The sequence below is a fragment of the Achromobacter sp. SD115 genome (assembly GCF_017355315.1).
Lineage (GTDB): Bacteria > Pseudomonadota > Gammaproteobacteria > Burkholderiales > Burkholderiaceae_B > Achromobacter > Achromobacter xylosoxidans_B.
The window spans coordinates 111,806-168,602 of the sequence record NZ_JADIJM010000011.1 but is presented as its reverse complement, the minus strand read 5'-3'; the positions used below and the strand labels follow the sequence as shown (position 1 = coordinate 168,602).

Here is a 56,797-nt window from a genome sequence, read left to right as displayed (position 1 = left end):
GACGCCGTGCTGACCCAGCTGGACCTGGTGATCTTCGCCGTCGCGGTGACGGTGATGCTGCTGCTCTTCGGCATGTTCACCTACACCCGGGTTGGCCGCGCGATGCGCGCCGTGGGCATGAATCCCAAGGCTGCCCGCCTGGTGGGCGTGAACCTGACCCGCATCCGCATGCTGGTGTGGGCGCTGGCCGGACTGATCTCGGCGGTCGCGGCGCTGCTCATCACGCCCAAGATCCTGATCACCCCCGACATCGGCCACATCGCCATCCTGGCCTATGCCGCGGCCATCGTCGGCGGCATCACCAGCCTGCCCGGCGCGGTGGTCGGCGGCTTCGTGATCGGGGTGGCGGAAAACCTTGTGGGGCTGTTCATTTCGACCAATGCCATCGTGGTTGCGCCCTTCGTGGCGATCATGGTGGTGCTGCTGCTGCGTCCGCAAGGGCTCTTGGGCGGCAAACTGCAGGTGAAGAAAGTATGAGCAAGAAAATCGACCATGCGCTGCTGGCGCTGATGGCCGTGGTACTGGCGATCCTGCCTTTCGCCGCCAGCGGCTATGTCATCTACGTGGTGAACCTGCTGATGGTATTCGTGGTGCTGGCGCTGGGCCTGCACCTGGTCATCGGCGAGACCGGGCAATTTGCGCTGTCGCATGCCGCTTTCTATGGCGTGGGCATCTACACCGCCGGCCTCATCAACAATCTGTGGCATCCGCCCTTCTTCATTTCCATCGTCGCGGGCGGGCTGCTGGCAGCCGCCCTGGGTTATGTGATCGGCGCGCTGGCGCTGCGCATGCGCGACATCTACCTGGCGCTGTCCACCTTCGCCTTCGGCGAAGCGATGCAGTGGGTGTTCCTGAACTGGCAATCGGTCACCAATGGCTCGAACGGCTTCCGGATCTCGCCGGCCACGCTGTTCGGCTATGAACTGGTGTCGGACGCCAAGGCGTACCCCTTCGTGGTGCTGATCGCAGCGCTGCTGCTCTGGGCCACGGTCGCCCTGTCCCGCTCGCAGCTCGGCTCGGCCTTCCGCGCGGTGCGCGAAAGCGATGTGGCGGCGCAGGCCATGGGCGTGAACGTCAACGCCATCAAGCGCACCGCCTTCACGCTTTCCGCCGCCTATGCCGGCATCGCGGGCGGCATGTACACGACCTTCGCTTCCTTCATCCACCCGGAAAGCCTGGGCTTCCAGACCACCATCCTGATCTTGACGATGGTGGTGGTAGGCGGCATCGGCTCAGTGCGCGGCGCCATCGCCGGCGCCCTGGCCTTCGGCCTGATTTCCGAGCTGCTGCGCCAGGCGCTGTCGTTCCAGGAAATCATCTACGGCGTCATATTGATGGGCTTCATGATGTTCGCGCCCAAGGGCCTGTTCGCCGGCCGCGGCGCACGCGGACGGGCTCCAGCGCCGGCCGCGCCGCTGCCTGCGGCCTCGCGCGAGGCTGCGGCCAAACCGACTCAAAGGAGCGCGGCATGAGTAGCCATCCCTATCTGGACGTGCAAGGCCTGACCGTGAAGTTCGGCGGCCTCACCGCCATCAACGGCCTGTCCATGCAGGTCGAGCGCGGCCGCATCCACGCGCTGATCGGCCCCAACGGCGCGGGCAAGTCCACCACCTTCAATTGCATCTCGCGCTACTACCGTCCCAGCAGCGGCAGCATCCAGTTCGACGGCGTCGACATCACGCGCAAGAAGCCGCACGAAATGGCGGCGCTGGGCGTGGCCCGCACCTTCCAGAACCTGGAGCTGTTCGGCGCGCTGAGCGTGCGCGAGAACGCCTTGCTGGGCACCTATGCGCACGGCGCCGACAGCGCCGGCAAGCTGCTGCGTCCGGCAGCCGCGCAGACGCGCGAGCGGGTCGAGCACCTGCTGGAGCGCGTCGGGCTGGCCGACTTCCTGGACACGCCGGCGTGCAGCCTGGACTTCGGCCGCCAGAAGATGCTGGAACTGGCGCGCGCCCTGGCCATATCGCCCAAGCTGCTGTTGCTGGACGAACCGGCGGCCGGCCTGCGTAACCGCGAGATCGAAACGCTGGACCGCCTGCTGACCGAGCTGTGCGAACGCGACGGCATCACGGTGCTGCTGGTGGAGCACGTCATGCAGCTGGTGATGTCGATCTCGGATCGCATCACCGTCATGTCCTTCGGCGAGAAGATCGCCGAAGGCACGCCCGCGGAAGTGCGCAGCAACCCCCGGGTCATCGAAGCCTATCTGGGCAAGGGAGCCACCGGTGGCTGAACATCTGCTTGAAGTCGAGGCGGTATCGGCCGCCTACGGCAATATCCGCGCGCTGCAGGACGTGTCGCTGAAAGTGCCGCAGGGCGCCATCGTGGCGCTGCTGGGCGCCAACGGCGCGGGCAAGTCCACCACGCTCAATGTAATCTCGCGCCTGGTAGCTCCCACCTCGGGCAGCGTGCGCTTCGCCGGCGAACCCATACACCGCCTGGCGGCGGACGCCATCGTCGGACGCGGCATCGTGCAGGTGCCGGAAGGCCGCGAGATCTTCCGCGACATGAGCGTGCGCGAGAACCTGGAAATGGGCGCCTACCTGCGCACCGACCGCCCAGAGGTCAAGCAGGATCTGGACATGGTGTGCGACACCTTTCCGCGCCTGCGCGAACGCTACGAGCAAAAGGCCGCGACCTTGTCCGGCGGCGAACAGCAAATGCTGGCCACGGGCCGCGCCATGATGGCGCGGCCGCGCATGATCCTGCTGGATGAACCGTCGATGGGGCTGTCGCCGCTGGTGGTCGAACAGATCTTCGACATCGTGCTGCGGCTGAACCGCGAGCAAGGCATCACCATCCTGCTGGTGGAGCAGAACGTGAAGCTGGCGCTGTCGGTGTCCAGCTACGCGTACATCCTGGAAAACGGCGAAATCGCGCTGGAAGGCGAGTCCGCCGCGCTCGCCAGCGACGAAGGCGTGCAGCGCGCCTATCTGGGCGCCTAGCGCGCCGAAAGGACCGACCATGATATCGATGCAAGACAAGCGGGTGCTCGTCACGGGCGCGGGCCGCGGCCTGGGCGCGGCCATCGCGCAGGGCTTTGCGCGCCAAGGCGCGGCCGTGATCGTCGCCGACGTGGACGCGGCGCTGGCCGCCGCTACCGCGCAGGCCATCCGCGCCGCCGGCGGCAAGGCCGCGGACGCGGTGCTGGACGTGACCGACGCCGCCGCGGTCCGCGCCTTTGCCGAGCGGTCCGCCACCGAACACGGCCATCTGGACATCCTGATCAACAACGCCGGGATTTCCGCCCGCGCCCCCTTCGACGATCCCAAGACGCCCGAGATCTGGGAGCGCCTGATGAGCGTGAACCTGCAGGGCACCTTCAACGTCACGCACGCCTTCGTCGAACAGCTGAAGGCCACGCGCGGCGCCATCGTCAACCTGTGTTCCATCGTGGCCTATGGCTGCAGCATTTCGACCGCGGGCTACGTGGTGTCCAAGGGCGGCGTGCGCTCCTTCACCGAGGTGCTGGCGCGCGACCTGGCGCCGCACGGCGTGCGCGTGAACGCCGTGGCCCCCGGCCTGATGGAAACCGAGATGACGGCGGGCCAGCGCGCGCAAGCTCAGGGCACGGACTGGTACATGCAGCGCGCCCCCATGGCGCGCGCGGGACGGGCCGACGAGATCGTGGGCCCGGTTCTATTCCTGGCCTCGGACATGGCCAGCTACGTGAACGGCGTGGTGCTGCCCGTGGACGGCGGCTACCTGGCCGTATAGGGGAACCTCATGAATCTGGGCACGGCATTGGTCACGGGCGGCGCAAGCGGCATGGGCCTGGCGATCGTGGAGCGGCTGGCGCGCGACGGCTTTCGCGTCGTGCTGGCCGACCGCAACGCGGAGCTGGCCGCAAAAGAGACGCAGGCGTTGCAGGCGCAAGGACTGGACGTGGAACACCGCGTGGTGGACCTGACGGATGAGGCCGCCACCCGCGCGCTGGCGCGCTCGCTCGCGCCGCTGGCGGCGCTGGTCAACAACGCGGGACTGTTCGACGAGCGCAAGTTCTTCGAGGTCGACAGCGCCGACTACCGCCGCGCCTTCGACGTCAACCTGCTCGCGGTGGCGACCCTGACGCAGGAAGCGGCGCGCGACATGGCGCCCGGCGCCAAGATCGTCAATATCGCGTCGCGCGCCTACCTGGGCGCGAAGAACCACCCGCACTACGTGGCCTCGAAAGCGGCCCTGGTGGGCTACACGCGCGCCTCGGCCATGGAGCTCGCCGCGCGCGGCATCCTGGTCAACGCCATCGCCCCCGGCCTCATCGACACCCCGCTCTTGCGCAATCTCACGCCCGAACGCCTCGCGGCCCAACTGGCCCTGCAGCCCACCGGCCGCGCGGGCCAGCCGCAAGACATCGCCAATGCCGTGTCCTTCCTGGCCGCGCCGCACATGGACTTCATCACCGGCCAGGTCATCTTCGTGGACGGCGGCAAATCGCTGGGCGGCTCGGGAGCATAGGCAGCATGGAAGGCATCACTTGGGACAAGGAAGTCGACGCGCTGGTCGTCGGCTCGGGCGCGGGCGGCATGGCCGCGGCGTTGACGGCGCGCGAGGAAGGGCTGGACGTGCTGCTGGTGGAGAAGGCCGGCCGCGTTGGCGGCTCCACCGCCATCTCCGGCGGCGCGCTGTGGATACCGCTGAACGCGCAGACGGAAGCCGCCGGCCATCCTGACAGCTTCGACAAGGTGTGGACCTATCTGGAACAGACCGTGGGCGCAGCGGCCCCGGACGACATGAAGCGCGCCTACCTGGAAGCCGGCCCGCGCATGATGGACTACCTGGCCTCGCGCGGCATCCTGGACGTGGCCGCTCGCACCGCCTCGCCCGATTACTACCCCGATCTGCCCGGCGCCGCGATGGGCGGCCGCTCGCTGGATCCGCTGGAGTTCGATGGCCGCAAGCTGGGCCAGGACTTCCGTACGCTGCGCGATCCCCTGAAGGAATTCACGGTGCTGGGCGGCATGATGGTCAACATCACCGACGTGCGCCATCTGCTGCGCGCCACGCGCTCATTCGAGGCCTGGCGCCACAGCATGAAGCTGGTGCTGCGCTATGCCGCCGACCGCGCGCGCGGCTATCACCGAGGCACCCGCCTGTTGCTGGGCAATGCGCTGGCCGCGCAGCTGTTCCACGGCCTGCTGGCCCGCAGGATCGAGTACTGGCTCGACACGCCGGCGCTGGCGCTGCACCGCGATGCCAGCGGCCGCGTGCTGGGCGCCGCCGTCGCGCGCGGCGGCAAGACGCTGAACATCCGCGCGCGGCGCGGCGTGGTGATGGCCACGGGCGGCTTTCCCTGGGATCCGGAGCGCCGCGCGCAGTCCTATCCCCAGCCCACCGGCCTCTGGTCCATGTCGCCGCGGGACAATACGGGCGACGGCATCCGCCTGTCGGAAACCGCCGGCGCCGCGCTCGGCACGGGCCACGCCAGCCCCGCGTTCTGGGCGCCGGTATCCGTCCTGGAATCCGCGGACGGCCAGCCCCTGCATTACCCGCACCTGGTGTGGGACCGGGCCAAGCCCGGCCTCATCGCGGTCAACGGCGCCGGCCAGCGCTTCGTCAACGAATCGGCCTCGTACCACGAGTTCGTGCAGGCCATGTACCGCAACAACGGCGCGACGCCCAGCGTTCCCGCCTTCCTGATCTGCGACCAGCGCTTCATCGACACCTGGGGCCTGGGTCTGGCGCTGCCTGGCGGGAGACCGCGCCAGCATCTGATCGATGCGGGCTATCTGCTGCAAGGCGCCACCCTGGCGGCGCTGGCGGCACGGCTGGGCGTGCCCGGCGATGCGCTGCAAGCCACGGTGGACCGCTACAACGCCCACGCGGCCCAGGGCGAGGACCCGGATTTCGGCAAGGGATCGACCGCCTACAACCGCTACCTGGGCGATCCGGAACACGAACCCAATCCCTGCCTTGCGCCGCTGGACGCAGGCCCCTATTACGCGGTCAAGGTCTATCCCGGCGACATCGGCACGGCCTGCGGCATCGCCGCCAACCGGGACGCCCAGGCCCTGGACGCCGCGGGCGCGCCCATCCCCGGCCTCTACGTGGCCGGCAACGACATGCAATCCGTGATGGGCGGCGCCTATCCCGGCCCCGGCATCACGCTCGGTCCCGCCCTGACCTTCGGCTGGATCGCTGGACAACATCTGGCGCATGCACAACACTGACGCCTCTCCACCGACAAGGATCCCCATGAAAATCTTTTACTCGCCCGCATCGCCCTTCGTGCGCAAGTGCATGGTCATCGCCCATGAGCTCGGCCTGGCCGACCGCATCGAAAAGCTGCCCAGCGCGGCCGGCCCCGTCGCGCGCGACCAGAGCATCATCCCCAGCAATCCGCTGGGCCAGGTGCCTACCTTCATCACCGACGACGGCCAGGCGCTGTACGACAGCCGCGTGGTCTGCGAATACCTCAACGACCTGGGCGGCGGCGCGCTGTTCCCGGCCGGCAAGGACCGCTGGCAGGTACTGACAGAGCAATCGATGGCCGACGGCATGCTGGGCGCGGCGCTGCTGGCCCGCTATGAAACCGTGCTGCGTCCCGAAGCGCTGCGCTGGGACGGCTGGGTCGAAGGCCAGTTGGGCAAGGTCCGCGACGGCCTCGCGCTGGTGGAGAAGAGCGCCGCCTCGCTGAACGGCCGCCTCGACATTGGCACCATCACCATCGGCTGCGCGCTGGGCTATCTGGATTTCCGCTTCCCCGACCTGGATTGGCGCGCCGGCCACCCGGCCACGGCCGCCTGGTACGAAGCCTTCAGCCAACGCCCGTCCATGCAAGCGACGAAACCCTGATCCGGTTTGGGCAGGCGCAGGGCTGGGAGAACCCGCCGGGCTCCCTGGCCATCACCTGCCTGGGTACGGCGCGGCCCACGGGCAGCGTCGCTAGGGCCCCTGACCTGGTCAGGGGCCTTTTTTTCGCCACGACTGCCCTCAGCTGTTACAGTGAAATTGCCAGACGGGCCGATCCGCCGGCCTGTCACCAGAAAAGAGGCCCAGCATGAACGTCGCTGCGATCTCCGCCATCCACCGGGCCGACGCGCCCTACCCCGCGCGCTCCGCCGCGCTGGACGCCACGCGCCCATACCTTGAAACGCAAGGCATTGCCCATGTCCGGGCTGCCCAGGCCGCTGCCGCCGGCCACGCCGCGCAAGCCGTCCGCGAACGCGACCACCAGCCGCCCGCGCTGACCGTCATCGGCGCCTCCAACGCGGACGCGCTGCGCGACCTGCACGCGGAATCGCGCATGCGCCGCGCGCTCGAGGCGTTCACCGCGCAGCCTGATCCGGTGGCCCAGCGCGCCGGCTCCGCCAACGACCTGGGCACCATCGAAGGCCTGATGCCGCTGCAGGCCTACCGGGTCGCCATGGGCAACCCGCAGGTCCAGGAATTGCAGACCGCCGTGGCGATGAAGGCGGCAGGCCTGGGCATTCCGAAGGTCGCCAATATCGGCGCGACCGAGAATGTCACCGACAACGCGCGCTACCGGCCGGGCTACACGCCCTGACCAAAAAAAACCGCCTGACGCTTTCATCAGGCGGTTTTTCATTCAGGACCGGACGGAGATCAGTGGAAGAATTCCGCGATCATCGTCGCACCCAGGAAGGTGCCCGCGTTGGCAGCCAGGGACACCACCACGATCTTCCATCCCAGCTTGCGGAAGGCAGGCAGGTCCTTGAGGATGGACAAGCCGGCCATGGCCAGGATCACGGTCGTGAACGGCAGGAAGTTGACCTTGCCGACCATCGCGATGATCTGGTCCGAGTACGGCAGCACGCCCGGGCAGCCCGCGGTCATGGCGATCAGCGACAGCACGAACACGGCCGGCAGCTTGGGCACCACGCGCAGCACCAGGTCGGCGATCACGACCAGCAGGATGATGATGCCCATGCCCGGCAAGGCGTCGGCGAATGGCACGTTGTAGCCCAGGCGGTTGCCCACCAGCGCGAACAGGCCGCAGATGACGTAAGCGGTCAGGCGGTCGCCGAAGCCCATCTTGGCGCCGTGCGCCGGCGTTTCCTGCGCGGCGCCGTCATTGGCAACCGCGGCGGCCCCGGTCTTGCCGCGCGAGAAGCGGCCCAGTACGGGCTCCAGCTTGTCGTACAGGAAGATGGTGGTCGGCAGCGAGATGAACAGCGTGAAGTACACACCCACCACCGTGGTCAGCAGGTTGGCGGCGGCGGCCAGCGCGGCCACCTGGTGCGCGACTTCGGGCGTCTGCTGGGAGGCGATCGCGCCCACGCCGGCAGCCATCATGCTGCCCGAGCCCACGCCGGCGCCCATGGCGAGCGAACGCGGATCGAAGATGTTCAGGCTGGTGATGAAGCCGGCCATCAGCGCCACGAACAGCGCGCCGATCACTGTGCCGGTGATGTACTCGGCCATCACGCCGCGACCTTCGGGCGAGTTCATGCCGTAACGCTCGCCGATGATGGCCAGGCTGGGTTCGCGGCCCACCGAGAAGGTGGCGCCGATGGCTTCGCGCTTGATGCCCAGCAGCAGGGCCAACGGCAGGCCGATGGCCATGGTGCCGAAGAAGTGGCCGAACTCCTGGAACACCAGGGCCCAGCCGGCTTCGCGCACTTGCGGCAAGGCGCCGCCCACCATCAGGCCCAGCTTGGCCAGGAAGGGCAGCAGCGCGTATTGCAGATAACCGCTGATACGGGTCTGCATGGCGGTGTCGATGTTCAGGCCGGCCGGCAGGCGCTGGCCACAGGCGGCGACGATGGCGCCGATGAAGATGGCCCACAGCATCGGCTGCAGGATGATCTTGCCCGGGCCGACGTTGAAGGTGGCGCTGCCGATCGCTTCTGAAATGACGACCACCAGCAAGATGGCGGCAAGCATGCGGATGCGCCCGGATAGCGGCATGGAGGGCGCGGCCAGGCTGACGCTGGCGTGTGACATCGGATTCCCCTGATGAACGTGAATAATCGTCGTGGCTGCCCGCCGCCATCCCGGCCGGCCGGCGCCCCGGAGGAGCGTCGCAGCGCGGCGGCGGCGAGGCGCTCGCAGCAGGGCCGATTTTCGCCGGGGGCCCAGCATGCAACCATGACAGGGCTGGCGCATAAACGTTGCGTAAAATGCAACGGAAAGGCTTTTCCAGGGAAAATTTTGCATGAACTTGGGTCATGCAAGGGTAAACCCTAGATTGTATCTGTGGATCTGCCGCCGCACTCCCCCTCGGAGCACCGCCATGGACGAAAAACTCGACGCCCGCCGCACCCACTACTTCATGCAGGTCATGAGCCGCGGCTCGGTGCGCGGCGCGGCCGAAGTGCTGGACATGGACCCGTCCGCCGTCAGCCGCGCCATCGCCGCGCTGGAACGCGATTGCGGCATCGCCCTGTTCGAACGCCGCGGACGCGGCGTGGTGCCCACGGATGCCGGACATATCCTGGCGCGCTACATCAAGCGCCAGCAGGACATCCAGGAGAGTTTCTTCTCCGAGATCGACAGTCTGCGCAAGGCGGAACGGGGACACATCGACCTGGTGCTGGGCGAAGGCTTCGTGGAGCTGATGTTCGAACGCGTGCTGCCCGGCTACTGGCGCAGCCATCCCGAGGTCACGCTGGACATCGACGTGGCGCGTACCTCCGAGATCGTGCAGCGCATCGTCGATGACCGCGCCTATATCGGACTGGTATTCCAGCCGCCCAACGACGCCCGCCTGCGCACCCATTACTCGCGGCCCGAGCCGATCCGCGCCATCGTCAGCGACGACCATCCGCTGACCCGGCTGCGCCGTCCGCTGCTCTTGACCGACCTGGCCGACTATCCCGGTGCGTCCATGCAAGAGGGGTTCGGTGTGCGCCAGCATATCCAGGCCGCCGAAATCAGCGAACAGGTCAGGCTGCGCAACGTGCTGACCACTTCGTCCTTCAAGGCGCTGTGGCAGTTCGCCGCCGCCGGCATCGGCTACGCGTTGACGCCGCCCATCGCGGTCACGGCTGACATGCGCACCCAGCGCCTGGCCAGCCTGCCGCTGGCCAACCCCATCCTCAACCAGGGCAGCCTGCACGTGCTGAGCCGCGCCGGCCGTCATGTCTCGCCCGCCGCGCGGGAATTGCTGGACCATATCGTGCGCGGCATCGGCGCTCCGGCCGGGTCCACGTCTGATATGGTCGGGTAAGGCGGATCTGCATCTGTTTCCCCAACGCGCGGCGGCCTACATTGACGGCATCCACCACTACGCCAGGAGAGACAACATGCTCAGTTTCTTGCGCACGGTCAAATCCGTGCTGTGGGGATTCTTCGGCGTGCGCCGCGGGCGGGGCTACGATGCCGACATCGCCAACAACAAGCCGGCGCCATTGATATTGACCGGGCTGCTGATGGCGGCTTGTCTGGTCATCATTCTGGTCCTGGTGGCGCGCTGGGCGGTAAACGCCGCGTTGTAGATCGGCCGTTGAATCGGCTGTCCCGCCGCCGGGCCGTCCCAAGGCGGGACAGCCCCCTCGGGGGGCAGCAAGCGCGCGCCAGCGCGCGCAGCGTGGGAGCCCCATTACCTTATTACCAGAATGACTTAGACGGTCGCCGCAGCTGCCTGTTACGGTTATGAACCCCTTTCCCCTGCCGCATTGCGCCAGGCGAGCGCAGGGATTCAGACCGAGAAGACTTCAAGGGCAGTAGACATGTACGTGTATGACCCCGTCGACCAGCAGCTAGTCGAGCAGCGTGTGGCGCAGTTCTCCGACCAGACGCGCCGCTTCCTCGATGGCCAACTAACGGAAGATGAATTCCGTGTTTTGCGTCTGCAGAACGGCCTGTACATCCAGCGCCACGCGCCCATGCTGCGCGTCGCCATTCCCTACGGCATCCTGGCGTCGCGCCAGTTGCGCACGCTGGCGCACATCGCGCGCAAGTGGGACCGCGGCTACGGCCATTTCAGCACCCGTCAGAACATCCAGTTCAACTGGCCCAAGCTCGAAGACGTGCCAGCCATCCTGGCCGAGCTTGCCACCGTGCAGATGCACGCGATCCAGACCAGCGGCAACTGCATCCGCAACACCACCACCGACCATTTCGCCGGCGTCGCGCCGGACGAGCTGGTGGATCCGCTGGTGTGGTGCGAGATCATCCGCCAGTGGTCCACGCTGCACCCCGAATTCGCCTTCCTGCCGCGAAAGTTCAAGATCGCGGTCAGCGGCGCGGTGCAGGACCGCGCGGCCGTGGGCGTGCATGACATCGGGCTGCAAGCCGTCGAACGCGACGGCAAGCTGGGCTTTCGCGTCTGGATCGGCGGCGGCCTCGGCCGCACGCCGATCGTCGGCAAGCTGATCAATCCCTTCGTCGAATGGCAAGACCTGCTGACCTATCTGCAGGCCGCGCTGCGGGTCTACAACCTGCACGGCCGCCGCGACAACAAGTACAAGGCGCGCATCAAGATCCTGGTGAAGGACCTGACGCCGGAAGTCTACGCGCAGCAGGTGGACGAACAATGGCAGCTCATCAAGGGCGGCCCCGACACCATCACCCAGGAATTCGTCGACACCATCAGGACCCGCTTCGTCTGGCCGCAATATGACGCCGCTGCCGCGCAGGACGTCGACAACACCGCGGCGCTGGCCGCCGCCGATCCGCGCTTCGCGCGCTGGCTGCGCACCAACGTGCATCCGCACAAGGCGGCCGGCTACGCCGCCGTCACGGTGTCGCTCAAGCCTACCGGCGTGCCGCCGGGCGACATCACCGCCGACCAGATGGACGCGGTGGCCAACCTGGCCGACGACTACGGCTTCGGCGAACTGCGCGTCTCGCACGAGCAGAACCTGATCCTGGCGGACGTGCGCCGCGCGCGCCTGCATGAACTCTGGACCACGCTGCAGACGCTGAACCTGGCCACGCCCAACATCGGGCTGCTGACCAACATCATCGCCTGTCCGGGCGGGGATTTCTGCGCGCTGGCCAATGCCGTCTCGATCCCCGTGGCCGAAGCCATCCAGCGCCAGTTCGACAACCTCGACTACCTGTTCGAGATCGGCGAACTGGACCTGAACATCTCGGGCTGCATCAACTCCTGCGGCCACCATCACGTGGGCCACATCGGCATCCTCGGCGTCGATAAGGCCGGCGAGGAGTGGTATCAGGTCACCATCGGCGGACGCCAGAACGGCGCCGCCAAGCCGCTGCCCGACATCGAATCCACACGCGGCGGCGGCGCCGCGATCGGCCGCATCATCGGTCCATCGTTCGCACGCGACCAGGTCGCGGGCGTGGTGGACCGCCTGGTCCGCACCTATCTGGGCCTGCGCGACAGCGAAGAGGAACGCTTCATCGACGTGGTGGACCGCGTCGGCATCGATCCCTTCAAGCAGGACGTGTACTCCGATCCCGCCTTCGCCAAACCCGCGCAGCAAGCAGAGGCCGCCCATGTCTGAAATCTATCCGCACGACGCTCCCGGCCCGCACCTGATCCGCAACGGCCGCCTGGAGGCCGACGCCTCGCGCGTCTTCACGCCTGAGCCCGAAGTCCCGGCCGAGGGCCAGGTGCCTGGCGACGCGCCAGGCTGGATCGTGCCGCTTTCCGTCTGGAAAACCTCGCGCGCCACGCTGCGCCGCCACCAGCATCCGGTCGCGATCCAGCTCGATCCGGACGCCGACCTGCGCGACCTGGCCGAAGCCGACGGCACGCTGGATCCCGCCGGCATCGCCTTCATCGCCGTGGACTTCCCGGTCTACACCGACGGCCGCGGCTATTCGCTGGCGCAGCTGCTGCGCACGCGCTACCAGTGGCAAGGCGAATTGCGCGCGGTCGGCGACGTGATGATCGACACCATCCATTACCAGGCGCGCGTCGGCTTCGACAGCTTCCTGGTCAAGCCGGGCCACGATCCCCACAAGGCGCTGGACGCCTTCAAGACCTTCACGGTCCACTATCAAAAGACCTACCGGGTGCCAACGCCAGTGGCCGCCTAGCCGCCCGCAAACCCCGGCAGCGCCCAGCGCTGCGCCCTGACCTCGTCTTGCGCCAACTGGGCGCGGATCAGGTCGGCAATGCCGCGCTGGCGTGCCGCCTGCATGCGGCTGATCAGACTGGACACGCTGACGGCCAGCCGCGGATATCCGCCCGCGTCGCACAGGGCCACACCCACCCCCAACACGCCGGGCACCGCGGCATTGCCCACCACCGACCAGCCGCGGTCCCGCGTGTTCTCCACCAGGCGCCGCATCTGCGCCACCGTCATGCCGCCATAGGCGCGCAGCGCCTGCTCGTTCTGGGCAATCACCTCTTCCGACTCCGCCGGTGGCAGCGCGGCCAACAGCGCCAACCCGGCCGCCCCCACACCCAGCGGCTGGCGATGCCCCACCGTGACCGCCAGCACCTGCACGGGGTAGTTGCCCACCTCGCGGTGCAGGCAGAGTGAATCATTGCCGGCGCGGCAGATGAGGAAAGCGGAATCGCCGCTGACATCGCTGATCTGCCGCAGCACCGGCCGCAGGCCGCGCACCGCCTGCGCATGCGGATCGCCCGCCATCATCACGCCCAGCTCGGCCACGCGCCAGCGGGGCGCCTCGGACTCGCGCAAGGCGTAGCCCTCCTGCACCAGCACATCGAGATAGCGATAGGCCGTGGTCCGCTGCATGCCTGCCGCGCGAGCGATGTCGACCACGTGCATGCCCGCCGCGCCCGCCTGCCGCAGCACGCCCAACACGCGCAAGCCGCGGCGCAACACGCGCGGTCCCGAGCCTTCGGATTCTGGTTTGTTCAATTTTTGGACAGATTGCGTTGATGATGCCTCTATCAAAGCCCAATATGAAGCTGGACAGACGCAGAGCTGTCCAAATATTAGACAAACAGGACGGAGACAACAATGAAGATGCAAAGCAAGCGGTGGGCCGCCGCGGCGGCCGCCCTGGGTGCGCTGCTCGCGGCCCCGGCCCTGGCGGCCAAGCCCTATCCCGAGCGTCCCGTGACGCTGGTGGTCGGCTATGCGGCGGGCGGCGCCACCGACATCGTGGCGCGCCTGATGGCGAAGTCGCTGTCGGAAGAGCTGGGCCAGACCATCGTGGTCGAGAACAAGACCGGCGCCAACAGCAACATCGGCGCGGAAATCGTCGCGCGCGCCGCGCCCGACGGCTACACGCTGTACGTGGGCTCCATCGCCAACACCATCAACCGCACGCTGTACAGCCAGCTCAACTATGACTTCGTAAAGGGCTTCGAGCCCGTCGGCCTGCTGGCGACCATTCCGAACATCCTGGTGGTCAATCCCAAGCTGCCGGTCAAGACGGTGCAGGAATACGTGGCCTACGCCAAGAAGAACCCCGGCAAGCTGACCTGCGCCTCTTCCGGCAGCGGCTCGTCCATCCACCTGTCGTGCGAACTGTTCAAGATGCAGACCGGCACCGACATCCTGCACGTCCCCTACCGCGGCAGCGGTCCGGCCGTGGCCGACCTGCTGGGCGGCCAGGTCGATTCCATGTTCGACAACCTGCCCTCGTCGCTGCCGCACGTGCAGGCCGGCAAGCTGCGCGCCATCGGCGTCACCTCGCCCCAGCGCCTGCCCTCCGCTCCCGACACGCCGACCTTGGCCGAATCCGGCCTGCCCGGCTTCGACGTGGAATCCTGGTTCGGCGTGATGGCGCCGGCCGGCACGCCCAAGCCCGTCATCGAACGGCTGAATCAGGCCATGAACAAGGCGCTGGCCAGCCCGGCCCTGCAGGCCTCTTATCAGCAGTCCGGCTTCTACGCGCCGCCGCAACCCAATACGCCCGAGACCTACGCCAGAAAGATCGCCAGCGAGATCGACAAGTGGGGCAAGGTCGTCAAGAGCGCAAACCTCAAAGCCAACTAGGAACTTCAGGATGTACCCGATAGATTTCTTCTTCCGCGCCGCCGAGCAGTATCCGGACCGCATTGCGCTGGACGGTCCCGAAGGCCAGGTCAGCTACTCGCGGCTGGCCGCCGACACGCGGGCGCTGGCCACCGCCTTGCAGGAGCTGGACCCGGCGCCGCAAACCCGCGTGGCGATCTGTGCCGGCAACTCCGCGCGGCACATCCTGGCGCTGCTGGCCGTGCTGGCCAGCGGCAAGGTGTGGGTGCCGCTCAATTACCGCAGCACCGGACGCGAGATCGGGCGCATCCTGGACGCCACCGAACCGTCCATCGTGATCGTGGACAGCGTAGGCGCGCCGCTGGCGCCCGCGGCCCAGGCGCCGCAAGGCCGCCGCCACATCCATCTGGACGATGCGTCGGCGCCGCTGGCGCTGGACGCGCTGCTGGCCCGCTGCGCCGGACGCGAGCCGCAACGCCACGCGCTGCCGCGCGACGCCACCCAGGCCATCAAGTTCACCGGCGGCACCACCGGCCTGCCCAAGGGCGTGATGCAGCCGTACCACGCATGGAACGCGGGCATCATCAACCAGATCTCCAGCTGGGGCCTCACCCACGAAGACCGCTATGTGGTGGCCGCCCCCATCACGCACGGCACCGGCACCTACCTGCTGCCGGTGCTGGCGCGCGGCGGCGCCCATCTGCTGCTGGACGGCGTGACGCCGGCCAGCATCACCGCCGCCTTCCGCGAACGAGGCGGCACGCTGAGCTTCATGCCGCCCACGCTGATCTACATGATCATGGCCCAGCCCGGCGTCTCGCGCGCCGACTTTCCGCGCCTGCGCAACCTGATCTACGGCGGCGCCCCCATGCCCGTCGAAAAGATCGACCGCGCCCGCGCCTTCTTCGGCCCGGTGCTGGGCACCACCTATGGCCAGACCGAGGCGCCGCAGATCGTCACCGTGCTGCGCCCCGCCGACCTCGAAGCGCCGGAGAACCGCGCCTCGGTCGGGCGCGTCACCTGGCTCACCGATCTGGCCATCATGGCGCCCGACGGCGCGTTGTTGCCGCGCGGCGAGATCGGCGAGGTCGTGGTGCAGGGCGACCTGGTCATGTCCGGCTATTGGCGCCTGCCCGAGAAGACCGCCGAGACGGTGCAGGAAGGCTGGCTGCACACGGGAGACACCGGCCTGATCGACGCCCGCGGCTATCTGTTCCTGAAGGACCGCCTGCGCGACGTGATCATCACGGGCGGCTTCAACATCTATCCGGTGGACGTCGAAAACGCGCTGTCCGCGCACCCTGCCGTATACGAGTGCTCGGTATTCGGCCTGCCGGACGACAAGTGGGGCGAAGCGGTCCACGCCGCCGTGCAGTTCCATCCCGGCGCGCAGGCCAGCGCGGACGAGCTCAAGGCCCACGTGCGCGGCCTGCTAGGCCCCGTGGCCACGCCCAAGCAGTTCCACATCCATGACAGCTTGCCGCGCTCCAGCGTGGGCAAGGTGCTGAAAAACGCCGTGCGCGACGCGGCCCAGAAGGAGACCCCATGAAAACGCCCGAAACCCGCCTCTGCGCGCATCACCTCACCGGCATGTCCTACCGCGACGTGGACCTGGTCGAGGACCTGATCGGCAAGAAGACGTTCACTGAAGTCATGATCATGCAGATCCTCGGACGCGAGGCGCGCCCGGTGGACCTGCGCATCGTCGACGCCGTGCTGGTCACCCTGATGGAGCATGGCCTGACGCCCAGCGCCATCGCCACGCGGCTGATCTACATGAGCGCGCCGGAGAACCTGCAGGGCGCGGTGGCGTCCGGCCTGATGGCGGTGGGCAGCCAGTTCGTCGGCACCATGGAAAATTGTTCGCGCCTGCTCGACCGCATCCGCCAGGCCGATGACGGCCACGCGGAGGCGTTGACGATCGCCCGCGAATTCCGCGCATCGCGCAGCGCCCTGCCCGGCTTCGGCCACCATCTGCACAAGCCCGACGATCCACGCTCGATCAAGCTGCTGGCGCTGGCCGAGGCCGAACCGGACCTCAAGGGCGACTCGCTCAATGCGCTGCGCCTGCTCTCGGCCGCGATCGACGAGACCTATGGCAAGCACATCACCATCAACGCCACCGGCGCGGTGGCGGCGCTGCTCAGCGAGATCGGCGTACCGACGGAGCTGATGCGCGGCTTCGCCGTCATCTCGCGCGCGGCCGGCCTGGTGTCGCATGTGGCCGAGGAGCAGCAAAGCCCGTCCGGGCGCTATATCTGGGAAACCATCGATCACGCCATTCCCTACGTGGGCAAGGGAAAGACTCACCACGGCGAATAGCCGCCGTGACGGCGCGGTCGTCTGGCGGGCAGAATCGCATGGAGGACAGGGGGCTGACAGGCATGTACGCCTGACGCCCCCAAAACGTCAGCCCAGGTTCGGCGCCAGGGTGCGCTTCAGGTCCTCGAGGCTGCGGCCGCTGCGGGCGGCGTAGTCCTGCAGCTGGTCTTCGCCGATCACGCCCACATTGAAGTACTGCGATTGCGGGTGGCTGAAGTAGAAGCCGGACACGCTGGAAGCCGGGTACATGGCGTAGCTGTCGGTCAGCATCATGCCGATGTCGGCGCCGTCCAGCACGCGGAACATGTCGGTCTTGATGACGTGTTCCGGGCAGGCCGGGTAGCCGGGCGCGGGGCGGATACCGACGTATTTCTCGGCAATCATGTCCTCGTTGGACAGGGCCTCGTCGGGCGCGTAGCCCCACAGGTCCTGGCGCACGCGGGCATGCAGGCACTCAGCGAAGCCTTCGGCCAGGCGGTCGGCCAGGGACTTCAGCATGATGCTGGAGTAGTCGTCCAGCGCCTTTTCGAATTCCGCTTCCTTCTTCTCGATGCCCAGGCCCGCCGTGACCGCGAACATGCCGATATAGTCCAGTTTGCCGCTGGACTTGGGCGCAATGAAGTCGGACAGGGACTTGTTGCTGACGCCTTCACGCTTGGCGCCCTGCTGGCGCAGGTTGCGGTAGGTGAACAGCACCTCGCTGCGGGTCTCGTCCTTGTAGACCTCGATGTCTTCGTCGTTGATGCTGTTGGCCGGATAGAAGCCCACCACGCCATTGGCGGTGAGCCAGCGTCCTTCGATGATGCGCTTCATCATGGCCAGGCCGTCGGCGTAGACCTTGCGCGCCTGCTCGCCCACGACCTTGTCGTCCAGGATGGCCGGGAACGGGCCGAACAGGCTCCAGGTCTGGAAGAACGGGCCCCAGTCCACGTACTTGGCGATCTCGGCCAGGTCGTAGCTCTTGAAGGTGCGGCGGCCGATGAACTTGGGGCGCGGCGGCGTGTAGTTGTCCCAGTCGATCGCGGGGCGCGAGGCACGCGCTTCGGCCAGCGGCAGGATGGGCGTGGCCTTGCGGTTGGCGTGGCGGCGACGCACCTCTTCGTATTCCCCGGCCAGTTCGGCCAGATACGTTTCCGATTGGTCCGACATCAGGTTGGTCGCCACGCCCACCGAACGGCTGGCGTCCGGCACGTAGATGACCGGGCCTTCGTAGTTGGGCGCGATCTTCACGGCGGTGTGCACGCGGCTGGTGGTGGCGCCGCCTATCATCAGCGGCAGCTTGCGGCTGCGGAAGTACTCGTCGCGCTGCATTTCGCTGGCCACGTAGGCCATTTCTTCCAGGCTGGGCGTGATCAGGCCGGACAGGCCGACGATGTCGGCGTTCTCTTCCTTGGCCTTTTCCAGGATCTGGGCGCAGGGCACCATCACGCCCATGTTCACGACTTCGAAGTTATTGCACTGCAGGACCACCGACACGATGTTCTTGCCGATGTCGTGCACGTCGCCCTTGACGGTGGCGATGACGATCTTGCCCTTGGCGCGCACGTCGCCGCCGGCGGCCGCGATCTGGCGTTTTTCTTCCTCGATGAAGGGAATCAGGTGGGCCACGGCCTGCTTCATGACGCGGGCGGATTTCACCACCTGCGGCAGGAACATCTTGCCCTCGCCGAACAGGTCGCCGACCACGTTCATGCCGTCCATCAGCGGGCCTTCGATCACTTCGATGGGGCGGCCGCCGCGATCGAAGATCTTCTGGCGCACTTCTTCCGTGTCTTCCACGATGAAGGTGGTGATGCCGTGCACCAGCGCGTGCGACAGGCGCTTTTCCACTTCAGCGTCGCGCCAGGCCAGGTCTTCTTCCTTCTTGGCGCCCGAACCTTTCACACTGTCGGCGAACTGCACCAGGCGTTCGGTCGGCGTGCGCTCGTCGTCGGCTTCGGTCTTGCCCACGGGCTCGGCGCGGTCCAGCACCACGTCCTCGACCAGGTCGCGCAGCTTGGGATCCAGGTCGGCGTACACGCCCAGCTGGCCGGCGTTGACGATGCCCATCGTCATGCCTTCCTTGACGGCGTAGTAGAGGAACACCGTGTGGATGGCCTCGCGCATCGGTTCATTGCCGCGGAACGAGAAGCTGACGTTGGACACGCCGCCCGAGATGCGGGCGTGGGGCAGGTTCTCGCGGATCCAGCGCGTGCCTTCGATGAAGTCCACGGCGTAGTGGTTGTGCTCGTCGATGCCGGTAGCGACCGCGAAGACGTTCGGATCGAAGATGATGTCCTCGGGCGGGAAGCCTTCTTCCTCGACCAGGATCTTATAGGCGCGGCCGCAGATTTCCTTGCGGCGCTCCAGCGTGTCGGCCTGGCCCAGCTCGTCGAAGGCCATCACCACCACGGCCGCGCCGTAGCGGCGGCACAGGCGCGCATGGTGGCGGAAGGGCTCCAGCCCTTCCTTCATGGAAATCGAGTTCACCACGGGCTTGCCCTGCACGCACTTCAGGCCTTCCTCGATGACTTCCCACTTGGAGCTGTCGATCATGATCGGCACGCGCGCGATGTCGGGCTCGGACGCGATCAGGTTGAGGAAGCGGCGCATGCAGGCCACCGAATCCAGCATGGCCTCGTCCATGTTGATGTCGATGATCTGCGCGCCGTTCTCGACCTGCTGGCGGGCCACCGCCAGCGCCTCGTCGTATTTCTCTTCGCGGATCAGGCGGGCGAACATCTTGCTGCCGGTCACGTTGGTGCGTTCGCCCACGTTGACGTACAGCGTGTCCTCGTCGATGTTCAGCGGCTCCAGGCCCGACAGGCGAGTCTTGACCGGAATGTCCGGCACGGCGCGCGGGGTCAACGACATGACCTTGGCCGCGATCTCGCGGATGTGGTCCGGCGTGGTGCCGCAACAGCCGCCCGACATGTTCACCAGCCCGGCACGGGCGAATTCCTCCAGCAGCGCGGAGGTATCGGCCGGCGTTTCGTCAAAGCCGGTCTCGGCCATGGGGTTGGGCAAGCCGGCGTTGGGATAGACGCAGACGTAGGTGTCGCAGATGCGGGCCAGCTCGGCCACATAGGGCCGCATCAGCGCCGCGCCCAGGGCGCAGTTCAGGCCGATGGTGATGGGGCGCGCGTGGCGCACCGAGTTCCAGAAGGCTTCCACGGTCTGGCCGGACAGGATGCGGCCGGACGCGTCGGTCACCGTGCCCGAAATCATGACGGGCAGGCGCACGCCGCGGGCCTCGAACACTTCCTCGGTGGCGAAGATGGCCGCCTTGGCGTTGAGGGTATCGAAGATGGTTTCGATCAGGACGATGTCGATGCCGCCGTCCAGCAGGCCGTTGAGCTGTTCCACATAGGCGACTCGCAGTTCCTCGAAGGTGACGTTGCGGGCGCCCGGGTCGTTCACGTCCGGCGAGATGGACGCTGTCTTGGGCTGCGGACCCAGCGCGCCGGCCACGAAACGCGGCCGCTCGGGCGTGCTGTAGGCGTCACAGGCCTCGCGCGCCAGACGCGCGGACACCAGGTTCAGTTCGTAGGCCAGTTCCGGCAGCTCGTAGTCGCCCTGCGCGATGGTGGTGGCGCCGAAGGTGTTGGTCTCGATGACGTCGGCGCCCGCTTCCAGGTACTGGCGGTGGATCTCGGAGATCACGTCCGGCCGCACCAGCGACAGCAGCTCGTTGTTGCCCTTGACGTCCTTGCCGTGGGCGGCGAAGCGCTCGCCGCGGAAGTCCGCCTCGCCCAGCTTGTAGCGCTGGATCATGGTGCCCATGGCCCCATCCAGGATCAGGATGCGCTTGCCCAGCAGGCGGGCGAATTCGCCGCCGTGGGTATAGGCTTCGGGCGGGTAAGGCAGGCGGGGATACGACACGGGCAGGTCCGGATGGAGTTGGCGACAGCGGCGCTATGTGGCGAAAAAGCGAAAAACGCCGCAAAAACAAGCCCTGATCGTAACAAAATGGGCCTGTTCGCGCCTCCGGGTGATACAGTTTCGGCCCCGAACCGGTGCTTTCGGCGTACGGGCCAGGCAAGAACGCAACACTTGCCGGCCGCGCGCGAAAGGTAAACGGGAAACAGGAAGAACCTCCCAGGACTGCGGCCCCACAAGGCGCCGGCAAACCCGGGCTCCAGCCTGTGCTGCCCCCGCAACGGTCCCCATGCGCGCGACGCGCCCATGGCAGCCCGATACCGGCCAGTTCGATCGCAAGGAAGTCCATGCAATACCGCCAGGCCCTCACCGGCCCGCTGCGGCGTGGGCGTCCTCCCCATCGTGTATGGCCTGCGGGGTCGCGGGTCGCATCGAGGTTACGTAGATGAAAATCCGCTCTATCCGGCGCTATGCCGGCGCCCTGCTCTGCTCCGCCCCGGCCGTCGCCGCCGCCCAGCAAGCCGCCTCCACCACTCCCCAGCTCGACGCCGTCACCGTCACCGCCCAGCGCGTGCCGACCGACGGCCGCACGCTGCCGGTGTCGATCTCGGTCATCACCGCGGAAGACATCGCCGCGGCTAGCGCCCGCACCATGCAGGACGTGCTGTCGACCCAGGCCGGCATCCACCTGATCAACACCAGCAGCTCCAGCGACAACTCCATCGTCGACCTGCGCGGCTTCGGCATCACCGGCGCCAGCAACACGCTGATCCTGATCGACGGCGTCAAGCAAAACACCAACGACCTGTCGGCGCCGAGCCTGGGCGTGGTGCCGCTGGATCAGGTCGAACGCATTGAAATCGTGCGCGGCAGCGGCTCGGTGCAGTACGGCGGCGGCACTACCGGCGGCGTGATCAATATCATCACGCGTTCGGATTTCGCCAAGGAGCCGGTCACCGCCCGCGCCACCGCCACCTTCGGCAGCTACGGCCTGCGCCAGTACGACGCCGCCGTGGCGCTGAACAATGAAAAGGTCGGCGTCGACGCCTATATGCAGTCGCTGCACAGCGACGGCTACCGCGACCACAGCGGCGAGCGCCGCGAAGGCGGCGGCGGCGGCATCACCTTCCGCCATGACGACGGCTCGATCCGCCTGTATGGCCGCACCACCACGCAGAAGCTGGAACTGCCCGGCCCGCGCACGATCAATCCGACCACCGGCCTGAACGAATACCAGGACGACCCGCGCGGCTCGAAGAACGACATCGACTTCGTCAAGACCACCACCACCACCTTCGGCCTGCAGCTCGAGCAGGCGATCGGCGCCGGCACCCTGTACGCCGACCTGTCGACCCGCGAGAAGAAGCTGGATGGCCTGACGTACGACGGCTTCGGCGACATCCAGCGCGATCAGAAGCTGGAAGAAAACATCGCCAGCGTGCGCTACCGCCTGCCGATCAACGGCGGCCACAGCATCGTCTTCGGCGCCGACGGGCAAGAGGCCAAGACCACCGCCAACCAGAACGCCTATTACGACTTCCAGCCGTCGAAGTGGCAGTCGCGCCAGCACCAGTACGGCCTGTTCGCCGAGGGCCAGGTGCGCGCCACCGACAGCACCTACGTGACCGCCGGCGTGCGCCGCCAGTACGCATCCGACGACCTGGACGTGATCTCCGGCTCGGGCACGGCGTCGGACCGCAGCAACCACCTGACCGCCTGGCAGCTGGGCGTGCGCCAGGACCTGCCCGCCGGCTTCGGCGTGTACGGCAAGGTCGGCCGCAGCTTCCGCCTGCCCAATGCCGACGAACTGCTGTCGGTGCAGAACCCGCTGGCGCCGCAGACGTCGACCGACAAGGAAATCGGCGTGACCTGGCAGTCGGCCAGCAGCAGCGCCCGCCTGTCGTACTTCCGCTACGACCTGACCAACGAGATCCAGTACAACCCGCTGGCCGATGGCATCTGGGGCCCGGGCACCGGCGCCAACACCAACCTGGACCCGACCCGCCGCCAAGGCATCGAACTGGAAGGCCACACCGCGATTTCCAGCAGCGTGTCGCTGGACGCGAACCTGACCTGGATGGAAGCGCAGTTCCGCTCCGGCACTTACGCCGGTGTGGACTTGGCGGGCAAGACCGTGCCGCTGGCGCCCAAGTGGCTGGCGAACGCCGGCGTGACCTGGCGCCCCACCGATGCGTTCCTGTGGAACGTCACGGCGCAATACGTGGGCAAGTCGCGCATGGACAACGACCAGGCCAACCAGTTCGCCAAGGAACTGGATGCCTACGTGCTGTTCAACACCAAGGTGGCCTACAAGTTCACGCGCAACATCGAAGGCGCCATCGGCGTGAACAACATCTTCGACCGCCAGTACGCCTCCTACGGCATCCGCGGCGGCAACGCGTCCTTCGAGATGCTGGGTCCCGTCGCCAACTACAGCCTGTACCCCGCGCCGGGCCGCAACTTCTACGCGTCGCTCACGCTGCGCTATTGAACGCGGACATCCGATATAGTCGGCGTTCCCCGCTGGCTATATCGGCTTTCTGCATGACCCACGCAAGCGCCCGCTCTCGCATCGTTCCGGGGCTGTTCCTGGCCCTGGGTACGCTGCTGTGCGCGGTCTGCGCCTCGGCCGGCCAAGCCGTGGCGCAGACCGCCGCAGGTTCCGCGGCAAGTCCGGCGACGGCTTCCGTGCCTGCCTCTGCCCCGGCCACGGCCATCCAGGTCCGCGACGACCAGGGCCGGGCGGTCTCGCTGACCGCCCCCGCCCGGCGCGCCGTCACCCTGGCGCCGCACGCGACCGAACTCGTCTTTGCGGCGGGCGCAGGCGACCGCATCGCCGCCACCATCCGCGGCAGCGACTATCCGCCCGCCGCCCGCCAGTTGCCCGTAATCGGCGACGGCACCCAGCCCGATCCCGAACGCGTGGCGGCCGTGCGCCCGGACCTGCTGATCGCCTGGCAGCCCGCCGCCGCTGCGCCGCTGGCGCGCGTGATGGACAAGCTCGGCGTACCGGTGTTCTACAGCGACCCGCAGACCCTGGCCGCCATCCCCGACGCGGTCGAACGCATGGGCACGCTGTTCGGCACCGAGGCGCAGGCGCGGCCCGCGGCCCAGGCCCTGCGCGCGCGCCTGGACGCCCTGGCCGCGCGCTATGCCGGCCGCCGCCCCGTGCGCGTGTTCGTGCAGGCGGGACTGGATCCCATCTACACCCTGAACGACAGCAGCATCGTCAGCGACGCGCTGCGCGTCTGCGGCGGCGTCAACGTCTTCGGCCAGGCGCCGGTGGTCGCTCCACAGGTCACGCTGGAAAGCGTGCTGGCGGCGCGGCCCGAGGCCGTGCTGGCCGGCATCTCCCGTCCGGAGGACGCCGCCCGCAACCTGGCCGCCTGGCAGGCGCTGGGGCTGCCCGCCGCGCGGCTGGAGCACGTGTACGGCGTCGACGCCGACGCCCTGTACCGCCCGGGTCCGCGTTTGATCGATGCCGCCGAGGCGATCTGCGCCGATCTGGACCGCCTGCGCTGACCCGTGTCCGCACCGCGATCTGCAAATAGTGGAACGCCACATTTCATCCGGCACGTCTGCCGCGCGGCGTCGTGCTTTATCATTCGAGCAACGAATCGCCAGTCCCCGCGGGCCTCGCATCGTGCGCACCCGCCCTTTGAACCTCCGCCATGACCACTCAAGACACTCTCACCATCGCCGGCCGCGCCTACTCGTCGCGCCTGCTCGTCGGCACCGGCAAGTACAAGGACTTTGAACAGACCCGCGCGGCGCTGGATGCCAGCGGCACCGAAATCGTCACGGTCGCCATCCGCCGCACCAATATCGGCCAGAACCCCGGCGAACCGAACCTGCTGGACTACGTCCCACCGTCGAAATTCACGCTGCTGCCCAATACTGCCGGTTGCTATAGCGCCGACGACGCCGTGCGCACTCTGCGCCTGGCGCGCGAACTGCTGGACGGCCACGACCTGGTGAAACTGGAAGTGCTGGGCGACCCGCAGACCTTGTTCCCCAACATGCCCGAAACACTGAAGGCCACCAAGACCCTGGTGGACGACGGCTTCAAGGTGATGGTGTATTGCACCGACGATCCCATCCAGTGCCGCATGCTGGAAGACCTGGGCGCGGTGGCCGTGATGCCGCTGGCCTCGCTGATCGGCTCGGGCATGGGCATCCTCAACCCCTGGAACCTGCGCCTCATCATCGACCAGGCCCGCGTGCCCATCGTGGTGGACGCTGGCGTGGGCACCGCGTCGGACGCGGCCATCGCCATGGAGCTGGGCTGCGACGCTGTCCTGATGAACACCGCCATCGCCGGCGCGCGCGATCCCATCCTGATGGCCAGCGCCATGAAGAAGGGCGTGGAAGCCGGCCGCGAAGCCTTCCTGGCCGGCCGCATGCCCAAGAAGCTGTACAGCGGCGCCCCCAGCTCGCCCACCGAAGGGCTGATTACCGCCGGCGCCCCCAAATGAGCAACCGCCAGCAGGCCGCCAACGGCCGTCCCATCCCCAACGCGCTGACCATCGCCGGCGTCGACCCGTCCGGCGGCGCCGGCATCCTGGCCGACGTCAAGGCCATGAGCGCGCTGGGCGCCTACGGCTGCGCGGTGATCGCGGCGCTGACGGCGCAGAACACCCAGGGCGTCACCGGCATTTCGGCGGTCCAGCCAGCCTTTGTCGGCCAGCAGATCGACACGCTGTTCGCGGACGTGCGCATCGACGCGGTCAAGATCGGCATGCTGGGCCAGCAGCCGGTGATCCAGGTGGTGGCCGAGAAGCTCGCCAAATGGACCCCGGCCCATGTGGTGCTGGACCCGGTCATGGTGGCCAAGAGCGGCGACCTGCTGCTGGAGCGCGACGCCGTCGGCGCCATGCGCGAGGCCCTGCTGCCCCAGGCCACCCTGCTCACGCCCAACCTGCCCGAGGCCGGCGTGCTGCTGGAAGAGCGCCCGGTGGAAACCGTCAAGGAAATGCGGCGCGTGGCCGAACGCCTGCGCAACAAGCTCGCACACTCGGGCGAACGCTGGGTGCTGGTCAAGGGCGGCCATCTGCCCGGCAACGAGACCATCGACCTGCTGCACGACGGCGACCGCATGATCGAATTGCCCGGCCACCGCATCGAAACCGTCAATACCCACGGCACCGGCTGCACCTTGTCGGCGGCGTTGGCCGCGCTGCTGCCGCAAACCGGGGACGTGCCCGAGGCCGCGCGCCGCGCCAAGGCCTACCTGACGGAAGCCATCCGCCACGCCGAACGCCTGTCGGTGGGCTCCGGCCACGGCCCGGTGCATCACTTCCACGCCTGGTGGTAGGCCCAGGCGGCGCCTGAAACATCTGTCGGCGGGGCGCGGCGTCACAGGACGCTACGAATCGGTACAATGGTCTGTTGATTCCTCTGTTTTTTCTGACCGTCATGAACGCTTCGACCCTGCCCGACGTAGAACAAGCCCGCTTCAACATGGTGGAACAGCAGATCCGCCCCTGGGACGTGCTGGACGCCAACGTGCTGCAAGCGCTGTTCGATGTGCGCCGCGAACAGTTCGTTCCGCCGGCCCTGCGCGCGCTGGCGTTTTCCGACCTGGAACTGCCGCTTGAGATCAACGCGGTCAACACCCGCCAGAACATGCTGGCGCCCAAGGTGGAAGCCCGCCTGGCGCAAGAGCTGCTGCTGACCAAGTCCGACTGTGTGCTGGAAATCGGCACCGGCTCCGGCTACCAGGCCGCGCTGCTGGGCTATCTGGCGCAGCAGGTCACCTCGGTCGAGATCGACAGCCGCCTGGTGACGTTCGCGCAGCAGAACCTGCAGATGAACAACGTCACCAACGTCAAGGTCGAAACCGGCGACGCCCGCAACGGCTGGGGCTCCACCGAATACGACGCTATCCTCGTCACGGGTTCCGTGCCGACCGTTCCCGACGCGCTGAAGTACCAGCTGCGCGTGGGCGGCCGCCTGGTCGTGATCGTGGGCCAGGCCCCCGTCATGACCGCCTGTCGCATCACCCGCACCACTGCGGCCAGCTTCGAAACCGTGAACCTGTTCGAAACCGTCATCAAGCCGCTGCGCGGCGTCGCGGTCTCGCAGTTCAAGTTCTGATCCCCAACCCCGCAGCCGGGCGCCTGCCCCTCTGACGGGGGCAGCGGCGCTCCGGGCGACCCGGCGTATCGTTGATCATCATGCGTGTCCGATTGCTAACGGCTTTACTGGTTTTTACCTGCGCCGCAAGCGTCGGCCCATCGCTTGCCCGCGCGCAGAACCTGATCCAGATCTGGCAATCGGCGCTGGGCAATGACCCCATCTACGCCGCCGCGCGCGCCAACTACCGCGCCGGCCTGGAAAAAGAGCCCCAGGCCCGTTCCCTGCTCCTGCCCCTGATCTCCGCCGAAGCCGGCGGCGCCTACCAGGAAACCCGCAGCACCCGCGGCCTGGGCGTGGCCTACAGCGGCGGCCGCGGCGTCTGGGACCTGTCCCTGACCCAGCCGCTGTTCGACTGGGGCCGCTGGCAGAACTTCGAACAGTCCAAGCTGATCGTCGCCGATGTCGAGGTGCAGCTGCAGCAGGCCTACCAGGACCTGCTGCTGCGCGTGGCCGACGCCTATTTCAATGTGCTCTATGCCCAGGACACGCTGACCGCCACCGAAGCCGAAAAAGCCGCCGTGGCCGGGCAGCTGGAGTCCGCCAAGCGCAACTTTGAACTCGGCAACGCCACCATCACCGACACCTACGAGGCGCAGTCGCGCTACGACCTGGTGGTGGCGCAGGAACTGCGCCTGCAGAACGACCTGGAAGTCCGCCGCGACGAATTAGGCAAGATCATCGGTACGGCGCCGGGCGCGCTGGCCGAACTGCCCTACGGCGTGCAGCTGCCGGCGCCGCAGCCCGCCCGCGTGGCCGACTGGAGCAACCAGGCCGAGGCCTCCAGCCTGGACGTGCTGCGCGCGCAACTCTTGACCCGCATCGCCGGCCGCGAGATCCAGATCGCCAAGAGCGGCCATTATCCCACCCTGAACCTGCGCGCCAGCAGCGGCAGCGCCAGCGACGCCGTCATGCGCAATGCCGCGCCGGGCAAGCCCATCGACAGCACGATCGGGGTGGTGCTGTCGATTCCGCTGTACTCCGGCGGCGGCGTCTCGTCGCAAGTGACCGAAAAGGTCCAGCTGGAGCAAAAGGCTCGCCACGACTACGAGGCGGCGCGCCGCCAGGCCGTCCAGTCCGCGCGCCAGTACTACAGCGGCGTGACCAGCGGGCTGGCCCGCATCCAGGCGCTGGAAGCCGGCGAGAAATCCAGCCGCGCCGCGGTCGAGGCCAACCGCACCGGCTATGAGGTCGGGGTGCGCATCAACCTGGACGTGCTCAACGCCCAGCAGCAGCTTTACGCCACCCAGCGCGACCTGGCCCTGGCGCGCTACAGCACCGTGCTCACCAGCCTGCGCCTGAAGGCCACCAGCGGCATCCTGGCCGAAACGGACCTGGAAGCGATCAACCGCTTGCTGCGCGAGCCGCGCTGACCCCGCTGCGGGGTCCCGTGGTTACTTGTTCTGGATTTTCTTCACGAGCGCCGTGGTCGAGCGCTCGAACTCGAACGGAATCGCCACCGCGTGGCCGCCCCAGGACTTGACGAGGGCGGTCTCGGGCAGCTTTTCCATGTCGTAGTCGCCGCCCTTGACGATCAGGTCGGGCTTGAGCTGGCCGATCAGGGCCTCGGGCGTGTCTTCATGAAAAGACGTGACCGCAGTCACGCAGCCCAGCGCGGCCAGCAAGGCGGCGCGGTCTTCCATGCGGTTCAGCGGGCGCTCGGCGCCCTTGCCCAGGCGGCGCACCGACTCGTCGGTGTTGACCGCCACCACCAGGGTCGCGCCCAGCTGGGCGGCCTGGTCGAGGTAGGTCGCGTGACCCCGGTGCAGGATGTCGAAGACGCCGTTGGTAAACACCAGCGGCCGCGGCAAGCGGCCGGCGGCGACGGCGGCGACGCATTCGTCGCGGGACAGGACCTTGGATTCGAAACGGGCGGCAGGCATGCGGCGATTGTATCGCCCCGCCTCAGGCGCCGCCCAGGATGATCTGCTTTTCCTTGGGCACGATCAGGGCCGTCATTTCCTTGCGGTAGCGGTTCAGGTCCTTCACCGTTTCGAAGCTGCGGTCCATCAGCTTGGACAGGATGTGCAGGATGCGGGTGGCGACCTTCTGCTCCCACTCGCCGTCAAAGCGGATCTGCGTGTCCAGCCAGTGCTCCAGCCAGCCCGGTTCCGGCAGGCGCGACTGCACCGTGTCGTTGGGGAACAGGTCCTTGTTCACATGCAGGTTGGTCGGGTGCAGGGCCTGCTGCGTGCGGCCGGCCGAAGCCATCAGCACGCCGATCTTGGAGAACGCCAGGCGGGCCTGCTCGCTGGTGTCCTGGCCGCGATCGTGCAAGGCGCGGCGCATGTATTGCAGGTAGGCGCCGGCGTGGCGGGCCTCGTCCTGGGCCACGGTCTTGTAGATGGCCTTGATGACCGGCTCCGTGTGCCATTCGGCGGCACGGCGGTACCAGTGGTTCAGGCGGACCTCGCCGCAAAAGTGCAGCATCAGGGTTTCCAGTTCGGGCGCGGCGTCGAACTCGAAGCGCACGTTGTGCAGTTCTTCCTCGGTCGGCACCAGGTCCGGGCAGAAGCGGCGCAGGTATTCGATCAGCACCAGCGAATGCTTCTGCTCTTCAAAGAACCACACCGACATGAAGGCGCAGAAATCGCTGTCGCCGCGATTGTCGCGCAGGAACATTTCGGTGGCCGGCAAGGCTGCCCATTCCGTGATGGCATTCATCTTGATCGTGTGAGCCTGCTCGTCCGAGAGCTTGCTGCGATCGAAATCACCCCAGGGTATGTCATGCGCCATGTTCCAGCGCACAGCTTCCATGGTCTTGAAGAGTTCAGGATAAAGCATGGTCTGCCCTTGTATTCGTCCCGCTAGTGGGGCTATAGATATAGAAATTAAGAATGGCGCGCGCCTTGCCGGCGAGGGCGCTGCATTCATCCACCGCAGCGCTATTTTTCGCCGTGCACCGCGAAGCTATGATGACCGTTTCATGAATGAAACATGACAGATGCCGTCTAGATCATCGCGCCGCCTATCGGGTCAAGGCCCATAACGCGACCCCGATGGCGACCGCCGCCACCCCAACCAGCGCTGCAACCAACCGGTTGTTCTGTTCCTGCGCCCGCCGCAATTGAATCATCTCGGCCAGCAAGGCGGGCGAGACATTCGGACGGCTCAGGTGGTCATGGACCAGCCTGGGCAAAGCGGGCAGCATTTGCGACCACTGCGCGGCTTCTTTTTCCAGGCTCTGCCGCAGCCCCTTGAATCCGACACGCTGACGCATCCAGCGTTCCAGATAGGGCTTGGCGGTCTTCCAGAGATCCAGGTTGGGATCGAGCTGGCGGCCCAATCCCTCGACGTTCAGCAAGGTCTTCTGCAACAGGACCAGCTGCGGCTGGATCTCCACATTAAACCGGCGCGAGGTCTGGAACAAGCGCAGCAGCACCTGTCCCAGCGAGATCTCCGACAACGGCCGGTCAAAGTAAGGTTCGCAGACGGCGCGCACCGCGCCCTCCAGTTCTTCTTCGCGCGTATCGGCCGGCACCCAGCCCGACTCGATGTGCAGTTGCGCCACGCGGCGATAGTCGCGGTGGAAGAAGGCCAGGAAGTTCTGCGCCAGGTAATTCTTGTCGAACTCGGACAGCGAGCCGACGATGCCGAAGTCCAGGGCGATGTAGCTGCCCAGCGTGTCCGGGCGGTCCGACACGTAGATGTTGCCCGGGTGCATGTCGGCATGGAAGAAGCCGTCGGTGAAGACCTGCGTGAAGAAGATCTCCACGCCGGTGCGCGCCAGCGTCGGGATGTCGATGCCGGCCTGGCGCATGCGCTCCACCTGGCCCACCGGCATGCCGTACATGCGCTGCATGGTGAACACGGTGGACGCCGTGTATTCCCAGATCACCTCGGGCACGATCAGCATGTCGCCGCGGCCCGACTCGGGGCCGAAGTTGCGGCGCAGCTGGCTGCAGTTGGAGGCTTCGCGCACCAAGTCCAGTTCGTCGTGCAAGTACTTGTCGAACTCCGCCACCACTTCGCGCGGCTTCAGCCGCCGGCCGTCGGCGCCCAGGCGCTCGATGATGCGGGCCACCACCTTCAGCAGCGACAGGTCTTTCTCGATGATGCTGAGCATGCCCGGGCGCAGCACCTTCACCGCGACCTCGCGGCCGTCGTGCAGTACTGCAAAGTGCACCTGCGCGATCGAGGCCGAGGCCACCGGGTCCACTTCGAACTGGGCGAACAGCTTCTCGGGCGGCGCGCCCAGCGCCGCTTCGATGCAGGCGGCCGCCTGCGCCGAGGGGAATGGCGGCACGCGGTCCTGCAGCAAGGCCAGTTCGTCGGCGATGTCGGCGGGGATCAGGTCGCGACGGGTGGACAGCACCTGTCCGAACTTCACGAAAATCGGACCCAGCGATTCCAGCGCCAGGCGCAGCCGCAGGCCGCGCGGCTTGCGCGGACGCGTGCCCAGACGGATGACGCGCAAGAGGCAGGTGGCCAGCGGATGGTTCAGGCTGGAGAGCACCAGCTCGTCCAGGCCGTAGCGCAGCGAAACCAGGATGATGCGGAAGAGGCGCAACAGGGGAAACATGTATCAGGCGCCCCGCTTTGCGCTGGCGGATGCCAGACGGGTTTGCAGCGCGGCGGCCGAGCGGGCCAGCGCGTCGGCGCGGGCATTCAGTTCGGCCAGGTCCAGGCGCCATTGCTCCAGCGCGGGGCGGCTGGCCAGCATGCCGCTTTCCTCGGACAGGTATTCCGACACGTTCTCGGCCAGGCGCAGGCCGGCCGTGCGCGCGCCCCCGGCCGCGGCGCGGGCGCCGCCCACCAGACGCAGCGCGGCGATGTCGCCCACCACCCGGGCCAGCGCGTCTTCCGGATCCCAGCGCAGCTGCTTGGACAGGTCCGCCACCACTTGCGCCAACGCCGCGTCGCCCGAGATATGGGTCGCCTCGGCGAAGTCGGGCGTCTCGCGGTCCGCGCCCAGGCGCGGCAGCGGCAGTTTTTCAGGCGCGACCGTCAGGGTCACGTCGGGCACCACGGCCGCATCGGCCTGGGCCGCCAGGCCTTCGCTGTCTATGGTCAGGCCCAGGCTGAAGCCGCCCAGCGCAAAACGCACGGTCTTGCCGGCATGCCGGGCGAGGCGCTCGCGCGCCCAGTCCTCGCGCCGCAACAGGGCGTTGAGCGCGCTTACAGCCAGTCGCGAGGGGGTGGGCAGGAACGGAAAAGGCAGCATGACGGTCTGCAACGGCCCCGGTTGCCGGGGTTGCCGAAGTTAATGGGTAAATCGGGAGTGTAACGGGTTGGATGAATGGGTGTTTTGCGCAAGCACATGGAAAAACCGGCCCTTTAAGGGCCGGTTCAAACAGATGCCTTGCGGCATCCGCAACGGAGGCGGGATTCGGACCCGGCCGGCCAGGCTCAGCTGGCGAGATCCACCGGGATCTGCTGGATGCCGGCCAGCAGCCAGCCACCGTTCGCCGGCTTGAACAGGTTCCACACTTCCTCGAAGCGGAAGGCCTCGGCGCCCGGGGCTTCGCGCAGCATGCCGGAGAAGCGCACGCTGGCCAGGTGGCCGTCGGACACGGTTTCGATGCCCAGCATTTCGGCGTTCAGCAGGACCACTTCGGTCTTGTTGGGTGCCGCGCCGCGCTCAGCCAGCTGCGGCTTGAGCTCGGTGATCAGGTCGTCGGTCAGGAACTCGCGCAGGCCATCGGTGCTGCCGCTGTCCCACACGGCCTGGATGCGCACGAACTGATCCTTGGCCTGCTTCAGGAAGTTGGGCGTGTCGAAATCACCCGGCACGAACCAGTTGTTGTCGTCGCCCGCCTTGGGCATCGCGGCCGGGGCCGCCGCGGCGACCGGAGCGGCGACCGCTGCCGCAGCGGCAGGAGCCGCCGGCTTCAGCGATTCGCGCCACATCGGCTGCTGTTGCTGGCCCGGGGTGTTGTTGGACCCGTTGAACGCACCCTGCGTGGCGGTGCGCGGACCGGCGCCGCGCAGGCGGCGGATGATGAACATGACGGCGAACACGACCGCGGCGATCAGCAGCGCGGAGCCGAGGAACTCGGCGAAGGCGCCCGACAGGCCCATGCTGGACAGCAAGGCGGCGATACCCAGGCCGGCGGCGATGCCGGCGATGGGGCCGAGCCAGCGCGAAGCGCCGCTCTTGGCGGCAGCGCCCGCAGCGCCGGCCGTGGCCGCGCCGGCGGCTGCCGGGGCGGCGGTGGCGCCAGCCGTGTTGTTGGCGGCGGCCGGCGGCGTGGTCGCCTGGCGCTGCTGGGTCACGTTGGAGGATTGGCGGCCGACGCTGCTGCCGCCACCGGCACGGCGGGCTTCGGCGTCAAACGACGCCGTCACCAGTGCCGCGCCAGAGATGGCGATCAGCGCCGCGGCGACAAACCGCGAAAGACAGAATTTGGACATAGGTTTGCTCCCTCGTACTCGCGCCCCTGCCGCCCCGTAGCAGCAGGAAGTCCCACGAACCGCGGGACCTTAGTCGCGACTTTTCTTACATTAATCTGAATACCGTAAGAATAACGGACAAGACGCCGCCCCACAAGTTCCCGCAGGCACGGTGAAAATATCCAGATGGCCGGCGCGGATCAGCCCAGTTTCACGCCCTCGTGCAGGGCGGCGATGCCGGCGGTCAGATTGAAGTACTGCACCCGGTCCAGCCCGGCCGTGCGCAGCATGTCGGCCAGGGTTTCCTGGTCGGGGTGCATGCGGATGGATTCCGCCAGGTAGCGGTAGCTGGCCTCGTCCTTGGCGACCTTCTTGCCCAGCCAGGGCAGCACGTTGAAGGAATACCAGTCGTAGGCCGGCGCCAGGGGCTTGGCCACGCGCGAGAATTCCAGCACCAGCAGCTTGCCGCCCGGCTTCAGCACCCGGGTCATTTCGGCCAGGGCGCGGTCCTTGTGGGTCATGTTGCGCAGGCCGAAGGCCACGCTGACGCGGTCGAAATGGCCCGTGGGGAACGGCAGGCGCTCAGCGTCGCACACCGCGGTGGGGACCAGCAGGCCGGCGTCCGTCAGGCGGTCGCGGCCCACCCGCAGCATGGAATCGTTGATGTCGGTGAGCCAGACCTCGCCCGAGGGGCCGGCGCGCTTGGCGAAGGCTTTAGCCAGGTCGCCCGTGCCGCCGGCGATGTCCAGCACTTTCATGCCGGGCCGGATGGCGGCGCGGCCGATGGTGAAGGCCTTCCAGACGCGGTGCAGCCCGGCCGACATGAAATCGTTCATGACGTCGTAGCGCTGCGCGACCGAATGGAACACTTCGGCGACTTTGCGGGCCTTTTCGCCTTCCGGCACGGTCTGGAAGCCGAAATGGGTGGATTGCGAGGAATCCGCGGAATGTTGCGATTCGGAGGGGTTTTGCATGGTGAATTCCCGATATATCGTTCAATGGTAGCCTATCGGGCTCCCCGCGGAGGCCGGCGGACGCGGACTATGGCGCCCGGCGGTCACATACCTGAAATATTGCGGCCATACTATCGCAATGTTCGCGCCGCGCCGGCGCTCAGAAGTGTGCCCAATCCGCCATGTCCAGCACCATCCTCGTCGTCGAAGACGAACCCGCCATCCAGGAACTGATCGCCGTCAATCTGTCCTTCGCCGGACACAAGGTGCTGCGCGCCTTCGACGCCGACCAGGCCCAGACCCTGATCCGTGCCGAGCTTCCCGACCTGATCCTGCTGGACTGGATGCTGCCCGGCACCTCCGGCCTGGCCATGGCGCGCAAGCTGCGCAACGACGAGCGCACCCGCGCCGTCCCGGTCATCATGCTGACCGCCAAGGGCTCCGAGCAGGACAAGGTCGACGGCCTGGAGGCCGGCGCCGACGACTACATCACCAAGCCCTTCTCGCCCAAGGAACTGATGGCGCGCATCAAGGCGGTGCTGCGCCGCCGCGCGCCCCAGTTGACCGACGACGTGATCGACGTCGGCGGCCTGAAGCTGGATCCGGTGACGCATCGCCTGTCCGGCAACAGCCAGTCGCTGCAGATCGGCCCCACCGAATTCCGCCTGCTGCATTTCTTCATGACCCACCCCGAACGCGTGTTCTCGCGCTCGCAGCTGCTGGATCAGGTCTGGGGCGACCACGTTTTCGTGGAAGAGCGCACGGTCGACGTGCACATCCGCCGCCTGCGCAAGGCGCTGGAACCCAGCGGCCACGACGCGCACGTGGAAACGGTCCGCGGCAGCGGCTACCGGTTTACGGCCCAGCTCCCCACGCGGTAAAACTCCCGCACGATGATCTGGCTGCGCACTCTTTTCCTGGTCGCCCTGTGGGCGGTCGCCGCATTATTGGCCCAATGGCTCATAGGAGACCCGGCGGGCTGGATACTATTCTCCGTCGCGCTGGCCGCCATGCTGCTCTGGCGCAGCTGGCGCCTGCACCTGGTGTCCCACTGGGCCAACCACCCGGACACCTCGCCGCCCGCGTCGGTCGGCCCCTGGGACGACATCCTCGCCCCGCTGTACCGCTACACCCGCGCCCGCGCCCGTGAACTGAACGAAACCCAGAACACCATGCAGGGCATGCTGGCCGCAGCCCAAGCGCTGCCGGACGGCGCGGTGACCTTGAACGAGGATTTCCAGATCGACTGGTGCAACCGCATGGCGCGCCAGCATCTGGGCCTGCGCCTGCCGGCCGACCGTGGCCACAACCTGCTGAACCTGCTGCGCGCGCCTGAATTCGTGGAGTACGCGCACCGCCCGTCCTGGCCTGATCCCATCCTGGTGCGCCTGGGCCAACAGGGCCAGGAGCGGCTGATGATGATGCAGCTGACCGCCTACGCCAGCAATCAGCGCCTGCTGATCACGCGCGACGTCACCCAGATCGAACGCCTGGAGACCACCCGCCGCGACTTCGTGGCCAACGTCTCGCATGAACTGCGCACGCCGCTGACGGTGCTGGCGGGCTTTCTGGAAACGCTGCGCGACATGCCCGCCGACGCCCTGCCCGCCGAACAGCGCGAGCAGTACATCGACATGATGCACGAGCAGGCCCAGCGCATGCAGGCCATAGTCGAAGACCTGCTGACCCTGTCCACGCTGGAGTCGTCGCCGGGCAGCGACCCGCGCGCCGTCAACATGGGTGCGCTGCTGCAGAAGGCGCGCCAGCAGATCGAGGCGCTGTCGGGCGGCCGCCATGTGCTGGAATGGCACATCGACGAATCCCTGGACGTGCTGGGCGCCGAAACCGAGCTGACCTCGGCGTTGTCGAACCTGCTGACCAACGCCGTGCGCTACACGCCCGACGGCGGCACCATCACCGTGCGCTGGGAGCGCGAGGAAGACGGCGGCGCGCGCTACAGCGTGCAGGACACCGGCATCGGCATCCCGGCGCGCCATCTGCCGCGCCTGACCGAACGCTTCTACCGCGTCGACCGCGGCCGTTCGCGCGCGGTGGGCGGCACCGGCCTGGGCTTGGCGATCACCAAGCACATCGCCATGCGCCATGACGCCGAACTGCTGATCACCAGCGAACCCGGCAAGGGCAGCGTGTTCGCCCTGCGCTTTCCGCCCGACCGGATAGCCATCGACAGCCCGGCCTGAACCGCCCGAGCCTGTGCAAGGCAACTTTGCCATGCACAGGCCCAAGTGCCGCGCGAATGGTAAATTTCCGGCCATGCGCATCCTGGTCATCGAAGACGAACCCAAACTGGCCGACTACCTCAAGAAGGGCCTGTCGGAGCAAAGCCACGTCGTGGATCTGGCCCGCGACGGCGTGGACGGCCTGCATCTGGCGCTCGAAGGCGTCTACGACCTGATCGTGCTGGACGTGATGCTGCCGGGCGTGGACGGCTTCGGCGTGCTGGCCGCGGTGCGCGAACAGAAAGACACCCCCATCCTGATGCTGACCGCGCGCGACGCGGTCGAGGACCGCGTGCGCGGCCTGGAAGGCGGCGCCGACGACTACCTGGTCAAGCCGTTCGCCTTTTCGGAACTGCTGGCGCGGGTGCAGGCGCTGCTGCGCCGCGGACGCTCGCAAGAGCCCACCCTGCTGCGCCTGGCCGACCTGGAACTGGACCTGGCCCGCCGCCGCGCCCAACGCGGCGGCCGCCGCCTGGACCTGACCGCCAAGGAATTCAATCTGCTGGCCCTGCTGCTGCGCCGCCACGGCCAGGTGCTGTCGCGCACCACCCTGGCCGAGCAGGTCTGGGACATGAATTTCGACAGCGACACCAACGTCATCGACGTGGCGGTGCGGCGGCTGCGCAGCAAGCTGGACGACCCCTACGACACCAAGTTGCTGCACACCGTGCGCGGCATGGGCTACGTGCTGGAATCGCGCCCCGCGGATGGCCGCCCCGCATGACGCCGTTACGCGTGCGCTCGATGCAGGCGCGGCTGACCCTGCTGCTGGGCGCCATCGCCCTGCTGGTGTCCAGCCTGGCGGGAGCCACGCTGTTCTGGGCGCTCAAGCGCGAAGTGGAGCGCCAGGAAATCACCGAGGTCAGCGGCAAGCTGGAACTGATCGATCACCTGATCGACATGCAGAACAACGCCCGCGGCCTGAAAGACCTGGCCGCCACCTTCGACGAGATGCGCGCGGGCCAAGGCCAGCTGGGCATCTGGATCGTTGATGCGCAGGGCCGCTCCGTTTACGGCGGCCCCGCGCCCGAAACCCTGACGACCGGGGACGGCAGGCAGGTCGTGCTGCAAACCGCCGATGGCGGCCGCATGCGCGGCCTGCGGGTCGCCATGAACGACCGCATCCTGCCCGGCGCGCAACTGACCGTGGCGGTCAGCACGCGCACCAGCTCGCAGTTCCTGTATGCCTACGGCACCGCGCTGGTGCTGATCTGCGCGCTGTGGGTGGGCGCCACGGTGGTGCTGGCGGCCTGGGCCGTGCGCCGCAGCATGGCGCCGGCGCGCAGGCTGTCCGAACAGGCCGCCAGCATCCAGCCCGACAATCTGGCACGGCGCCTGCCGCTGGAAGATACCGACCGCGAGCTGCATGATCTGGTGCGCTCCTTCAACCGCACGCTGGAGCGCCTGCAGGCCGCCTATCAGCAGATGGAAGGCTTCAATGCCGACGTGGCGCACGAGCTGCGCACGCCCCTGGCCACGCTGATCAACGGCACGCAGGTCATGCTGTCGTCGCCGCGCGATGCGGCCGAACTGCGCGACGCGCTGGAATCCAACCTCGAAGAACTGGAAGACCTGAAGACCCTGGTCAACGACATGCTGTTCCTGGCCCGCGCCGACCGCGGCGAACGGGCCGCGGACCTGGCGCCGGTGTCGCTGGCCGCCGAAGCGCGGCGCGTGGCCGAATACTACGAAGCCATGCTGGAAGAAAGTGGCGTGCACCTGCGCTGCATGGGCGACGCTACCGTGGCCGCCAACGCGGGACTGGTGCGGCGCGCGCTGGCCAACCTGATCTCCAACGCCATCAAGGCCACGCCCCGCGGCGGCGAAATCGTGCTGGCCTGCTCGGCTTCGCCCGCGGGCGCACGGGTAGAAGTTCGCAATCCTGGCCCGCCCATTCCATCCGCCGACCTGCCCCGCATCTTCGACCGCTTCTTCCGCTCCAGCCAGGCGCGCGCGCCACGCAGCGAAGGCCACGGCCTGGGCCTGGCCATCGTCCGCGCCATCGCGCGCATGCATGGCGGCGAGGTCGATGCGGCCTCGGGCGCGCACGGCACCGTGGTCGGCATCACGCTGCGCGCGCCGGACGGCCACGCATCCGCGGTCAACATTACAAAAACGTAATGTGCAGGACAGAATGGGGTCACTCCCGTTCTTCTACAGTACGCTTGAATTCACCTCGTCCCGCAACGGAGCATCATGAATCTTTCCCGTCTTACGCGCCGCCTGGCCCTTGCCGCGGCCCTGTGCGCGCCCGCTTTCGCCACCGCCCAGACGCCCGTCAAGGTAGAGGTCTGGAAGACCCCGACCTGCGGCTGCTGTGAAGACTGGGTCAAGCACATGCGCGACAGCGGTTTCGCCGTGACCACCCATGACGTCCAGGACACCGGCCCCATCCGCCGCAACGCCGGCATGGCCAATTACGGCTCCTGCCACACCGCGGCCGTCGAAGGCTATGCGATCGAAGGCCACGTGCCCGCCAGCGACGTGCGCCGCCTGCTGCTGGAAAAGCCCGACGCTGCCGGCCTGGCCGCGCCCGGCATGCCGCTGGGTTCGCCCGGCATGGACGGCCCCGAATACGGCGGCCGCAAGACGCCGCACGACGTGGTCCTGGTGGACAAGCAGGGCGGCGCCAAGGTGTTCCAGGCCTATCGTTAAAGCGCAGTTTTCGACGTCCTGTTCGGGCATCGCTCCTTTTCGGGCGATGCCCGAGTCGTTTGCGCACCTGAAACAATTCATCCACACCGCCCCAATGGCTACTCCTTGCACTGCAGCAAAAATGGGCCACAATCAATAAAACGGATTCCTCACCCACCCCTCAGGCTGTCATGGCACAAATCGTCCTGTTCGAGAACATCCACCCGAGCGCCCGCGCCGTCTTCGAAGCCGCCGGCTACTCCGACATCGTCACGCACGCCGCCTCCTTGCCGGCGTCGCAACTGAGCGACGCCCTGCGCGGCGCCCAGGTGGCGGGGATCCGTTCTCGTACCCACCTGGATGCCGCCCTGCTTGCCGGCAACCCCGACCTGCGCGTCGTGGGCTGCTTCTGCATCGGCACCAACCAGGTTGACCTGGACGCAGCCATGCAGCGCGGCATTCCGGTGTTCAACGCGCCGTTCTCGAATACCCGCTCGGTTGCCGAACTGGTGCTGGGCGAAGCCATCCTGCTGCTGCGCCGCATTCCGGAAAAGAACGCCCGCGTGCATCTGGGCCACTGGGACAAGAGCGCTTCAGGCGCCTTCGAGACCCGCGGCAAGACGCTGGGCATCGTGGGCTACGGCAACATCGGTTCGCAGATCAGCACGCTGGCCGAGAGCCTGGGCATGCGCGTCGTCTATCACGACGTCGAAGCCAAGCTGCCGCTGGGCAACGCCCGACCCGCCGCCACCTTGAACGAGCTGCTGGAACAGGCGGACGTGGTGACCCTGCACGTGCCGGGCGGCAAGACCACCGAAAAGATCATGAACGCGGAAACCATCGGCCGCATGCGCCGTGGCGCCATCCTGATCAACGCCTCGCGCGGCACGGTGGTGGACATCGATGCGCTGCACGCGGCGCTTGTGTCCGGCCATCTGGCCGGCGCGGCGCTGGACGTGTTCCCGACCGAACCGAAGGGCGCGGACGAACCGCTGGCCAGCCCGCTGATCGGCCTGCCCAACGTGATCCTGACCCCGCACATCGGCGGCAGCACGCAGGAATCGCAAGAGAACATCGGCCGCGAAGTGGCCGAAAAGCTGGTGCGCTTCCTGCAGGCCGGCACCACCAAGGGCGCGGTCAACTTCCCCGAACTGCCGTATCTGGAGCCGGCCGGCGGCACGCGCATCCTGCACGTGCACCGCAACGCTCCCGGCGCGCTGGGCACGCTGGACAACTTGATGGCGCAGCACGGCCTGAACATCGTCAGCCAGACCCTGCAGACGCGCGGCCAGATCGGCTACGTGATCACCGACGTGGAAGGCGAAGTCAACGACATCGTCATGACCACCTTGCGCGACCATCCGATCACGGTCCGCTGCGACCGGCTGTAAGGTTGCGACGATGACAAGGGGCCCGCGCCAGCGGGCCCTTTTTGCTGCCGCGCCCCAACACCAGCACAGATCCCAACGCGTATCGGCATTGCGCAAGGCGGCAGACTTCAGTTATAAACGATAACCATTCCCACTCTTGCTAAATAGGGCGCATCTGTCGCGCCTGGGTCCGCTCGATGTCCGCCGCCGATCTCCCCGTGCAGCAAGACCTGCACGCTCTATACAGTGATCATCACGGCTGGCTGCTGGGATGGCTGCGCCGCAGGCTGGGCAACGCCGCTGACGCCGCCGATCTGGCACACGACGCCTTCCTGCGCCTGATCGTCAGGCCGGCGCCCGACGGTTTTGCCAGTGCGGGCGCCGCTCGCGCCTATCTGCGCACCATGGCGCAAGGCTTATGCACCGATCTCTGGCGACGGCGGGAAGTGGAGCAAGCCTGGCTGGAAAGCCTTGCTGCCCAGCCCATGGCCTATGCGCCATCTCCGGAACATCAGTCGCTGGTCATCGAAACCCTGATGGAAGTCGGCGAATGGCTGGGACGCCTGCCGGAGAAGGTGCGCACAGCCTTCATCCAGGCCCAGATACATGGGCTTTCCACCCGCGAGATCGCTGACCACATGGGCGTGTCCATGCGCATGGTGCAGAAGTACCTGGCGCAGGCCATGCTGCATCTCGCGCTGATCGACGCCGGGCTGGCTGCCTCCGGTATCCGCAGACCCTAGCCATGCCTGCGCCGCCCCGGCCGGTCCTTGCGGACGGCCCCCTTCCCGTCCAAGCGGATTATGAAAGCCTGAAAGCGGCGGCCGAGTGGTATGCGGTGTTGCAGGATGCCGAAGCCGGCTCCCGGCAGCACGCCGCCTGGCAGCGCTGGCTGGATGCGCGGCCGGAACACCACCGCGCCTGGACGCATGTCATGGCGGTCAGCCGGCGCTTTGCGCTGCTGCGCAACGACGGTGAGCGCGAAGCCGCGGAGAAAGCAGTACAGGTCGCCTCCCGCCGGCCACCGTCGCGCCGCCGGGCCGTCGGCCATGTCCTGGCGCTGGGCGGCGTGGGAATCCTGAGTTGGCTCGCGTGGCGCCGCACGCCTTTGCCCGCCGTCGTGACCGCCTGGCGCTCCGACTATGCCACCGGCATCGGCGAACAACGCAGCATTGTCCTGGCCGACGACACCCGCGTCTGGCTCAATACCCGCAGCGCCATCAACGTCGATTTCAACCAGGATCACCGTCTGCTGACGCTCACCGACGGCGAAATTCTTGTCGAAACTGGCCAGGACATGCAGCGACGGCCGTTCTTCGTCGATACCCGCTTTGGCCGGGCGCAGGCCTTGGGCACCCGTTTCACGGTCAGGCAGACGGACGAAGACGTCCTGTTGGCGGTCTATGACGGGCAGGTGGGCATCCAGAATCTTGCCGGCCGCAATGCGCTCGTCAGGGCCGGGGAGCAAAGGCGCTACACCGCGGACGATATTTCCGCGGCGGCCCCGGCCGATCCCGCGCGCGAAGCCTGGTCTCGCGGCGTGATCCTGGCGGAGAACCTGTCACTCGCCGATCTCATCGCGGAACTGGGCCGCTATCACCTCGGGCATGTCGGCGTCGATCCCCGCATCGCCGGCCTGCGCGTCGTCGGCCGCTATCCGGCCAATGACTTGGATCTCACGCTGGCCATGCTCGCGCGGGACCTGCCGATACGCATCCAGCGCACGCTGCCATGGTGGGTAGCGCTAGCCCCCCGGTGAGTGCGTCCCAAAAAAATTTTCACGGCGCGGTTCGCTTTTCTCCTGTTCGTTCGATCAACAAGGAAAGAGGACCCCGCCGACCTTTGCCGCACCCCTATGGCAATACCGGTCAGTGACGGCCGGCCGACGCCCCATGCCCGTAAGCGGTGGACCTCTCCTTGCCCAACTCCATTCCAAGGAAAGTCGTTCCATGCGCCGCCTGCCGCCACCTGCCCACCCCGTGTCGTCCATTTCCCGGTTGCCACACCCTGCCGCCGTGGCGCGCCAGGCCTTGCTGGGCGCGATCCTGATGACGGGCGCCGGCGTCGGCACGGTCCATGCCCAAGCCGCCGGACCCGCCGCCACCAGCCCCTCGATCCGCGCCTACGACGTCCCCGCCGGCCCTCTGGCGGGCGCATTGAGCCGCTACGCGGATCAGGCCAATATTCTGCTCAGCGTGCCGGCAGCCATGACGGCAGGCAAGACCAGCCCCGGGGTCCGCGGCCCCCATACGGTCGATGGCGGATTCCGGCAGTTGCTCAACGGCACCGGCCTGGAGGCCGTGCGCCAGGCCGACGGCGGCTACTCCCTGCGGCCCGCGCCCGTCTCCGCTGAAACCACCCTGCCCGCCGTGTTGGTCACCGGTTCCGCCACTGCGGCGTATAACGAGCCCTACCCGGGCGGCGAGGTCGCGCGCGGCGCCAAGATCGGCCTGCTCGGCGACAGGGATTTTCTCGATACGCCGTTCAGCGTGACCTCATACACGTCCAAACTGATAGAAGACCAGCAGGCGCAGAATCTGGGCGACGTACTGCTCAACGATCCTTCGGTGCGCAATACCTACTCGCGTGGCGCGGGCCGGGACGAATTCAATGTCCGCGGCTTCACGCTGTTCAACTACGACGTCGCCTATAACGGCCTGTATGGCATTTCCCCCCGCAACTCCACCTCGCTGATAGGAATCGAGCGCGTCGAGGTGCTGCGCGGTCCGAACGCGTTGCTCAACGGCATGGCGCCGTACGGCTCGGTGGGCGGCTCGATCAACCTGGTACCCAAGCGCGCCGACGCCGAGCCCTTGAACCGCGTAACGCTGTCCTATCTCGAGAACAGCCAGTTCGGCCTGCAGGCGGACATCGCCCGCCGTTTCGGCGAAGACCAGCGCACCGGCGTGCGCCTGAACGTGCTGCGCAGCGGCGGCGACATGAACATCTCCGGCGCCGGCGAGGACATGGGCGCGATCTCTCTCGGCCTGGACTACCGCGGCAACCGCTTCCGCATCGAGGGCGACATCAACTACCAGAACCGCGTGACCGACGCGCGCAGCGGCCTGCTGTTCCCGCCCCCCTCGGGCGAGGACATCGGCCATGCACCGGACCCGAAACGCAATTTCTTCCCCGACTGGACCTACTGGAAAGCCAAGGAGTGGACGGGCGATGTGCGCGCCGAGTACGACCTGTCCGACGACTGGACGGTGTACGGCGCCTTGGGCGCGCGCAAGCACGACTTCGAAAGCCTGCAGACCACCTGGCTGATGCTCGACTCGGCGGGCATGATCGGCTCCGTGCCCGCCCGCCTGAACGAAAGGCTGTTGAGCAAGACCGGCGAGGTCGGCATCCGCGGCCGCTTCAATACCGGCCCGGTCAAGCACGAACCGGTGCTGTCGGCCAGCTTCCTCGACATCGATTACTCATCGGCGCGCGTGCGTTCCACCACCACGGTTTTCTCCGACCTGTACGACCCGGCCGATCTGGCCAAACCGAACATCCCCAAGCCCAACGATCTGGGCAAGACCAGCGAGACACGGTTGTACAGCGTTGCGCTGGCCGACACGCTTTCGGCGATGGACGGCGCGGTGCAGCTGACCGGCGGCCTGCGCCAGCAGCGCGTGCAGTCGGTGAACTACAACCCCGCGACCGGCGAACGCGTATCGGACTACGGCAAATCCGCACTCACCCCGGCGTTCGCGCTGACGGTGAGGCCGACCACGCAACTGGCGCTGTACGGCAACTACATCGAGGGCCTGAGCCAGGGCGGCACAGCGCCGGCCGAGGCCGTGAACGCAGGCGAGACCTTCAAGCCCGGTGTCTCGAAGCAATATGAAGTCGGCGCCAAGTACGACTTCGGCACCGTCGCAACCACCTTGAGCGCGTTCCAGATCGAGCAGCCCAGCGCTTACCTGGACCCGGTTACCTTGCGCTACCAGGCATCCGGCAGGCAGCGCAACCGCGGCGTGGAATTCCTGATCCAGGGCGAGCCGGCGCGCCACGTCCGGCTCTTGGGCGGCGTGGCGTACACCGCTGGCGTCCTGACCAAGACGGAAGGCGGCATCAACGACGGCAACGTCGCACCTGCCGTGCCGCGCTGGCAGTTCAACGCGTCGGCGGAATGGGATACGCCTTTCGTGCAAGGCCTGACCCTGATGGCGCGCGTGCTGCGCACCAGCACGCAGTACGTCGATGCGGCGAACACACAGCAGTTGCCCGCCTGGACCCGCTTTGACGTGGGCGCGCGCTACGCGATGAATATCAACCGTACGCCGGTGACCTTCCGGGCGACGGTGGAGAACGTATTCAACAAGCACTACTGGCTGTCGGCTGCGCGTGAAGGCCTGACGGTGGCCGCGCCACGCACGCTGCTGCTGTCCGTCACCGCGGAGTTCTGATGCGGCTGCTGGCGGGAAGCGCATCGCCCGCGCGGACGGTGCGCAGCAAGACTTGGTATCTGGTCCACAAATGGACCAGCCTGGTCTGTACCCTCTTCATGCTGGTGGTCTGCGTCTCCGGCCTGCCCTTGATCTTCCACGACGAAATCGTGGAATGGCTGGACGCTCCGCCGCCCCGGCCCAGCGTCGCACCGGATCCGTCCGCGCCCTCCCTCGACGACCTGATCGCCCGGACTCTCCACCATCATCCGGCGCATCGCATCGTCGAGGTCGAAGTGGCCGCCCGCTCGCCCCGCGTCATCTTGGCGCTGGCCCCTGGCGACCAGGCTCCGTCCGGAACATCCTCGATCCAGCTGCACTACGACGCTCGCAGCGGCTTGCTGCAGCAGTCGCTGGACAGCGCCGACGAAGGCCTGGGTACGCGCGCCATGACCATCATGACGCGCTTGCACATCGATCTCTACGCGCTCCTGCCCGGCCAGCTGTTTTTGGGTTTCATGGCCCTGCTCTTCTCGGTGGCGGTGATATCGGGCGCCGTCCTTTATCACCCCTACATGAAGAAAACCCCGTTTGGCACCGTCCGCGCCACGCGCGCCAAGCGCCTGAAGTGGCTGGACCTGCACAATCTCCTGGGGGTCGTCACGCTGGTCTGGGCGCTGATGATGGGCGTCACAGGCGCCATCCACGAACTGGCGGTGCCGCTCTTCCGCTACTGGCTGTCCCACGACGTCCAGGCCGCGGTGGCGACGACCGACGGCCATCCGCCCGCCGGCCCGTCGCAACTGGCCTCGGCGCAACAGGCCTACGCCACCGCGCGGGCTGCGGTCCCCGGCCGCGTGGTGGAGTCCCTGCGCTTCCCCGACGCGGGCCTGGGCCTGCCCCACCACTACCTGCTGTGGGCCAAGGGCGAAACACCGCTGGCCGCCCATCTCTTCGATGGTGTCCTGGTGGACGCGCGTACGGGTCGCTTGACGGCGGTTCTCGAAATGCCCTGGTACCTGCGCGTGCTGCAATTCTCGCGGCCGTTGCACTATGGCGACACCGCCGGCCTGCCGCTGAAACTGATCTGGGCCGCCTTGGACCTGATCACGATCGTGGTCCTGGGCAGCGGCCTCTACCTGTGGCGCAAGCGCAAGAACTAGCGGGCCGGACGATGCGCGCCATCGGCAGCCGAGGCCGCGCGGACCAGGCATTCCGCCATCTTGCCCCTAACGCTCGCGGCATCGAACGGCAGCCGCCCGATGATCCCGATCTCGCGGTGGAAGGTCGCCTCTTCCAGGGACACCAGGCGCAAGCCCGCCAGATCCAGCCCCAACAAGCGCGGCAGCAGCGCCACCCCCAGGCCATGCCGCACCAGGTTGGCGATGGCCTCGATCTCGTCGAGTTCCACCGCCTCGTGCACCCTGATGCGTTGCTTTTTCAGGAACAGATCCACCCCCCGCCCACCGAACGAGGCCCGGTCGTAGCGGATGAACGGCTGGGTGGCCAGCAACTCGCGCCAAGGCGCCTGCGCCATCGATTCTGGAGTCGCCAGCACCATTTCCTCGCGCAGCAGCGGCTGCCAGCCCAATTCCGGCGGCAAGGCGAACGGCGGCCGGATCAGCAGCGCCATATCCACTTCGCCCGCGTCCACCTGCCCCAATAGCGACAGCGACACGCCAGGCACGATCCGCACCCGCACGTCGGGATAGCCCGCCCGGAACTCTCCCAGCGCCTGCGCCAACAGATGCTGCTGCACCGAGGCGATCGCGCCGATGCGCAGCGATCCGCTTACATGTCCTGCGCCGGCCGCGGCCGCCATGCGCTCGGCCATCGCCACCAGTTCCTCGGCCTGCGGCAGCATCTCGCGCCCATGGATGTTCAGCACGGCCGCGCGGGCGCTGCGGTCGAACAGCGCCACGCCCAGGTATTCCTCCAGGCGCTTGATCTGGGCGCTGACCGCCGACTGGGTCAGCCCCAATTGAGCGCCGGCGCCGGTGAAAGTGCCATCGCGCGCCACAGCCAGAAAGGTTTTGAACTCTTTGATCACGATCAATAATTTCGATGCTAAGACACGAAAAATATCGTTTTTCAATCAAAAAAACAATACTTAAACTAAGCGCTGATGCCAGGCCTGCGCAGTCTTGCGACGGCCTGCAATCTGATTGATCATTTTCCTTTGCCCGACCCGGAGCCTTCCATGACCGCTCAAACCAACCTGCCGCCGTTCCACCTCGCCTTCCCGGTCCGCGACCTGGCCGAAGCCCGCGCCTTCTATGGCGAAAAACTGGGCTGTCCGGAGGGCCGCAGCTCGCCCGAATGGATCGACTTCAATTTCTACGGCCACCAGATCGTCGCCCATCTGGCGCCCGGCGAATGCGGCCACAAGGCCACCAGCGCCGTGGATTCGCACAATGTGCCGGTGCGCCATTTCGGCGCCGTGCTTTCCATGGAACAATGGGAAGCGATGGCAAAGCGGCTGACCGACGCCGGCACCGAATTCGTCATCGAGCCCTACATCCGCTTCAAGGGTGAAGTGGGTGAACAAGCCACCATGTTCTTCCTGGATCCGTCGGGCAACGCGCTGGAATTCAAGGCGTTCAAGAACATGGATTCCCTGTTCGCCAAGTAATCCGTCTCTACAGGTTTCGTGTCGTTGAACGCAATTTCAGAACCTCCTTCTCCGGCCGAAACCTCCTGGCGCATCCTGCCGCAGGGTGACCGCTGCCTGATCATTTCCTTTGGCGACCAGATCGACGCGGCCGTGGGCCGGACCTGTCTGGCCGCGGCCGGAAAGCTGCGCGACGCGCGGCTTCCCGGCGTGACCGACGTGGTGCCATCGTTCGTCGCGGTGGCGGTGCATTACCGTCCCGGCGCCAGCGGCGGCCCCACTTACTCGCAACTGGCCGAACGCATCGGACAGCTGCTGTCCGCGGGCATCGCCGCGGACACCCTGGGCGGACGCGAGATCGACATTCCGGTCTGCTACGGCGGCGAACACGGCCCCGACCTGGCCGAGGTGGCCGAAGCCGCCGGCCTCACCCCTGAAGGCGTCATCCAGCTGCACAGCCAGCCCCGCAGCATGGTCTTCATGCTGGGCTTCGCGCCCGGCCACGCCTACCTGGGCGTGCACGACGAAAAACTGAATATCCCGCGCCGCGCCTCGCCGCGTACCGCCGTGCCTGCCGGCGCGGTTGCAATCGCCAACCGCCAGACCGTGATCTACCCGAACCGGCTTCCCGGCGGCTGGAACATCATCGGCGCCACCCCGCTCACCATGTTCGACCCGGCCCGCGAACCCGCCGCCTTGCTGCAACCCGGCGACTCGGTCCGCTTCGTGCCCATCAGCCCCGAGGAATTCGACCGCATCCGGGGAGCCCGGCCATGAGCCTGACCGTGATCAAGCCTGGCATGCTGTCCAGCTTCCAGGACCGCGGCCGCGAGGGCTACCAGCACCAGGGCATCCCGGCTGCCGGCGCCATGGACGAGCGCGCACACCGCTTGGCCAACGCCCTGGCCGGCAACCAGGACGAACACGCCACGCTGGAAATGACCCTGACGGGTCCGACCCTGCGCTTTGACGCGGCGGCCTGCTTCGCCCTGGCCGGCGCCGACCTCGGCGCCACCCTCAACGGCCAGGACATCCCGGTCCACCGCCCGCTGGTGGCGCGGACCGGCGACACGCTGGCCTTCGGCGCCAGGCCGGCCGTGGGCGTGCGCGGCTATCTGGCGGTACACGGCGGCTTTGCGCTGCCGCGCGTCATGGGCAGCGAAAGCACCTATCTGCGCAGCGGCTTCGGCGGCTTCCAGGGGCGCGCGCTGGCCAAGGGCGACCAGGTGCCGCTGCATGCGCCGCTGGCCGCGGGCCGCGACCTGGACGCCCTGCAGGAAGCACTGTGGAACCAGCGCGTGTATCTGCCGGCGGCGCTGGGCGCCAAGCGCCGCGAGTTCATCCGCTTCCTGCCGGGCATGCACTGGGAGGAATTCTCCGATGCCACCCGCCAGGCCTTCGGCGGCGGGGCGGAATTCCGCATCAGTCCGCAGTCGGACCGCATGGGCTACCGCCTGCTGGGCCCGGCGCTGTCCATGAGCCAGCCGCGCCAGATGCTGTCGGAAGCCGCCTGCTTCGGCACCGTGCAGGTGCCCTCGGGCGGCGAGGCCATCATCCTCATGGCCGACCGCCAGACCACCGGCGGCTATCCCAAGATCGCGCAGATCGCCACCGTGGACCTGCCGGTCCTGGCGCAGTGCGCGCCCGGCCAGACCTTGCGTTTCCAGCTGATCGAACTGGAAGAGGCGCAGCGCCTGGACGGCGAGCGCGAACGCGCCTTCACGCAATTGCAAGATGCGCTGGCGCCGTTGCGCGCGCTCCTTGCCTAGAAAGGAATTTGCCATGACCACCCGCATCGACATGAATTGCGACATGGGCGAAAGCTATGGCGCCTGGACCATGGGCAACGACGCGGCGGTGCTGCAGTTCGTCAGCTCCGCCAACATCGCCTGTGGCTTCCATGGCGGCGACCCGGCCACCATGCGCAAGACCGTGGCGGCCGCGCTGGCGCGCGGCGTGGCGCTGGGCGCCCATCCCAGCCTGCAGGACCTGGCCGGATTCGGCCGCCGCGTGATCCAGATCAGCCCCGACGAAGCCTACGACATCGTGGTCTACCAGATCGGCGCGCTGGCCGGCGTGGCCGCCTCGCAAGGCGCCCGCCTGCACCACGTGAAGGCGCACGGCGCCCTCTACAACATGGCCGCCAAGGACGAAGGCCTGGCACGCGCGATCTGCCAGGCCGTCAAGGACGTGGACGCCTCGCTGATCCTGTACGGGCTGGCGGGCAGCAAGCTGATCGACGCGGCCCGCGCCATCGGCCTGGCCGCCGCCAATGAAGTCTTCGCCGACCGCTCCTACCAGGACGACGGCTCGCTCACGCCGCGCAGCCGCGCCGGCGCGATGATCGAAGACCTGGATCAGGCGGTGGCGCAGGTGGTGCGCATGGTGCGGGAAGGCAAAGTGCGCTCGGTCGACGGCAAGGACGTGCCGGTGCAGGCGGACACGCTCTGCATCCACGGCGACCAGCCGAACGCGCTGCTCTTCGCCGACGGCATCCGCAAGGCGCTGGAGCAGGCGGGCATCGAAGTCCGCACGCCCCCGAGGGCTTAGGCGCAATCAGTCAAGCGCGGCCCGCGCAGATACGGCCGGCCCAGGAGCGGTCAATTCAGCCGCGGCCGAAGCGCGGCGCCGGCTCTTCCGTATCCTGCTGCGCGGCGTGGCGATAAGCCTCGAGCACGCCAGGCAGCACATCCGCCAGATAGCTGCGCGTCATGTTGGTCGCGCGCTCGACATCGCGCACGGCCAGCGCCTCGATCACGCCGCGGGTGCACACCTGGATCCCGCTGAACGGCATCGCCTGCCGGGCCAGCAGGTAGCGCAGCGGCTCGATCTGTTCGTAAAGCTTGCTGAGCATGCTGGCCAGCGGGGTATTGCCCGTGCTGCGGGCTGCGGCCAGATAGAACTCGCACGCAGCCCCGATCGCGGCTTGCGCATCGCCCGCGGCCAGCGCCGCCGCGATGGCCGCGTCATGACCGCGTTGCTCGGCCAGCAGCGGCGCCAGATCGTCGACCTCCGCCGCCTGGCGCAGGCAATAGGCTTCCAGCTCCGCGCGCAACAAGTACAGATGGCGGATCTGCGCTTCGGTGTAGAGGGTGACGCGGAAGCCCTTGCGCTGGATGTGTGTGACCAGGCCGCTCAATTCCAGCAGGCGCAACGCTTCGCGGATCGGGCTGCGGCTGGTGCCGAAACGCTGCTCCAGCTCCTGTTCGCGCAGCGGCTGGCCGGGCCGGATGGTGCCGTCCACGATCAATTCACGAATCTGTTCCTGCAGGAAATACGGAATCGTGGCGGGCGCTTTGATGTCCAATCGGCTCCCCTTGTACTGCGCAATGCATGGTGTGAGACATTGTGAAGATACTAGAAATCTCTTGAAACATAAATAAGAAAATTGTTGCAGGGCGCCATGCCGCTCCGGCTGTCAGTCCCAGTCGTCCCGATACACGAACTTCGGCATCTGCCAATTGAAGCGCAAGGCCAGCAGGCGCACCGCCAAGCCCGCGGCCAGCGCGATGGGTACTGCGGCGTTGGCGGACAGACCCAGGGCCTGCGAACCCAGATACAAGCCGCCGGTCACGAAGGCGACGCTGGCATAGAGTTCCTTGCGGAACAGCAGCGGCACCTCGTTGCACAGCACGTCGCGCAGCACCCCGCCGGCGCAGCCGGTGATCATGCCGCTGATCAGCACCACGGTGACCGGCAGCTGCATCATCTGCGCCACCTGGCAGCCGATGACCGTGAACGCCACCAGGCCCAGCGCGTCAGCCAGCAGGAACACGCTGCGCAGGCGCCGCATGACCGGCGCGATCAAGGCGGTGATGATCGCCGCGCCCGCCGTCATCCACAGGTATTCCGGGTGGACCACCCAGGTCAGGGGGTAGTGCCCCAGCAGCACATCGCGCAGCGAGCCGCCGCCCAGCGCAGTCACGCAGGCGATGATGCAAACGCCCATCCAGTCCATGTCGCGGCGGCCGGCGGAAAGGGCCGCAGTCATCGCTTCCGCCACGATGGCAACGAGGTAAAGCGTGTGCAGCAGGGTAGGCGACAGGTCCGGGAACATGGGGCGGGCAGCAGTTGAATTGGCCCCATTGTATTAATCCGGCGCCGCGGCGCTCGGCCATTGCCTGCGCGCGCGCCATCCCTTACGCTCGACATTGCGTTGACATCGATCAAATCCCCCTCAGCAAGGCCGCGGGACAATGGGGACATGCCCGCAAGGGCGAATCGGCCGGAGCGTACGCACGCGGGAGTCGGCGGTCTGGCCATCACCGGGAGAGAACGTATGACACAGCAAACTGGCCCCATCCTGCTGGCAACCGACCTGAGCGCGCGCGGCGACCGCGCCCTGGACCGCGCCCTGCAACTGGCCAAGGAACTTGGCACCAAGCTCATCGTCCTGCATGTCATGGAATCCCATGCCACGCCGGCCCGCCTGACCACGCCGGTATGGCGGCGCCTGTCGACGGACCACAAGGCGCTGGCCGAGCGCGAGCTGGCCGAAGACCTGGCGGCGGCCGACGTGCCGACCGAAGTGGTGGTCGTCAGTGGCGATCCGCTGGTCCGCATCATGGAAACCGCCGACAGTTACGGCTGCTCGCTGATCGTCACCGGCACCGCCCGCGATGAAACGCTGGGCCGCCTGCTGCTGGGCACCACGGTCGAAAAGCTGGCCCGCCAGGCGCGCCAGCCGGTGCTGGTGGTCAAGACCCGTCCGCGCCGCCCCTACCGCGACGTGCTGGTCGCGACCGACTTCTCCGCCGGTTCGCGCCAGGCCTTGCGCGCCGCGTTGCAACTGGTGCCGAACGCTGATCTGACGCTGTTCCACTCCTATGACATCCCCTTCCAGGGCAAGAAGGCGCCGGAAGATGCCATCACGCGCAGCTTCTATCACGCCGCCGAACAGAGCGCCCAGGAGTTCATCGCCGAAACGCCCGAACTGGCCCAGGTTGCCGCCCCCAAGGTGGTACTCGAATGCGGCCAGCCGGAAACCGTGCTGTCGGAGTACTCGTTCAATCACCGTTCCGACCTGGTCGTAACCGGCACCCACGGCCGCACCGGCATCCTGCGCACCGCCATCGGCAGCGTGGCCGAACGGCTGCTGGAATCCCTGCCCAGCGACGTGCTGATCGTCCGGCTGCTCGGCGAGGAATAAATCGGTCAGGCATGAAAAAACGGCGCTTCGGCGCCGTTTTCCTTGCTTGCGGGGCTTGTGCTTGCCCCTACGCTTCCTCGCCCTGCTTTTCCATGGTTTCTATCGTGCCACGCAGCAGATGCAGCAGCACCAGGCCGGGCAGCGCGATGACCACGGTCAGCAGGAAGAAACCAGGCCAGCCCATGGCCTCGACCAGGGGCGGCGTGAGCGGCCCCGCCAGATAGGTGCGGCCCACGGCGGACAGCGCCGACAGCAGCGCGAACTGGGTCGCCGAAAACTGCTGGCGGCACAGCGCCATCAGCAGGCCGACGAAGGACGCCGTGCCGAGTCCGCCACACAGATTCTCGATGCCCACGCCCGCGGCCATCAGCCAGAGGTTCTTGGGGCTGACGGCAATCAGCCAGTACGCCAGGTTCGATACCGCCTGCAAAAGGCCAAAGGCCATCAGCGAGCGATACAGACCCCAGCGCGACATCAGCGATCCGCCGGCCAGCGCGCCGATGATGGTGGCGGCCAGGCCCAGCACCTTGTTCACCGTGCCGACTTCCGTCGGCGTGAAGCCCGCGCCGCGGATCAGGAAGGTGGTGGACAAAGCCCCGGCAAAGGCGTCGCCCAGCTTGTACAGCACGATCAGCAGCAGCACGGCCAGCGCCCCGCGCCGCGTGAAGAACTCGCGCAGCGGCTCGCCCACCGCTTCGCGCAGCGTGCGCGGCGGGCGCGCGACGTGCTCGGGCTCGGGCGCCCAGAACGTCGCCAGCGCGCACAGCAGCATCAGGCCGCCCATCAGCACATAAGTGTTGCCCCAGCCTATCCATTGGTCCGCAAGGATCAGCGCCAGCCCGCCCGACACGATCATGGCCAGCCGGTAGCCCATGACCTTGATGGCCGCGCCGGCGCCGCGCTCATCCTTGCGCAGTACGTCGGTGCAATAGGCGTCGAAAGCGATGTCCTGCGTGGCCGACAGAAAGGCCACCAGCACGGCCAGCAGGGCCAGGGTCTGCAGCGTCGACGACGGCGACAAGGCGCCCATCGCCATGATGGCCACGGCCAGCAGCAACTGGGTCAGCAGCATCCAGCCGCGGCGCCGGCCCAGCAAGGGCGGCGCATAGCGGTCCACCAGTGGGGCCCACAGGAACTTGAGGGTATAGGCGCTGCCCACCAGGGTCAGGAAACCGATCTGCTGCAGCGGCACGTTTTCCACCGTGGCCCAGGCCTGCAAGGTGCCGCTGGTCAGGGCCAACGGCAATCCGCTGGCAAAGCCCAGGACCAGCAAGGGGGCCACGCGGGGGCTGGTGTAGACGTTGGATGCAGCGGTAATGACGATCTCCTGAAACGCGCCCGCGCGCCGCTAGCGGCCGCGGGCATGCGGCATTTTAGGGCCTCTGCGCCCGCGCTGCAGGCAGGATGCGTGTCGGAATGTCAGGGCGACGCGAAACGGTACACCGCCAAGGTGCTGCGCCAGCTGGGCAGCAATTTCACCTCGCGCCCTTCGTTGAAGGTGGCGCGTTCAAGAATGCTCACGCGCACCTCGCCGGCCAATTGCTCGAAGTCGCGCAGCGTGCACAGGTGGATGTTCGGCGTGTTGTACCACTGGTAAGGCATCTGGCCCGTCACCGGCATGCGGCCGCGCAGGATGGCCCAGCCGTGCGGCCAATAGCCGAAGTTGGGGAACGACACCACGCCGAAGCGCGCCACGCGCGCCATTTCGCGCAGGATGTGCTCGGTGCGGTGCATGGACTGCAGGGTCTGCGACAACACCACGGTGTCGAACTGCTTGTCGTCGAACAGGGCCAGCCCGTCTTCCAGGTTCTGCTGGATCACTTCGACGCCGCGACGCACGCAGGCGATGACGCAGTTGTCGTCCAGTTCCACGCCGGCGCCCCGCACCTGGCGGTGGTCGCGCAAATGCGCCAGCAGCGCGCCGTCGCCGCAGCCCAGGTCCAGGACGCGGCTGCCGGGCTCGATCCAGCTGGCGATGCGCGCCAGGTCGGGCCGCAGGACGTGGTGCGCGGGGCGGGGAGTCACGGGAGTCATGCGGCGCGTCCTTCGGTCTGGGCGGCATCGCCGAGGCCGAGCTCGCGCGCGATGCGTTCGTAATAGCCGCGAACCACGGCATGGTAGCGGGCGTCTTCCAGCAGGAAGGCGTCATGGCCATGCGGCGCGTCGATCTCGGCGTAGGTCACCGGGCTGGCGTTCTTCAGCAGCGCGCGCACGATTTCGCGCGAGCGTTCCGGCGGAAAGCGCCAGTCGGTCGAAAACGACACCAGCAGGAAATCGGCCTTGGCCGGCGCCAGCGCGCGCGCCAGGTCGCCGCCAGTGGTGCGCGCGGGATCGAAGTAGTCCAGCGCGCGCGTGATCAGCAAATAGGTATTGGCGTCGAAATAGCGGGTGAACTTTTCGCCCTGGTAGCGCAGGTACGACTCCACCTCGAACTCGACGTCGTAGCCGTAATGGTAGGCGCCATTCTCCGCCGGGGCGCGCTGGGCGCGGCCGAATTTCTCGGCCATGTCGTCATCGGACAGATAGGTGATGTGGCCGATCATGCGGGCCACCGACAGGCCGCGGCGCGGCACCGTGTCTTGCGCGTAGTAGTCGCCGCCGTGGAAATCCGGATCGGTGATGATGGCGCGGCGCGCCACCTCGTTAAAGCCGATGTTCTGCGCCGACAGGCGTGGCGTGCTGGCGATGACCACGCAATTGGCCACGCGGTCCGGCAGCGTGATGGCCCAGCTGAGCGCCTGCATGCCGCCCAGCGATCCGCCCATCACCGCCGCGAAACGTTCGACGCCGAAATGGTCGGCCACCCTGGCCTGCGCCCGCACCCAGTCCTCCACGGTCAGCACCGGGAAAGCGGCGCCCCAGGGCTTGCCGGTTTCCGGATTGATGCTGGCCGGGCCGGTCGAGCCGAAGCAGGAGCCCAGGTTGTTGACGCCGATCACGAAGTAGATGTTGGTGTCCACCGGCTTGCCGGGACCCACCATGTTGTCCCACCAGCCCACATCGCTGGGGTTGTCGGCCGCCTGGCCGGCCACGTGGTGCGAGGCGTTCAACGCGTGACAGATCAAGACCGCGTTGCTGCGCTGGGCGTTGAGCGTGCCATAGGTCTCGACCGCCAGTTCGTAGGCAGCCAGCGACTGGCCGCTCTGCAAAGGCAGGGGCTCATCGAAACGGATGAAGGTGGGAGCGACGAGGCCGACCGAACCGGGATCAACGGCATCGGAAAGCGTGACGGGTGCGGGTACGAACCCGCTGGCCGAATCACCGGCCAAATTCTGGGCAGGAGTGGTCATACGGACCTCTTTAGCTGGATTTATTGGAAGGCGCCCGCAAGCGGATCAGGCAAATCGGCGCCGAAAAATTTGGTACTGCGGCAGGAATTCTAGCACTGCTCAAGCGCGCCGCAACGGCCGGCGGCATCGCCGCTCCGCCGGCCGCATGCGCCGGACCTTCAGGCGCCGGCCTCCCAGGGTTCCTGGCCCAGGTACTCGTAGCGCTCGGTATTGACCCGCGATATGCGCCATTCCACCGCCTGCCGCTTGTAGGAGAACGCCACGCGGCGGATCTCCAGCAGAGGGCTGCCTTCGGCCACGCCCAGCGCCCGTGCCTGCGCGCGTTCGGCCACGCAGGTGCGCAGGCGCTCGTCGGTCGCAATCACATTCACGCCGAAGACGTCCTGGTACAGCGCGTAGAGCGTGCTGGCGCGGTCGCGCAGGTGCTCCTCTGCCATGCCCGGAAAGCAGGATTCCGGCAGGCAGATCTCATCCATCATCACCACGTCGCCATTGAGCGACAGCACATTGAGGAACTCGAACACCATGTCGCCGGCAGCCAGGTTCAGCTTCTCGCGCGCGATGGCGGAAGCGCGCACCCGGCGAAACCGCAGCAGTTCGGTCGCGGGATAGGACTTGTCGCCATCCTGGCGCACGATGCGGAAGAACTTGAAGAAATGGTGATTGCGCGTATGCACGGCCACGTAGGTGCCGCGGCCCTGATGGCGCACCAGGATGTTCTCGGCCGCCAATTCGTCGATGGCCTTGCGCAA

At 67.4% G+C, this 56,797-nt stretch carries 53 protein-coding genes and 1 riboswitch (2 of these 54 cut by a window edge); of the genes, 37 read left to right on the top strand and 16 right to left on the bottom strand.

Features of this window, described 5'->3' with window-relative positions; genetic code table 11:
* From IPU70_RS17420 to IPU70_RS17380, 9 genes are all read left to right on the top strand, one after another.
* Window positions 1–477, top strand: partial view of a branched-chain amino acid ABC transporter permease gene (locus IPU70_RS17420; RefSeq protein ID WP_207468989.1) — the 3' portion only. 426 nt of this gene lie to the left of the window's left edge; only the last 477 of its 903 coding nucleotides appear in the window; its start codon lies beyond the left edge, outside the window; its stop codon occupies window positions 475–477.
* On the top strand, window positions 474–1,472 hold the full coding sequence (locus IPU70_RS17415; protein ID WP_207468988.1) for a branched-chain amino acid ABC transporter permease: 999 nt from the start codon (window positions 474–476) through the stop codon (window positions 1,470–1,472). The genes IPU70_RS17420 and IPU70_RS17415 overlap by 4 nt, the downstream gene beginning before the upstream one ends.
* Entirely contained in the window at window positions 1,469–2,233 is a 765-nt protein-coding gene (locus IPU70_RS17410) for an ABC transporter ATP-binding protein (protein WP_207468987.1), read from the top strand. Before IPU70_RS17415 ends, IPU70_RS17410 begins: the two co-directional genes overlap by 4 nt.
* Window positions 2,226–2,945, top strand: a complete 720-nt coding sequence (locus IPU70_RS17405; RefSeq protein ID WP_207468985.1) for an ABC transporter ATP-binding protein — start codon at window positions 2,226–2,228, stop codon at window positions 2,943–2,945. Before IPU70_RS17410 ends, IPU70_RS17405 begins: the two co-directional genes overlap by 8 nt.
* A gap of 19 nt (window positions 2,946–2,964) precedes the next feature.
* Entirely contained in the window at window positions 2,965–3,717 is a 753-nt protein-coding gene (locus tag IPU70_RS17400; protein WP_207468983.1) for an SDR family NAD(P)-dependent oxidoreductase, read from the top strand.
* Window positions 3,718–3,726: 9 nt separating this feature from the next.
* Window positions 3,727–4,455 (top strand): SDR family NAD(P)-dependent oxidoreductase, encoded by a 729-nt coding sequence (locus IPU70_RS17395; RefSeq protein WP_207468981.1) that lies wholly within the window; start codon window positions 3,727–3,729, stop codon window positions 4,453–4,455.
* 5 nt (window positions 4,456–4,460) lie between these two features.
* Complete coding sequence (locus tag IPU70_RS17390; RefSeq protein ID WP_207468979.1) at window positions 4,461–6,167, top strand: FAD-binding protein; 1,707 nt, start codon at window positions 4,461–4,463, stop codon at window positions 6,165–6,167.
* A 25-nt stretch (window positions 6,168–6,192) separates the two neighbouring features.
* Window positions 6,193–6,792 (top strand): glutathione S-transferase, encoded by a 600-nt coding sequence (locus tag IPU70_RS17385; protein WP_207468977.1) that lies wholly within the window; start codon window positions 6,193–6,195, stop codon window positions 6,790–6,792.
* Between the two features lie 205 nt (window positions 6,793–6,997).
* A complete protein-coding gene (locus tag IPU70_RS17380; protein WP_207468975.1) occupies window positions 6,998–7,504 on the top strand; it encodes a hypothetical protein in 507 nt (168 codons plus the stop codon).
* 59 nt (window positions 7,505–7,563) lie between these two features.
* Here the strand turns inward: IPU70_RS17380 and IPU70_RS17375 are convergent, their stop codons facing one another.
* Window positions 7,564–8,904, bottom strand: a complete 1,341-nt coding sequence (locus IPU70_RS17375; RefSeq protein ID WP_207468974.1) for a DUF3100 domain-containing protein — start codon at window positions 8,902–8,904, stop codon at window positions 7,564–7,566.
* A 289-nt stretch (window positions 8,905–9,193) separates the two neighbouring features.
* Here IPU70_RS17375 and IPU70_RS17370 point away from each other — a divergent pair, with 289 nt between their 5' ends.
* The 4 genes from IPU70_RS17370 (at window position 9,194) to IPU70_RS17355 (ending at window position 12,912) form a co-directional block, all read left to right on the top strand.
* The gene (locus IPU70_RS17370; protein WP_207468973.1) at window positions 9,194–10,129 is read left to right on the top strand and encodes a LysR family transcriptional regulator; all 936 of its coding nucleotides are present in this window, start codon (window positions 9,194–9,196) and stop codon (window positions 10,127–10,129) included.
* Between the two features lie 76 nt (window positions 10,130–10,205).
* Window positions 10,206–10,397 carry a DUF2970 domain-containing protein gene (locus tag IPU70_RS17365; RefSeq protein ID WP_207468972.1) on the top strand — a complete coding sequence of 64 codons (192 nt, stop codon included), beginning with the start codon at window positions 10,206–10,208 and terminating at the stop codon, window positions 10,395–10,397.
* Window positions 10,398–10,631: 234 nt separating this feature from the next.
* Window positions 10,632–12,374, top strand: coding sequence for a nitrite/sulfite reductase (locus tag IPU70_RS17360; protein WP_207468971.1), 1,743 nt, complete (start codon window positions 10,632–10,634; stop codon window positions 12,372–12,374).
* The gene (locus tag IPU70_RS17355; protein ID WP_207468970.1) at window positions 12,367–12,912 is read left to right on the top strand and encodes a DUF934 domain-containing protein; all 546 of its coding nucleotides are present in this window, start codon (window positions 12,367–12,369) and stop codon (window positions 12,910–12,912) included. The genes IPU70_RS17360 and IPU70_RS17355 overlap by 8 nt, the downstream gene beginning before the upstream one ends.
* Here IPU70_RS17355 and IPU70_RS17350 read toward each other — a convergent pair.
* On the bottom strand, window positions 12,909–13,706 hold the full coding sequence (locus IPU70_RS17350; protein ID WP_207468969.1) for an IclR family transcriptional regulator: 798 nt from the start codon (window positions 13,704–13,706) through the stop codon (window positions 12,909–12,911). The genes IPU70_RS17355 and IPU70_RS17350 overlap by 4 nt on opposite strands.
* Before the next feature lie 102 nt (window positions 13,707–13,808).
* On the opposite strand from IPU70_RS17350, the gene IPU70_RS17345 reads away from it, so the two are divergent.
* The 3 genes from IPU70_RS17345 to IPU70_RS17335 are packed head-to-tail and all read left to right on the top strand — an operon-like array spanning window position 13,809 to window position 17,093.
* Entirely contained in the window at window positions 13,809–14,792 is a 984-nt protein-coding gene (locus IPU70_RS17345; protein ID WP_207468968.1) for a tripartite tricarboxylate transporter substrate binding protein, read from the top strand.
* Window positions 14,793–14,802: 10 nt separating this feature from the next.
* Window positions 14,803–16,320 carry a class I adenylate-forming enzyme family protein gene (locus IPU70_RS17340; protein ID WP_207468967.1) on the top strand — a complete coding sequence of 506 codons (1,518 nt, stop codon included), beginning with the start codon at window positions 14,803–14,805 and terminating at the stop codon, window positions 16,318–16,320.
* Entirely contained in the window at window positions 16,317–17,093 is a 777-nt protein-coding gene (locus IPU70_RS17335) for a citryl-CoA lyase (RefSeq protein ID WP_207468965.1), read from the top strand. The genes IPU70_RS17340 and IPU70_RS17335 overlap by 4 nt, the downstream gene beginning before the upstream one ends.
* Before the next feature lie 87 nt (window positions 17,094–17,180).
* Here the strand turns inward: IPU70_RS17335 and metH are convergent, their stop codons facing one another.
* Window positions 17,181–20,954: a methionine synthase gene (gene metH / locus IPU70_RS17330; RefSeq protein WP_207468963.1), complete on the bottom strand. Its 3,774-nt coding sequence runs from the start codon at window positions 20,952–20,954 to the stop codon at window positions 17,181–17,183.
* Window positions 20,955–21,396: 442 nt separating this feature from the next.
* On the opposite strand from metH, the gene IPU70_RS17325 reads away from it, so the two are divergent.
* The 6 genes from IPU70_RS17325 to IPU70_RS17300 all read left to right on the top strand — a co-directional run bounded on the left by IPU70_RS17325 (window position 21,397) and on the right by IPU70_RS17300 (window position 28,459).
* On the top strand, window positions 21,397–23,442 hold the full coding sequence (locus IPU70_RS17325; protein ID WP_207468961.1) for a TonB-dependent receptor: 2,046 nt from the start codon (window positions 21,397–21,399) through the stop codon (window positions 23,440–23,442).
* 53 nt (window positions 23,443–23,495) lie between these two features.
* On the top strand, window positions 23,496–24,473 hold the full coding sequence (locus IPU70_RS17320; protein WP_207468959.1) for a cobalamin-binding protein: 978 nt from the start codon (window positions 23,496–23,498) through the stop codon (window positions 24,471–24,473).
* Between the two features lie 149 nt (window positions 24,474–24,622).
* A complete protein-coding gene (locus IPU70_RS17315) occupies window positions 24,623–25,426 on the top strand; it encodes a thiazole synthase (protein WP_013391260.1) in 804 nt (267 codons plus the stop codon).
* Window positions 25,423–26,265, top strand: coding sequence for a bifunctional hydroxymethylpyrimidine kinase/phosphomethylpyrimidine kinase (gene thiD, locus IPU70_RS17310; protein WP_207468958.1), 843 nt, complete (start codon window positions 25,423–25,425; stop codon window positions 26,263–26,265). Before IPU70_RS17315 ends, thiD begins: the two co-directional genes overlap by 4 nt.
* Window positions 26,266–26,366: 101 nt before the next feature.
* Window positions 26,367–27,047: a protein-L-isoaspartate O-methyltransferase gene (locus IPU70_RS17305; protein WP_207468956.1), complete on the top strand. Its 681-nt coding sequence runs from the start codon at window positions 26,367–26,369 to the stop codon at window positions 27,045–27,047.
* An 80-nt stretch (window positions 27,048–27,127) separates the two neighbouring features.
* The gene (locus IPU70_RS17300; RefSeq protein ID WP_207468954.1) at window positions 27,128–28,459 is read left to right on the top strand and encodes a TolC family outer membrane protein; all 1,332 of its coding nucleotides are present in this window, start codon (window positions 27,128–27,130) and stop codon (window positions 28,457–28,459) included.
* 21 nt (window positions 28,460–28,480) lie between these two features.
* Here the strand turns inward: IPU70_RS17300 and rfaE2 are convergent, their stop codons facing one another.
* The 6 genes from rfaE2 to ubiE form a co-directional block, all read right to left on the bottom strand.
* Window positions 28,481–28,969, bottom strand: a complete 489-nt coding sequence (gene rfaE2 / locus IPU70_RS17295) for a D-glycero-beta-D-manno-heptose 1-phosphate adenylyltransferase (protein ID WP_207468952.1) — start codon at window positions 28,967–28,969, stop codon at window positions 28,481–28,483.
* Window positions 28,970–28,991: 22 nt separating this feature from the next.
* Entirely contained in the window at window positions 28,992–29,870 is an 879-nt protein-coding gene (locus IPU70_RS17290) for a ferritin (protein ID WP_013391255.1), read from the bottom strand.
* Window positions 29,871–30,054: 184 nt separating this feature from the next.
* The gene (ubiB, locus tag IPU70_RS17285) at window positions 30,055–31,608 is read right to left on the bottom strand and encodes a ubiquinone biosynthesis regulatory protein kinase UbiB (protein WP_207468950.1); all 1,554 of its coding nucleotides are present in this window, start codon (window positions 31,606–31,608) and stop codon (window positions 30,055–30,057) included.
* A 3-nt stretch (window positions 31,609–31,611) separates the two neighbouring features.
* The gene (locus IPU70_RS17280) at window positions 31,612–32,250 is read right to left on the bottom strand and encodes an SCP2 domain-containing protein (RefSeq protein ID WP_207468949.1); all 639 of its coding nucleotides are present in this window, start codon (window positions 32,248–32,250) and stop codon (window positions 31,612–31,614) included.
* Window positions 32,251–32,435: 185 nt separating this feature from the next.
* On the bottom strand, window positions 32,436–33,440 hold the full coding sequence (locus tag IPU70_RS17275; RefSeq protein ID WP_013391252.1) for a Tim44 domain-containing protein: 1,005 nt from the start codon (window positions 33,438–33,440) through the stop codon (window positions 32,436–32,438).
* A 179-nt stretch (window positions 33,441–33,619) separates the two neighbouring features.
* On the bottom strand, window positions 33,620–34,393 hold the full coding sequence (gene ubiE, locus IPU70_RS17270) for a bifunctional demethylmenaquinone methyltransferase/2-methoxy-6-polyprenyl-1,4-benzoquinol methylase UbiE (protein ID WP_207468946.1): 774 nt from the start codon (window positions 34,391–34,393) through the stop codon (window positions 33,620–33,622).
* Between the two features lie 161 nt (window positions 34,394–34,554).
* On the opposite strand from ubiE, the gene phoB reads away from it, so the two are divergent.
* The 10 genes from phoB to IPU70_RS17220 all read left to right on the top strand — a co-directional run bounded on the left by phoB (window position 34,555) and on the right by IPU70_RS17220 (window position 46,158).
* The gene (gene phoB / locus IPU70_RS17265) at window positions 34,555–35,253 is read left to right on the top strand and encodes a phosphate regulon transcriptional regulator PhoB (protein WP_006227196.1); all 699 of its coding nucleotides are present in this window, start codon (window positions 34,555–34,557) and stop codon (window positions 35,251–35,253) included.
* A 12-nt stretch (window positions 35,254–35,265) separates the two neighbouring features.
* Window positions 35,266–36,573, top strand: a complete 1,308-nt coding sequence (phoR, locus tag IPU70_RS17260) for a phosphate regulon sensor histidine kinase PhoR (protein ID WP_013391250.1) — start codon at window positions 35,266–35,268, stop codon at window positions 36,571–36,573.
* Between the two features lie 73 nt (window positions 36,574–36,646).
* Window positions 36,647–37,336, top strand: a complete 690-nt coding sequence (locus IPU70_RS17255; RefSeq protein ID WP_207468944.1) for a heavy metal response regulator transcription factor — start codon at window positions 36,647–36,649, stop codon at window positions 37,334–37,336.
* Entirely contained in the window at window positions 37,333–38,733 is a 1,401-nt protein-coding gene (locus IPU70_RS17250) for a heavy metal sensor histidine kinase (RefSeq protein ID WP_207468942.1), read from the top strand. Before IPU70_RS17255 ends, IPU70_RS17250 begins: the two co-directional genes overlap by 4 nt.
* A gap of 75 nt (window positions 38,734–38,808) precedes the next feature.
* A complete protein-coding gene (locus IPU70_RS17245) occupies window positions 38,809–39,267 on the top strand; it encodes a DUF411 domain-containing protein (protein ID WP_013391247.1) in 459 nt (152 codons plus the stop codon).
* Window positions 39,268–39,437: 170 nt separating this feature from the next.
* Complete coding sequence (serA, locus tag IPU70_RS17240) at window positions 39,438–40,637, top strand: phosphoglycerate dehydrogenase (protein WP_207468940.1); 1,200 nt, start codon at window positions 39,438–39,440, stop codon at window positions 40,635–40,637.
* 176 nt (window positions 40,638–40,813) lie between these two features.
* Window positions 40,814–41,359 (top strand): sigma-70 family RNA polymerase sigma factor, encoded by a 546-nt coding sequence (locus tag IPU70_RS17235; protein WP_207468938.1) that lies wholly within the window; start codon window positions 40,814–40,816, stop codon window positions 41,357–41,359.
* 2 nt (window positions 41,360–41,361) lie between these two features.
* Complete coding sequence (locus IPU70_RS17230) at window positions 41,362–42,375, top strand: FecR domain-containing protein (RefSeq protein WP_207468936.1); 1,014 nt, start codon at window positions 41,362–41,364, stop codon at window positions 42,373–42,375.
* A 190-nt stretch (window positions 42,376–42,565) separates the two neighbouring features.
* Window positions 42,566–45,016, top strand: coding sequence for a TonB-dependent receptor (locus IPU70_RS17225; protein WP_207468935.1), 2,451 nt, complete (start codon window positions 42,566–42,568; stop codon window positions 45,014–45,016).
* Window positions 45,016–46,158 carry a PepSY domain-containing protein gene (locus tag IPU70_RS17220; RefSeq protein ID WP_207468934.1) on the top strand — a complete coding sequence of 381 codons (1,143 nt, stop codon included), beginning with the start codon at window positions 45,016–45,018 and terminating at the stop codon, window positions 46,156–46,158. Before IPU70_RS17225 ends, IPU70_RS17220 begins: the two co-directional genes overlap by 1 nt.
* On the opposite strand, the gene IPU70_RS17215 is transcribed toward IPU70_RS17220, so the two are convergent.
* On the bottom strand, window positions 46,155–47,045 hold the full coding sequence (locus tag IPU70_RS17215) for a LysR family transcriptional regulator (RefSeq protein ID WP_207468933.1): 891 nt from the start codon (window positions 47,043–47,045) through the stop codon (window positions 46,155–46,157). The genes IPU70_RS17220 and IPU70_RS17215 overlap by 4 nt on opposite strands.
* 150 nt (window positions 47,046–47,195) lie before the next feature.
* Between IPU70_RS17215 and IPU70_RS17210 the strand changes: the two genes are divergently transcribed.
* The 4 genes from IPU70_RS17210 to IPU70_RS17195 are packed head-to-tail and all read left to right on the top strand — an operon-like array spanning window position 47,196 to window position 50,156.
* Window positions 47,196–47,627: a VOC family protein gene (locus IPU70_RS17210; RefSeq protein ID WP_207468932.1), complete on the top strand. Its 432-nt coding sequence runs from the start codon at window positions 47,196–47,198 to the stop codon at window positions 47,625–47,627.
* 24 nt (window positions 47,628–47,651) lie between these two features.
* A complete protein-coding gene (gene pxpB / locus IPU70_RS17205) occupies window positions 47,652–48,383 on the top strand; it encodes a 5-oxoprolinase subunit PxpB (protein WP_207468931.1) in 732 nt (243 codons plus the stop codon).
* The gene (locus IPU70_RS17200) at window positions 48,380–49,375 is read left to right on the top strand and encodes a biotin-dependent carboxyltransferase family protein (RefSeq protein ID WP_207468928.1); all 996 of its coding nucleotides are present in this window, start codon (window positions 48,380–48,382) and stop codon (window positions 49,373–49,375) included. Before pxpB ends, IPU70_RS17200 begins: the two co-directional genes overlap by 4 nt.
* A 13-nt stretch (window positions 49,376–49,388) precedes the next feature.
* Window positions 49,389–50,156, top strand: coding sequence for a LamB/YcsF family protein (locus IPU70_RS17195; RefSeq protein ID WP_207468927.1), 768 nt, complete (start codon window positions 49,389–49,391; stop codon window positions 50,154–50,156).
* Window positions 50,157–50,211: 55 nt separating this feature from the next.
* Here the strand turns inward: IPU70_RS17195 and IPU70_RS17190 are convergent, their stop codons facing one another.
* Window positions 50,212–50,913, bottom strand: coding sequence for a GntR family transcriptional regulator (locus IPU70_RS17190; protein ID WP_207468926.1), 702 nt, complete (start codon window positions 50,911–50,913; stop codon window positions 50,212–50,214).
* A gap of 111 nt (window positions 50,914–51,024) precedes the next feature.
* A complete protein-coding gene (locus tag IPU70_RS17185; protein ID WP_207468924.1) occupies window positions 51,025–51,663 on the bottom strand; it encodes a trimeric intracellular cation channel family protein in 639 nt (212 codons plus the stop codon).
* Between the two features lie 222 nt (window positions 51,664–51,885).
* Between IPU70_RS17185 and IPU70_RS17180 the strand changes: the two genes are divergently transcribed.
* Window positions 51,886–52,755 carry a universal stress protein gene (locus IPU70_RS17180; RefSeq protein ID WP_013391234.1) on the top strand — a complete coding sequence of 290 codons (870 nt, stop codon included), beginning with the start codon at window positions 51,886–51,888 and terminating at the stop codon, window positions 52,753–52,755.
* A gap of 67 nt (window positions 52,756–52,822) precedes the next feature.
* Here the strand turns inward: IPU70_RS17180 and IPU70_RS17175 are convergent, their stop codons facing one another.
* From IPU70_RS17175 to IPU70_RS17160, 4 genes are all read right to left on the bottom strand, one after another.
* Entirely contained in the window at window positions 52,823–54,073 is a 1,251-nt protein-coding gene (locus IPU70_RS17175) for a muropeptide transporter (RefSeq protein ID WP_207469034.1), read from the bottom strand.
* A 101-nt stretch (window positions 54,074–54,174) separates the two neighbouring features.
* Window positions 54,175–54,789 (bottom strand): methionine biosynthesis protein MetW, encoded by a 615-nt coding sequence (metW, locus tag IPU70_RS17170; RefSeq protein WP_207468922.1) that lies wholly within the window; start codon window positions 54,787–54,789, stop codon window positions 54,175–54,177.
* Window positions 54,786–56,045: a homoserine O-acetyltransferase gene (locus tag IPU70_RS17165; protein ID WP_207468920.1), complete on the bottom strand. Its 1,260-nt coding sequence runs from the start codon at window positions 56,043–56,045 to the stop codon at window positions 54,786–54,788. Before IPU70_RS17165 ends, metW begins: the two co-directional genes overlap by 4 nt.
* Window positions 56,035–56,116, bottom strand: a riboswitch (SAM riboswitch). It overlaps the preceding gene by 11 nt.
* Window positions 56,117–56,203: 87 nt before the next feature.
* A protein-coding gene (locus tag IPU70_RS17160) for a GntR family transcriptional regulator (protein WP_207468918.1) crosses the window boundary here: on the bottom strand, window positions 56,204–56,797 show its 3' portion. The gene runs 162 nt beyond the window's last position; 594 of the gene's 756 nt are visible here — the last part of the coding sequence; the start codon falls outside the window, past its right edge — the gene reads right to left on this strand; its stop codon occupies window positions 56,204–56,206.

Coding starts and splice junctions, on each gene's coding strand:
- IPU70_RS17370 (WP_207468973.1), top strand. CDS start 9,194: ATGGACGAAAAACTCGACGCCCGCCGCACCCACTACTTCATGCAGGTC.
- IPU70_RS17395 (WP_207468981.1), top strand. CDS start 3,727: ATGAATCTGGGCACGGCATTGGTCACGGGCGGCGCAAGCGGCATGGGC.
- IPU70_RS17340 (WP_207468967.1), top strand. CDS start 14,803: ATGTACCCGATAGATTTCTTCTTCCGCGCCGCCGAGCAGTATCCGGAC.
- IPU70_RS17335 (WP_207468965.1), top strand. CDS start 16,317: ATGAAAACGCCCGAAACCCGCCTCTGCGCGCATCACCTCACCGGCATG.
- IPU70_RS17235 (WP_207468938.1), top strand. CDS start 40,814: ATGTCCGCCGCCGATCTCCCCGTGCAGCAAGACCTGCACGCTCTATAC.
- IPU70_RS17390 (WP_207468979.1), top strand. CDS start 4,461: ATGGAAGGCATCACTTGGGACAAGGAAGTCGACGCGCTGGTCGTCGGC.
- thiD (WP_207468958.1), top strand. CDS start 25,423: ATGAGCAACCGCCAGCAGGCCGCCAACGGCCGTCCCATCCCCAACGCG.
- IPU70_RS17375 (WP_207468974.1), bottom strand. CDS start 8,904: ATGTCACACGCCAGCGTCAGCCTGGCCGCGCCCTCCATGCCGCTATCC.
- IPU70_RS17355 (WP_207468970.1), top strand. CDS start 12,367: ATGTCTGAAATCTATCCGCACGACGCTCCCGGCCCGCACCTGATCCGC.
- IPU70_RS17400 (WP_207468983.1), top strand. CDS start 2,965: ATGATATCGATGCAAGACAAGCGGGTGCTCGTCACGGGCGCGGGCCGC.
- IPU70_RS17275 (WP_013391252.1), bottom strand. CDS start 33,440: ATGTCCAAATTCTGTCTTTCGCGGTTTGTCGCCGCGGCGCTGATCGCC.
- IPU70_RS17360 (WP_207468971.1), top strand. CDS start 10,632: ATGTACGTGTATGACCCCGTCGACCAGCAGCTAGTCGAGCAGCGTGTG.
- phoR (WP_013391250.1), top strand. CDS start 35,266: ATGATCTGGCTGCGCACTCTTTTCCTGGTCGCCCTGTGGGCGGTCGCC.
- IPU70_RS17255 (WP_207468944.1), top strand. CDS start 36,647: ATGCGCATCCTGGTCATCGAAGACGAACCCAAACTGGCCGACTACCTC.
- IPU70_RS17300 (WP_207468954.1), top strand. CDS start 27,128: ATGCGTGTCCGATTGCTAACGGCTTTACTGGTTTTTACCTGCGCCGCA.
- IPU70_RS17250 (WP_207468942.1), top strand. CDS start 37,333: ATGACGCCGTTACGCGTGCGCTCGATGCAGGCGCGGCTGACCCTGCTG.
- IPU70_RS17290 (WP_013391255.1), bottom strand. CDS start 29,870: ATGCTTTATCCTGAACTCTTCAAGACCATGGAAGCTGTGCGCTGGAAC.
- IPU70_RS17225 (WP_207468935.1), top strand. CDS start 42,566: ATGCGCCGCCTGCCGCCACCTGCCCACCCCGTGTCGTCCATTTCCCGG.
- IPU70_RS17325 (WP_207468961.1), top strand. CDS start 21,397: ATGAAAATCCGCTCTATCCGGCGCTATGCCGGCGCCCTGCTCTGCTCC.
- IPU70_RS17195 (WP_207468927.1), top strand. CDS start 49,389: ATGACCACCCGCATCGACATGAATTGCGACATGGGCGAAAGCTATGGC.
- IPU70_RS17185 (WP_207468924.1), bottom strand. CDS start 51,663: ATGTTCCCGGACCTGTCGCCTACCCTGCTGCACACGCTTTACCTCGTT.
- IPU70_RS17200 (WP_207468928.1), top strand. CDS start 48,380: ATGAGCCTGACCGTGATCAAGCCTGGCATGCTGTCCAGCTTCCAGGAC.
- IPU70_RS17165 (WP_207468920.1), bottom strand. CDS start 56,045: ATGACCACTCCTGCCCAGAATTTGGCCGGTGATTCGGCCAGCGGGTTC.
- ubiB (WP_207468950.1), bottom strand. CDS start 31,608: ATGTTTCCCCTGTTGCGCCTCTTCCGCATCATCCTGGTTTCGCTGCGC.
- IPU70_RS17320 (WP_207468959.1), top strand. CDS start 23,496: ATGACCCACGCAAGCGCCCGCTCTCGCATCGTTCCGGGGCTGTTCCTG.
- IPU70_RS17315 (WP_013391260.1), top strand. CDS start 24,623: ATGACCACTCAAGACACTCTCACCATCGCCGGCCGCGCCTACTCGTCG.
- ubiE (WP_207468946.1), bottom strand. CDS start 34,393: ATGCAAAACCCCTCCGAATCGCAACATTCCGCGGATTCCTCGCAATCC.
- IPU70_RS17245 (WP_013391247.1), top strand. CDS start 38,809: ATGAATCTTTCCCGTCTTACGCGCCGCCTGGCCCTTGCCGCGGCCCTG.
- rfaE2 (WP_207468952.1), bottom strand. CDS start 28,969: ATGCCTGCCGCCCGTTTCGAATCCAAGGTCCTGTCCCGCGACGAATGC.
- IPU70_RS17380 (WP_207468975.1), top strand. CDS start 6,998: ATGAACGTCGCTGCGATCTCCGCCATCCACCGGGCCGACGCGCCCTAC.
- IPU70_RS17180 (WP_013391234.1), top strand. CDS start 51,886: ATGACACAGCAAACTGGCCCCATCCTGCTGGCAACCGACCTGAGCGCG.
- IPU70_RS17410 (WP_207468987.1), top strand. CDS start 1,469: ATGAGTAGCCATCCCTATCTGGACGTGCAAGGCCTGACCGTGAAGTTC.
- IPU70_RS17305 (WP_207468956.1), top strand. CDS start 26,367: ATGAACGCTTCGACCCTGCCCGACGTAGAACAAGCCCGCTTCAACATG.
- IPU70_RS17220 (WP_207468934.1), top strand. CDS start 45,016: ATGCGGCTGCTGGCGGGAAGCGCATCGCCCGCGCGGACGGTGCGCAGC.
- serA (WP_207468940.1), top strand. CDS start 39,438: ATGGCACAAATCGTCCTGTTCGAGAACATCCACCCGAGCGCCCGCGCC.
- IPU70_RS17210 (WP_207468932.1), top strand. CDS start 47,196: ATGACCGCTCAAACCAACCTGCCGCCGTTCCACCTCGCCTTCCCGGTC.
- IPU70_RS17415 (WP_207468988.1), top strand. CDS start 474: ATGAGCAAGAAAATCGACCATGCGCTGCTGGCGCTGATGGCCGTGGTA.
- metW (WP_207468922.1), bottom strand. CDS start 54,789: ATGACTCCCGTGACTCCCCGCCCCGCGCACCACGTCCTGCGGCCCGAC.
- IPU70_RS17230 (WP_207468936.1), top strand. CDS start 41,362: ATGCCTGCGCCGCCCCGGCCGGTCCTTGCGGACGGCCCCCTTCCCGTC.
- phoB (WP_006227196.1), top strand. CDS start 34,555: ATGTCCAGCACCATCCTCGTCGTCGAAGACGAACCCGCCATCCAGGAA.
- IPU70_RS17280 (WP_207468949.1), bottom strand. CDS start 32,250: ATGCTGCCTTTTCCGTTCCTGCCCACCCCCTCGCGACTGGCTGTAAGC.
- IPU70_RS17345 (WP_207468968.1), top strand. CDS start 13,809: ATGAAGATGCAAAGCAAGCGGTGGGCCGCCGCGGCGGCCGCCCTGGGT.
- IPU70_RS17365 (WP_207468972.1), top strand. CDS start 10,206: ATGCTCAGTTTCTTGCGCACGGTCAAATCCGTGCTGTGGGGATTCTTC.
- IPU70_RS17385 (WP_207468977.1), top strand. CDS start 6,193: ATGAAAATCTTTTACTCGCCCGCATCGCCCTTCGTGCGCAAGTGCATG.